Source organism: Actibacterium naphthalenivorans, from assembly GCF_014196965.1.
In the GTDB taxonomy this organism is placed as follows: Bacteria; Pseudomonadota; Alphaproteobacteria; order Rhodobacterales; family Rhodobacteraceae; genus Actibacterium_A; species Actibacterium_A naphthalenivorans.
This window is the reverse complement of the sequence record NZ_JACIEQ010000002.1, coordinates 168,053-223,208: the sequence shown is the minus strand read 5'-3', so window position 1 is coordinate 223,208 and position 55,156 is coordinate 168,053. Positions and strand designations below refer to the sequence as shown.

Below are 55,156 nucleotides of genomic sequence, written 5' to 3'. Positions count from 1 at the left end.
ACGCTGCCGCATCTGGAAAACCCTGACCGGAAACGAGTTGCATTTCCACCTGCTCGATCTCGCCAAGGAGTATGAGCGTCTGCGCCAGTGGCTGGCCGAGGAAAAGCCCGACGCGATCATCCATTTCGCCGAACAGCGCGCCGCGCCCTATTCGATGAAATCCGACCGGCACAAGGTCTACACCGTCAACAACAACGTCAACGCCACGCATAACCTGCTGACGGCAATGGTGGAAACCGGCATCGACGCGCATCTGGTGCATCTGGGCACGATGGGCGTTTACGGCTATTCCAGTGTCGGGGCGGCGATCCCCGAAGGCTATCTGGATGTAGAGATCGAGAACCTCGAGGGCGAGAAGAAGGGGCTGGAGATCCTCTATCCCACCAAGCCCGGCTCGGTCTATCACATGACCAAATCGCTCGATCAGATCCTGTTTCAGTTCTACGCCCAGAACGACGGCGTGCGCATCACCGATCTGCATCAGGGCATCGTCTGGGGCACCCATACCGATCAGACGCGGCGCCACGAACAGCTGATCAACCGGTTCGATTACGATGGCGATTACGGCACGGTGCTGAACCGCTTCCTGATCCAGGCCGCCATCGACTATCCGCTGACCGTGCATGGCACCGGCGGTCAGACCCGCGCCTTCATCCACCTGCAGGATTCGGTGCGCTGCATCGAGCTGGCGCTGTCGGACGCGCCCAAAGCGGGCGACCGGGTGAAGATCTTCAATCAGATGACCGAAACCCACCGGGTGCGCGATCTGGCCGAGATGATCGCGCGCATGACCGGCGCCAAGGTCGCCTATCTGCCCAACCCGCGCAAAGAGGCCGAGGCCAACGACCTGATCGTAAGGAACGAACAGTTCCTGGCGCTGGGGCTGGATCCGACCACCCTGCAGGAAGGGCTGCTGGACGAGGTCGTCGAGGTGGCGAAGAAATACGCCCACCGGATCGACCGCAGCCGCGTGCCCGCCGTCAGCGCCTGGACGAAAGACATCGCCAAGCGCGTGGAAACCGATCCCGAAGGCAAGCGGCTGAAATCCGTTTCATGACGGGTCTCCACCCGGACGGCCCGGCGCGCGGCGATTGCGCCTATGCCACCCTTGTGACCAACGCGGATTTCGCGTTGGGGGCAAAGGCGTTGCTGCGCTCTCTGGTGCTCAGCGGCACGACGGCCGATCTGGTGGTGCTGCACACCGGCGGGGTGGCGGCCGAAGATCTCGCCCCCCTTTCGGCGCTTGGCGCGCGGCTGGTGCGCACCGATCTGCTGCCCACCTCGGATGCCTTCAACGAGGCCCACGCCAAGGCAAAGCTGCACGCCGCCGCGCCTTTCACCAAGGGCACCAAACCGGGCTTTCACACTCCGCTGGACAATTTCGCCAAGCTGCGGCTGTGGCAGCTCGATTACGCGCGGGTGGTGTTTCTGGATGCCGATACGCTGGTGCTGCGGAATGTCGACAAGCTGTTCAGCTATCCCGAATTCTGCGCCGCGCCCAATGTCTATGAAAGCCTTGCCGATTTTCACCGGATGAATTCCGGCGTCTTCACCGCGCGCCCGTCGCAGGCCACGTTCGACGCGATGCTGGCGCGGCTCGATGCGCCCGGCGCCTTCTGGCGGCGCACCGATCAGACCTTCCTTCAGGCCTATTTCCCTGATTGGCACGGGCTGCCGGTGTTCTGCAACATGCTGCAATATGTCTGGTTCGCCATGCCCGATTTATGGAGCTGGCCCGACATCCGCATCCTGCATTTCCAATATGAAAAGCCCTGGCAAGATCATGAAAAGGCGGAAAAACTGCGCCCGCTGATCGACCTGTGGCGCGCCTATGCCGGCGATGGCCCGGTGCCGGCGCTGGATGATCTGCCGGAGCCCGCGCGATGAAGCTGGCCATAACCGGCGGCGCCGGGCTCGTCGGCCGGTTCCTGATGGAAGAGGCGCTGGCGGCAGGGGACGATGTGATCCTTCTCAGCCGTCTCGCCCCTGCCCCCGGCTTTTTCCCGGCCCCGGTTACACATCGCCCCTTCGCCCTTGGCGACCGGCCCGATCTGTCGGGCGTCGATGTCGTGATCCACTGTGCCTTTTCCCATATCCCCGGCCGTTACCGAGGCGGCGAAGGCGATGATCCCGACGGGTTCACCCGCGCCAATCTGGATGGCTCGATCGCGCTGTTCGAAGCCGCCAAAGCCTCCGGCGTGCCACGGCTGCTGTTCCTGTCCACCCGTGCGGTCTATGGCTCCTACCCTGACGGCACGGTGCTGACCGAGGATATGGCGCCCAGGCCCCTGACCCTCTACGGCGAGGTGAAATGGCTGGCCGAACAGGCGCTGGCCGGGCTGGCCGGGCCGGATTTCGCGCCGACCGTGCTGCGCGCCACGGGGGTCTACGGCCCCGCAGGGCCGGGGCAGCCGCATAAATGGGCCAATCTTTTCGCCGATTTCGCCGCCGGCCGCCCGATCGCGCCCCGCGCCGGAACAGAAGTGCATGGCGAGGATCTGGCCGCCGCCGTGCGGATCCTCCTGAGCGCCGCGCCGGGCACCTACAACCTGTCGGACATCCTGCTGGACCGGCACGATCTGCTGGCGCTGGTCGCCGCCCATACCGGCATCACCACGCCCCCGCCGCCGCGCGCCGACGCGCCGGTCAGCCAGATGCAGACCGACCGCATCCGCGCCCTGGGCTGGCGCCCCGGCGGCATGGACAAGCTGCGCGCGACGCTGCCCGCGTTGCTTTAGTGCGAGATCATCCAGGGCCGTTTCTTCGGAAAGCTTTTCGACCCGTCCGGGCGATAGAGCGTGCCGGGATTGATCTTCGCCCCCGCGCCGCCGCTGCAGCATGAACACCCCGGCCCATGGGCCGATTTCTTCGGGCTGTCGGCGCTGCGCTCATTGGTTTCATGGGCCTTTCGGGTGGCACTGCTGACCGCCGAGAGCTTCGGCGCGGTCATCAGCACCCGCGGCGCCGGGGCGGCGCAGGCCGGGCAATCGCAGGGCTCGGCATAGCGCGCCAGCGGGGCCATGGCGGTGAACGGGCCGCAATCGTCGCACCAGTATTCATAGATCGGCATCGGGTTTCCTTTCGGGCAAGGGGGGCAAGCGCGGCCCCCTGCGGGGCCGCAAGCCGGATCACAGATCGGGCGCCAGCGGCACGTCGATCGACCCGTCGAGGAATTTCACCGGCCCGTCGGCGTTCGGCATCATGTCCCATTCGAAAATGTCGGTGGGCAGCCACAGCGTGGCGCAGGCATTGGGAATATCGACCACGCCCGAGATATGCCCCTGCACCGGCGCGGTGCCGAGGATGGCATAGGCCTGCGCGCCGGAATAGCCGAATTTCTTGAGATACTCGATCGCGTTCAGGCAGGCCTGGCGATAGGCGATATGTACGTCCAGATAGTGCTGGGTGCCGGCCTCATCGACGCTGATCCCCTCGAAGATCAGGAAATCATCGTATTTCGGCGTGATCGGCGAGGGTTTGAAGATCGGGTTCTTCACCCCGTATTTCGCCATGCCATCCTTGATCAGCTCGACCTTCAGATGCAGCCATCCGGCCATTTCGATCGCGCCGCAGAAGGTGATCTCGCCATCGCCCTGGCTGAAGTGCAGATCGCCCATCGACAGCCCCGCGCCCTCGACATAGACCGGGAAATAGACCTTGGACCCGCGCGACAGATCCTTGATGTCGCAGTTGCCGCCATGTTCGCGCGGCGGCACGGTGCGGGCGCCCTCGGCGGCGGCCTTGTCGCGCGCCTCGCCCTTCAGCCGGCCCATATGCGCCGTCGGGCCGCCATCGGGCAGTGTCGCCAGCGCGGGGATACGGTCCGGGTCGGTGTCGAACAGCGCCTTTTCCCGGGTGTTCCACATATCCAGCATTTTCTGGTCCGGCAGACAGCCGATCAGGCCGGGGTGGATAAGGCCCGCGTATTTCACCCCCGGCACATGGCGCGATGTGGTGAACATGCCGTGGAAATCCCAGATGGATTTCTGCGCCTGCGGGAAATGCTCGGTCAGAAAGCCGCCGCCGTTCTGCTTGGAAAAGAAACCGTTGAAGCCCCACTGGCTTTCCTCTTTCGCGCCGATGTCCAGGATCTCGACCACCAGAAGATCGCCCGGCTCGGCCCCTGTCACACCGATCGGCCCCGACAGGTAATGCACCTGCTCCAGCTCCACGTCGCGCACATCGGCCGCATCGTCATTGTCGGCGATCTGGCCGCCGGTCCAGTCATAGGTTTCGATCTTGAACTCGTCGCCGGGATCGACCCAGACGCCAATCGGGATATCGGGATGCCAGCGGTTGTGGATATTCTCGTTGGTCAGGGGGCTTTCGCTGAGGTCCACCGAGATCAGTGTATCGGCCATGGTTCTGTCCTTTCGTTGGGTATTCAGGGCGGTCAGACGGAGAGGAATTTGGAAACGCGCGCCTCGTCGATGCCGGCGCGCGGGCTGTCATGAACGAAATTGCCGTTTTCGATCACCATCACCCGGTCGGCCACGTCCAGCGCGAAGCTCAGCACCTGTTCGGAAACGACGATCGACAGGCCCCGCTCATCGCGGATGCGGCGCAGGGTGCGGGCCATGTCACGGATGATGCTGGGCTGGATGCCTTCGGTCGGTTCGTCCAGCAGCAGGATCTTGGGGTCGGAGGCCAGCGCGCGGGCGATGGCAAGCTGCTGCTGCTGGCCGCCCGAAAGGTTGCCGCCGCGCCGGCCCTTCATTTCCAGCAGCACCGGGAACAGCTCATAGATGTTTTCGGGGACTTTCTTCTTGCCGGTGACGGTCAGCCCGGTCTCGACATTCTCCTGCACGGTCATGGCAGAAAAGATCATCCGCCCCTGCGGCACATAGGCCACGCCGCTGGCCACCCGCTGATGCGATTTCAGGCCGGTGATCTCCGTGCCATCCACGCTGACGACACCGGATCTGGCGGGCACGATGCCCATCAGGGTTTTCATCAGCGTCGTCTTGCCCATGCCGTTGCGGCCCATGATCGCCACGATCTCTCCGGGGGCCACGGTGAAATCCAGCCCGTGCAACACCTCGGATTCGCCGTAGGCCGCGCGGAGTTCCTGTACGTTCAGCATATTCGCCTCCTCAGTGGCCCAGATAAACTTCGATGACCTTGGGATCGTTCTGCACCCGCTCCATCGAGCCTTCGGAGAGGGTCTTGCCCTGATGCAGAACCGTGACGCGGGTGGCGATATCGGCGACAAAGCCCATGTCATGCTCGATCACGATCACCGAACGGTCGGCGATGATCCGGTTCAGCAGCGCCGCGGTCTTCTTGCGCTCGGCCACCGACATGCCGGCCACCGGCTCGTCCAGCATCAAAAGCTCGGGGTCCTGGATCAGCAGCATGCCGATCTCGAGCCATTGCTTCTGGCCATGGCTCAGATAGGCGGCCTTTTCCTCCAGCAGATCTTGCAGAAAGATCGTTTCGGCGATTTCCGCGATCCGGTCCTTCACCTGCTGGTCGCGGCGGAAGGTCAGCGCGCCGAACACGTTGTGCCCCTTGGGATAGGAAATCTCGAGGTTCTCGAAGACGCTCAGATCCTCATACACCGACGGGGTCTGGAACTTGCGGCCCACCCCGGCATGCACGATCTGGTCCTCGCGCATCTTCAAAAGCTCCTGGCCCTTGAAGTTCACCGAACCCGCCGTCGCCTTGGTGCGCCCGCAGATCAGATCGAGCACGGTGGTCTTGCCTGCCCCGTTGGGGCCGATGATCACGCGGCATTCGTTGGGCTCGACATAGAAGCTCAGGTCGTTGACCGCCTTGAACCCGTCGAAAGACACGGTCAGCCCCTCGACCATCAGCACGAAATTCGGATTGTTGATCGTCATGGCACGCTCCTACTCGGCGGGGGTTTTGTCGGGCGTGGCGGGCAGATCGACCCCGCCGCGCCTCAGCAGGCGGGCGATGCGCGGGGCGACATGCTCGGCGTAGACACCGGCCAGACCGTTGGGGAAGGCCATCACGACCGCGATGAACAGCGCGCCCAGGCCGAACAGCCACAATTCCGGAAAGCTTTCGGAAAAGGTGGTTTTCGCCCAGTTGACCAGAAGCGCGCCATAAACCGCCCCCAGGATCGACAGCCGCCCGCCCACGGCGCAATAGATCACCATCTCGATCGACGGCACGATGCCGACGAAGCTGGGCGACATGAACCCGACCTGAAGCGTGAACATCGCCCCACCGATGGCGGCGAAGGCGGCGCCGACGCAAAAGACGAAGATCTTGAAATCGGCCACGTCATAGCCCGAAAACCGCACCCTGTCCTCCTGATCGCGCATGGCGATCAGGATGCGACCAAGCTTGGATTTGCGGATGTATTGCGCCGCCAGCAGGCAGGCGAACAGCAGGATGCCGTTTACGAAATACAGGATCTCCTTGGCGCTGTCGGTGCGGATGTCCCAGCCCTTGAGCGTGCGCAGGTCGGTGATGCCGTTGACGCCGCCGGTATAGCCCTGCTGGCCGATGATCAGGATCGTCATGATCGCGGCGATGGCCTGGGTGATGATGGCGAAATACACGCCCCCCACCCGGCGCCGGAACATGGCGACCCCGATGATGAAGGCGAAGAACACCGGCACGACCACCACCGCGACGATGGAAAAGGTCAGGCTGTGGAACGGCTCCCACCACCAGGGCAGCGCCGAGAGCTGGTTCCAGTCCATGAAATCGGGGATGCCGGGGGTGGACTGGATGGCGGTGTTCTCGGGGCTCGACGCCTCCAGCTTCAGGAACATCGCCATGCAATAGCCGCCCAGGCCAAAGAACACCCCCTGCCCCAGGCTCAGAATGCCGCCCGCGCCCCAGCACAGCACCAGCCCCAGCGCCACGAACGCATAGGTCAGGTACTTGCCGAAGAGGTTCAGCCGGAACGTATCCAGTGCCAGCGGCAGCACGATGAAGATGATCGCGGCCAGAACGGCAAATCCGATCAGATCATTGCGGGAAAACAGGCGGTGCGAAGCGATGCTCATCTGCGGGGCCTCTTATTTGCGGAGTTTCAGGGCAAACAGACCCTGCGGGCGCAGCATCAGGATGCCGACGACCGTCAGAAGGGTCAGAACCTTAGCCATGGAGCCGGACAGGAAGAATTCCATGATCGACTGGGCCTGACTGATCGAGAACGCGCTGGCGATGGTGCCCAGCAGGCTGCCGGCGCCGCCGAACACCACCACCAGGAAGGTGTCGACGATGTAAAGCTGCCCCGCCGTCGGCCCGGTGGAACCGATCATCGTGAAGGCAGAGCCGGCCACGCCCGCCACGCCGCAGCCGATGCCGAAGGTCAGCCTGTCTGTCCATTCGGTGTTGATGCCCACCGCGCCCGCCATCACCCTGTTCTGGTTGATCGCGCGCACCTGCTTGCCCCAGCTCGAGCGATACATGAGGATGTAGATCGCGGCCGAAATGCCAACCGCCAGCACCATCACGAAGATGCCGTTGATCGGAACCTCGATCATGTCGGTCACCGGCAGCGATCCCATGATCCAGTCGGGAATCGTCACCCCCACCTCGCGCGCGCCGAAGACCGAGCGATAGACCTGCTGCAGGATCAGGCTCAGCCCCCATGTGGCCAGAAGCGTATCCAGCGGGCGTTTGTAGAGATGCCGGATCATCGCCCATTCCACCGCCATGCCCAGCAGGCCCGAAGCGATGAAGGCCAGCACCATCGCGACGAAGAAATAGATGCTGAACAGGGCGGGAAGGTAATCCGAGAAGACGTTGGAGGTGATATAGGTGACGTAGGCGCCCAGGATCATGAATTCGCCATGGGCCATGTTGATCACGCCCATCTGGCCGAAGATGATGGCCAGCCCCAGCGCCATCAGCACGAAGACCGAAAACAGGATCAGCCCCGCGAACCCCTGCATGGCGAAGATCGCGCCAAGCTCGCTCATCGAATAGTCGGAAAACATCGGCGGACCCCCGGGTTCATGCTGTGTGAGTGATGGAAGGGTGGCGGCCCGGGCGCTCCTGCCCGGGCCGCCGGACGCAGGGCTTACTGATAGCCCTCGGGGAACGGATCGGGCTCGACCAGATCGGCGGTCTCGTAGACCACTTCGTACTGGCCATCGACCTTGGCATGGCCGACCCGGGTCTTCGACCACAGGTGGTGGTTTTCGTGCACCTTGACATAGCCTTCCGGCGCGGTCGTCAGCTCGATACCCGGAGAGGCCTCGCGCACCTTGTCCACATCGAAGCTGCCGGCCGCCTCGACAGCGGCTTTCCACAGCCACGGGCCCAGGTAGGCGGCCTGGGTCACGTCGCCGATCACCATGTCTTCGCCCCACATCTCCTTGAACGCCTTGACGAATTCCATGTTGTTTTCGTTCGTCAGGCTCTGGAAATACTTCATGCAGGCATAGGCGCCTTCGATATTCTCGCCGCCGATGCCGCGGATCTCGTCTTCGGTGACGGAAATGGTCAGCAGCAGCGGCTTTTCCTTGGTCATGTCGATGCCCGCGGCCTTGAGCTGCTTGTAGAACGCCACGTTCGAGCCGCCGACGATGATCGCATAGATCACATCGGGCTTTTTCAGGCGGATCTTGTTGATGACCGAGTTGAACTGGGTGTGGCCCAGCGGGTAATAGTCCTCGCCCACCACCTTCAGGCCAAGCTTTTCGATATGCTTGCGGGCGATCTTGTTGGAGGTGCGCGGCCAGATGTAATCGGACCCCAGCAGATAGAAGGATTTCGCACCCTTCGTCTCGGCCACCCAGTCGATGCCGGCGATGATCTGCTGCGTGGCTTCTTGCCCGGTGTAGATCACGTTGGGCGATTGCTCGAGCCCTTCGTAGAAGGTCGGGTAATAGAGCATGCCGTTATACTGCTCGAACACCGGCAGAACCGCCTTGCGGCTGGCCGAGGTCCAGCAGCCCATCACCGATGCAACCTTGTCGCTGACCAGAAGCTTCTTGGCCTTTTCCGCGAAGGTCGGCCAATCGGATGCGCCATCTTCCTGAATGAACTCGATTTTCCGGCCCAGAATGCCGCCCATCTCGTTGATCTGCGCAATCGCGAGCTTTTCGGCCTGAACCGATCCGGTTTCGGAAATGGCCATCGTGCCGGTGATCGAATGCAGGATGCCGATGGTGACGGTATCGTCGGTCACGGCCAGGCCGGTGGTGTTGACTTCGGCGGTGGGATAATCGGCGGCGCGCAGGTGCTTGGGGGCAAACAGCGACGCGGTCAGTGCTGCCCCTCCTGCCAGTACCGCGCGGCGGCTCGGACCCGCCAGGGTTTTCGGGAATTTGGGTTCAGACATCTCGCCTCCTTGAAACCTTGTTTCATGCCGGGGGCCGGGTTGGCGCCCCCTCTCGCCAAGGTTTGCGGGAAATGCTGCGTTGCAGTATAAGTCAAATGACGTATAGGGCTGCGCATTTTTACGCTTAATAGTTTCGTTAATAAATTCGGGACGCAGTGCAATCGGGAAGGGGTCACCGGCCGGATCGTTGTTTCAGCAACGGGCGGGGTGGCGAGTGCCTGCCAGGGGAAACAGGGGCTTGCCTATGCCAATCGCATTCAGTGCGACGCTCGAGCGCCGCCGGTACAACCGGTGGGTGGCCAACGAGACGATGGAGGATTTCGCGCTGCGCTTCACCGCGCGGCGGGCACGGCGCTGGTCGGCGCTGCGGGTGGCCAACACCGCGATCGGGTCGATCTCGTTTCTGGCGCTGGAGGCGATCGGCGGCGCCATCACCCTGACCTACGGCTTTGACACCGCGATCCTGGCGATCATGCTGGTGGGGCTGCTCTTGTTCCTGACCGGCCTGCCGATCAGCTTTTACGCCGCGCGCTACGGCGTGGACATCGATCTGCTGACCCGCGGCGCCGGCTTTGGCTATATCGGTTCCACGATCACCTCGCTGATCTATGCCTCTTTCACCTTCATCTTCTTCGCGCTCGAGGCGGCGATCCTGTCGCTGGCGCTGGAGTTCTGTTTCGGCATCCCGCTGTTCATCGGCTATCTGCTCAGCGCACTGATCGTGATCCCGCTGGTGGTCAACGGTTTTTCCAAGATCTCGGCGTTCCAGGCCTGGACACAGCCGCTGTGGGTGGTGCTGCATATCCTGCCCTTCGCGATGCTGGGCATCGTCGGCTATGACTTCGACACCTGGACAGACTTCGCCGGCACCACCGGCCAGGGCAAGCAGGGCGCCACGCTCGTGATGCTGGGCGCGGCGGCGGGGGTGGTGTTTTCACTGATCGCCCAGATTGGCGAGCAGGTCGATTTCCTGCGCTTTCTTCCCGAACCCAAAACCCGCGCCGAGCGGCGCAAATGGTGGGCCGCGCTGATCGCGGCGGGGCCCGGCTGGTCGGTTCTGGGGGTGCTGAAGATGCTGGCCGGGTCGTATCTGGTAACGCTGGCCCTGCGCGAAAGCGTGCCCGCCTCCGAAGCCGGAGATCCGACGCGCATGTATTTCACCGCCTTCGATCAGGTGCTTTCCTCGCCGATGCTGGTGATGGCGCTGACCGGCACGTTCGTCATCCTGTCGCAGCTCAAGATCAACGTGACCAATGCCTATGCCGGGTCGATCGCCTGGTCGAACTTCTTTTCCCGCCTCACCCACAGCCACCCCGGCCGCGTCGTCTGGCTGGTGTTCAACGTCGCCATCGCGCTGATGCTGATGGAGCTGGGGGTGTTTCACGCCATCGAATCCACCCTGACGCTCTATTCCCATGTGGCGCTGGCCTGGATCGGCGCGCTGGTCTCCGATCTGGTGGTCAACAAGCCGCTCGGCCTCAGCCCGCGCGGCATAGAGTTTCGCCGCGCCCATCTCTACGATATCAACCCGGTCGGCATCGGCGCGATGGCCTGCGCCGGCATCCTGTCATTCCTGGCGCATTTCGGGCTGGCCGGGGAAACCGCACAATCGCTCTCGTCCTTCATCGCGCTGCTGACGGCCTTCGGTTTGGCCCCGCTGATCGCCTGGTACACCGACGGGCGCTACTACATCGCGCGCGCGCCGCAGGAACCGGCCGCCGCGTTGCAGGAATGCTGTGTCTGCGAATACCGGTTCGACCCGGAAGACATGACAAACTGCCCGTTCTACGCCGGCCCGATCTGCTCGCTGTGCTGCACGCTCGACAGTTCGTGCCGCGACGCCTGCAAGCCCAATGCGCGGATCGGCGCCATGGCCGTGGGCTTTATCCGCAACCGGTTTCCGACCCGCGTCGCCGATGTGCTGATGTCGCGGTTCTCGGTCTTCGTGATCAGCACCACGGTGATCGCGAGCGCCTTTGGCGGGCTGTTGCTGCTGATCCGCTCGCACGCGGGCAAGGCCGAGTTCGACGCGGTTCTGGCGGCCATCTTCTGCACCGTTCTGGTGGTGATCGGCGTGTCGGTCTGGATGTTCATCCTGGCCACCGAAAGCCAGCACAAGGCCCGCGACGAGACCGAGCTGCAGACCCAGCGCCTCCTGCGCGAGGTGCGCGCCCATGAACGCACCGATCAGGCGTTGCAGGAGGCCAAGGAAAAGGCCGAGGCCGCGAACCTGGCCAAGACCCGCTACATGACCGGGATCAGCCATGAGCTGCGCACGCCGCTCAACGCGATCTACGGCTTTGCGCAGATCCTCGAGAAAGACCCGGAAATCCCGCCCCATCGCCGCGAATCCGTCTCGACCATCCGGCGCAGCAGCGAACATCTGGCGGGGCTGATCGAGGGGCTGCTCGACATCTCGAAGATCGAGGCGGGACGGCTGGAACTCTACCGCGACCGTATCAATCTGCGGATGTTCCTGACCCAGGTCGCCAGCATCTTCAGCGAGGCCGCGAAGGAAAAGAACCTGGATTTCCGGATGGAAACCCGCGGCTCGCTGCCCGAATGGGTGGGGTTCGATGAAAAGCGGCTGCGCCAGATCATCATCAACCTTCTGTCCAACGCCCTGCGCTACACCGACAAGGGCGAGGTCTGCCTGAGCGTGCGCTACCGCAACGAGGTGGCGCTGATCGAAGTGTCGGACACCGGCATCGGCATCCCCCCGCACGAGCTTGACCGGATATGGAAGCCCTTCGAACGCGGCGGCCAGGTCACGGCGCAGGGCTCGGGCCTGGGCCTGACCATCACCAAGCTGCTGGTGGAAATCCTGGGCGGCGAGATCTCGGTCGAAAGCACGCCGTTCCAGGGCAGCACCTTCCGGGTGCGGCTTATGCTGCCGTCGATCCCGCACAGTTCGCGCTACCTGCGCGAGCGCGCCGATGAGCCGGCCAGCCTCAACGTGCGCGGCTATTCCGGCGCCCGCAAGACGATCATGGTGGTGGATGACGATCTGAACCACCTGAGCCTCGTCGAACACTGGCTGCAGCCGCTCGGGTTCCTGGTACTGGTCGCCTCCAACACCGAAATCGCGCTGGAGATGCTGGGCGACATCTCTCCCGACATCTTCATCCTGGATATCGACATGCCGGGGCGCGATGGCTGGGATCTGGCCACGCATCTGCGCAGCCATGACCACCGCGCGACCCCGATCATCATGATCTCGGGCCACGCGCTGGAAGGGCGCAAGCCGGGCCCGGAAACCGCGCTCTATGACGCGTTCATCGCCAAACCCTATAACCTCGACGATCTGTTCCTGCGCATCAGCACCCTGCTCAAGCTGGAGCTGATCAGCGAAGACGACGGCGACGAGCCCGCCGCCTCCCGCGCGCCGCTGCCACGCGCCGAAATCGGCAATCTGATCGAACTGTCCGAAATCGGCCACGCCAGCGCGATCCGCGTCCGGCTGGCAGAGCTCGAGGCCGCCGGCACCATCTCCGACGCGGCACTCGGGCGGCTGCGCGCCAAGCTCTCGGTCTTCGACATGGCGGGCCTGACCCAGACCCTCAGGGAGCTGCAACATGACGCGGCCTGACCCCCAAAGCCGCCACATCGCGCTGGTCGTCGATGACAATCCCGAATCGCTGGGCATGGTCGCCTCGGCGCTGGAAGAGAACGGGATGACCGTTCTGGTCGCGCGCGACGGCGCCTCGGCGATCGACCTGACCCGCCGTGTGCAGCCCGACGTGATCCTGATGGATGCGGTCATGCCGCGGATGGACGGGTTCGAAACCTGCCGCCGGCTGAAGGCCCCGCCAGACCCGACCCCGGCGCCGATCATCTTCATGACCGGCCTGACGGAGCACGAATACATCCTGCGCGGGCTCGAGTCGGGCGGCGTGGATTACATCAAGAAACCGGTGGTGGTCGAAGAACTGATCGCGCGGCTCACGATCCATGTCATGAACTCCAAGCTGATCCAGAGCGCCCGCAACGCGCTGGATACATCGGGCCGGTCGGTTCTGGCCGTCGACCGCGCGGGGCATCTGATCTGGGGCTCGCCCAACGCCATTGCGCTGGCCAGCGCCCAGGGTGACCTGATCGGCCCCGAAGGCACCGCCCATTCAACGCTGCGCGCCTGGCTGACGACCCTGCCCAACATGCCGATCTCGCAGATCACCCCGCTGCAGTTCCAGTCCCTCGTGCTGCATTTCGTCGGCGCCACGTCGTCGGGCGAGTTGCTGATCAAGCTGCAATCTGGCAGCGGCGAAAGCAACGAGGCCGCGCTGGCCCGCAGCTTCGAGCTGACGGATCGCGAGGCCGAGGTGCTGTTCTGGCTGACACGCGGCAAGACCAACCGCGACATCGGCCAGATCCTGTCGCTCAGCGCACGCACGGTGAACAAGCACCTCGAACAGGTGTTTCAGAAGATGGGTGTCGACAACCGCACCTCGGCGGCAGTGCTGGCCGACCGCGTCCTGAATTCCGAATAACCCCGACAATTTCCGCGAAACGGCGCGCCGGGCGATGGCAAATCCCGGCGCAACCCGATATGCGGGGCGCCAGCATTTCACATAAGGCCCCGAGCAGGATATGCCCCGCTACCAGACCGTCATCCTCGGCGCCGGCGCCGCCGGCCTGATGTGCGCCGCCCATGCCGCGGCCGGCGGCGGGCGCGTGCTGGTGATCGACCACGCAAGGGCGGCGGGCGAAAAGATCCGCATCTCGGGCGGCGGGCGCTGCAACTTCACCAACCTCCATACGGGGCCGGAAAACTTCCTTTCGCAAAACCCGCATTTCGCCAAATCGGCCCTGTCCCGCTATACCCAGTGGGATTTCATCGATCTTGTTGCCCGCCACGGCATCGCCTGGCACGAAAAGACGCTGGGCCAGCTGTTTTGCGACAACACGGCCAAAGATATCGTCCGGATGCTGCTGGAGGAAATGGCGAAAACCGGTGCCGAACTGCGCCTGCAAACGGCCGCCACCGAGATCGGCAAGGCCGAAACCGGCTTCGCCCTGCGCCTGTCCACCGGGCAACGGATCACCACGGACAACCTGGTGATCGCCACCGGCGGCAAGTCGATCCCCAAGATGGGCGCCACCGGCCTTGGCTATCAACTGGCCCGGCAGTTTGGTCATGCCGTCACCGAAACCCGCCCCGCCCTGGTGCCGCTGACCTTCGGCGACGACGTGATGGCCGGGTTCAAACCGCTGGCCGGGCTCGCCACCCCGGTCCGCGCCAGCTGCAACGGGGCCAGCTTCGACGAGGCGCTGCTCTTCACCCACCGCGGCCTCTCGGGCCCCGCCATCCTGCAGATCTCCAGCTACTGGCGCGAAGGCGACACCGTCACCCTTGATCTTCTGCCCGGCGTGGATGCCTTCGAAACCCTCCGCGCGCGCCGGGCCGGGGCCGGCAGGAAATCCATCGGCACCGTCCTGTCAGAGCTTCTGCCGAACCGGCTGGCAGCCGACACCGCCGCCCGGCTGGGCGTTCACGGCAACCTCGCCGACTGTTCGGACACCCGGCTGCACGAGATCGCCCGCGCCCTCTCCGCCTGGCCCCTCACCCCGGCCGGCTCCGAAGGCTACAGAACGGCCGAGGTGACGCTCGGCGGTGTCGATACCGCGGGGCTGAACTCGCGCACGATGGAAAGCACATCGGTGCCGGGCCTCTACTTCGTCGGCGAGGTGGTGGACGTGACCGGATGGCTGGGCGGCTATAATTTCCAGTGGGCCTGGTCTTCGGGCCACGCGGCCGGAACGGCGATCGCGGCGCGCTGGCCCTGATCTTCATCTTTCGGGAAATATCCCCGCCGGAGGCATTGAATCCTCTGGCGCACCATGGACTTTCTTGCCTCCGGCGGGGATATTTTCGGAAAGATGAATTGGGAGTCCCATGAAAATCGCCACCTATAACATCAACGGCATCAAGGCGCGCATAGAGGCGCTTCCCGATTGGCTGGACGAGGCGCAGCCGGACGTGGCCGTGCTGCAGGAAATCAAGTCTGTGGACGAGAATTTCCCGCGCGAGCTGTTCGAAGAGCGCGGCTATAATGTGGAGACTCACGGCCAGAAAAGCTTCAACGGCGTGGCGATCCTGTCAAAGCTGCCGCTGGAGGATGTCACCCGGGGGCTGCCGGGGGATGATGGCGACGAACAGGCGCGCTGGATCGAGGCCACGGTGGTGGGGCGGCACGCGCTGCGGATCTGCGGTCTTTATCTGCCCAACGGCAACCCGGCGCCGGGGCCGAAATTCGACTACAAGCTGGCCTGGATGGAGCGGCTGCGCGCGCGCGCCGCGGCGTTGCTGGAGGCCGAGGAGCCGGCGCTGATGGCGGGTGATTACAATGTGATTCCGCAAGATGAGGATGCCGCCCGGCCCGAGGCCTGGCGCGAGGATGCGCTGGCCCGGCCCGAGAGCCGCGCCGCCTTTCGGCGCATTGTGAACCTCGGTTTCACCGAAGCGTTCCGCGCCCGTACGCGCGGGCCCGGGCATTATTCCTTTTGGGATTATCAGGCCGGGGCCTGGAACAGGAATGACGGCATCCGCATCGATCATTTTCTCTTGACGCCGCAGGCTGCCGATCTGCTGCTTGACTGCCGGATCGACCGTGACGTGCGGGGCCGCGACAAGCCGTCGGATCACGTACCGGTCTGGGTGGAGTTGGACGCGTGAGCGAGGCGCTGATCCATGACCCCGACGGCGGCTTGCCCCGGCTGCTGGAGATCATGCGCCGGCTGCGCGATCCCGAGACCGGCTGCCCCTGGGATATCGAGCAGGATTTCCGCTCGATCGCGCCCTACACGATCGAGGAAGCCTATGAGGTGGCGGATGCGATCGAACGCGAAGCCTGGAGCGAGCTTGAGGGCGAACTGGGCGATCTGCTGTTGCAGACGGTCTACCACACCCGGATCGGCGAAGAGGCTGGGCTGTTTTCCTTCGACAGCGTGGCCAATGCGATTTCCGACAAGATGGTCGCCCGCCACCCGCATGTTTTCGGCGATGAAAACCGCGACAAGAGCGCCGCGCAGCAGACCGCCGACTGGGAGGTTCAGAAGGCCGCCGAACGGGCCAGGAAGGGCGAAGGCCGCACGCTCGACGGTGTCGCCCTCGGCCTGCCGGGGATGACGCGGGCGGTCAAGCTGCAGAAGCGGCTGGCGCGGGTCGGGTTCGACTGGGGCCGGACCGAGGATGTACTGGACAAGATCGTCGAGGAATCCCGCGAGCTGGTCGAGGCGCGCGACAGTCTTTCGGCTGATGCGATGGAGGATGAGTTCGGCGATCTGCTGTTCGTTCTGGCCAATCTGGCCCGGCATCTGGGCATCGACCCGGAGGTGGCCGTGCGCCGCACCAATGCCAAGGTGGAGCGTCGTTTCGCCGCCATCGAAGACCGGCTGGCCGCGATGGGCAAGCGCCCCGAAACCTCGGATCTGGCGGAGATGGATGCGCTTTGGGAGGCGGTGAAGGCGGCGGAAAAGGCGACTGAAGAAATCGGGTATTGACCTGAGTAAAAGAGTCAGGCTTTATGTTCCTGTTACTTCAAGCAGGAATACGTCCATGAGTCCCACCTTTCGATCCGCCCTTCTGGCCTCTGCCGCCGTTTGCGTTGCCGCCCCGGCGCTGGCCGATGTGAACATCTATTCCTACCGGCAGCCCGAGCTGATTCAGCCGCTGCTGGAGGCTTTCACCGAAGAGACCGGTATCCACACCAATGTCGTCTTCCTGAACAAGGGTCTTGTCGAGCGGCTGCAGGCCGAGGGCGACCGTTCGCCCGCCGACATCATCCTGACCACCGATATCTCGCGCCTCTCCGAAGCCGTGGCGGGCGGCGTGACCCAGCCGGTGGAAAGCGCGGTTCTGACGGGGCATATCCCGGCCGAGTTCCGCGATCCCGGCAATGAATGGTTCGGCGTCACCAGCCGCGCGCGCATCGTCTATGCCGCGAAGGACCGGGTCGATCCGTCGGAGGTGACAACCTATGAGGATCTGGCCGATCCGAAATGGAAGGGCCGCATCTGCACCCGTTCGGGTACCCATTCCTATACGCTGGCGCTTGTCGCCGCGATGATCGAGCATCATGGCGAAGAGGCCACCAAGACCTGGCTCGAAGGTGTGAAGGCCAATCTGGCGCGCAAGCCGCAGGGCAACGACCGCGCGCAGGTCAAGGCGATCTGGGCCGGCGAATGCGACATCAGCCTGGGCAACACCTATTACATGGGCGAAATGCTGTCGGATGACGAGCAGAAGGAATGGGCCAACGCGGTCAACGTTCTGTTCCCGGTGTTCGAGGGCGGCGGCACCCATGTCAACGTGTCGGGCGTGGCGATGACGAAAGCCGCCCCGAACCGGGAAGAGGCGCTGAAGCTGATGGAATTCCTCACCTCCGCCCGCGCCCAGGAAATCTATGCCGAGGTGAATTACGAATACCCGGTGGTGCCGGGCACCGAAGCCTCTGATCTGGTGCAAAGCTGGGGCAGCTTCACGCCGGACAACGTCAACCTGATGGATCTGGCCGGGCTGCGCGCCGCATCTCTGAAGCTGGTTGAAGAGGTCGATTTCGACGGCTGATTATCCCCCAATCCGGTCAAGGGCGCTGGACATATCCCGGCGCCCTTGCCAGTCTCCGCCCGAAGCAGGAGACGCCATGACCACCCCCCGCAAGATCATCATTGACACCGACCCCGGCCAGGACGACGCCGTTGCGATCCTGCTGGCGCTTGCCTCTCCGGAAGAGCTGGAGGTGCTGGGAATCACCGCCGTGGCGGGCAATGTGCCGCTGCCCCTCACCCAGAAAAACGCGCGTATTGTCTGTGAGTTGGCGGGCAAGGCTGATGTGAATGTCTATGCCGGCTGCGCCGCACCGCTGAAGCGGCGGCTGGTGACGGCCGAACATGTGCATGGCAAGACCGGGCTGGACGGGCCGGTGCTGAACGACCCCGCGATGCCCTTGCAGGACACGCATGCGGTGGAATTCCTCATCAACACGCTGCGCCGCGAACCGGCGGAGAGCGTGACGCTCTGCCCGCTCGGCCCCCTGACCAATATCGCCACCGCCCTGCAGGCCGCCCCCGACATCGCCCCGCGCATCCGCGAGATCGTGCTGATGGGGGGGGCCTATTTTCAGGTAGGCAACATCACCCCCACGGCCGAATTCAACATTTACGTCGACCCGGAAGCCGCTGATATCGTGTTTCGATCCGGCGTTCCGCTGGTGGTGATGCCGCTTGATGTGACGCATAAGGCGCTGGTGACCAAGCTGCGCAACGATGCCTTCCGCGCGCTGCCCGGCCCGGTCGGCCATGCGGTGGCCGAGATGACCGATTTCTTCGAACGGTTCGACAAGGAAAAATACGGGTCCGAAGGGGCGCCGCTGCATGATCCCTGCGTCACCGCCTATCTGATCCGGCCAGAGCTGTTCACCGGCCGCCACATCAATGTCGAGATCGAGACAAGGGGCGATTTCACCCAAGGGATGACGGTGGCCGACTGGTGGCGCGTCTCGGGCCGCGCGCCGAATGCCATGTTCATGGGGGATCTGGATGCCAACGGGTTTTTCGGCCTGCTGACCGAAAGGCTGGCCCGGCTATGAGCATCCTGTCGCTTGCCGACGCCGAGGATACCGCGCGCCTGCTGCCGCTCATCACCGCCTGTCACGCCGAGGCCGGCATCGACCGCGGCGAGGCGCAGCGGCGCGAGGCGCTGGAGCTTCTGTTCTCGGGCGAGGTGCAGGCCGCGGTCTGGCTGATCGGGCCGCGCCGGGCGCCGGTGGGCTATATCGCCATCGCCTTCGGCTTTTCCATCGCGCTGTGCGGGCGCGAGGCGTTCATCGATGAATTCTACGTCCGCCCCGCCGTGCGCGGGCGCGGCATGGGCGGGCAGGCCCTGCATCTGATCCTGCCGATGCTGCGGCAGATGGGCGTGCGCGCCGTGCACACCGGGCTGAACCGCGGCAATGCGGCGGCGGCGCGGATTTACGAACGCTCGGGCTTTCGGCTGCGCGATAAATGCCTGGTGATGACCCGCGAGATGTAGCCGGGCTGGCAATGCGCCCCCGCCGGCCCTAGATGTGCAGCAACAGGAGCCGCCGCGATGACCCTTACCCTGCCCTTCGACAATTCCTATGCCCGCCTGCCCGAGCGCATGTTCACCCCCATGGCGCCGACCCCGGTGCGCGCGCCCACGCTGATCGCGCTGAACGATGCGCTGGCCGCAGAGCTTGGGCTGGACGCTGACGCGCTGCGCGGCCCCGAGGGCGTGGCGATGCTGGCGGGCAACCGGGTGCCCGAGGGCGCGGCGCCGCTGGCGCAGGCCTATGCCGGGCATCAGTTCGGCGGCTGGTCGCCCCAGCTTGGCGACGGGCGCGCGATCCTGCTGGGCGAGATTGTCGATACGGCCGGTCACCGCCGCGACATTCAGCTCAAGGGCGCCGGGCGCACCCCCTATTCGCGCATGGGCGACGGGCGCGCCTGGCTGGGGCCCGTGCTGCGGGAATATATCGTGTCGGAGGCGATGCACGCACTTGGCATCCCCACCACCCGCGCGCTGGCCGCTGTCGCCACCGGCGAGGATGTGTTCCGCGAATCCCGCCTGCCCGGCGCGGTGCTGACCCGCGTGGCGGCCAGCCATATCCGGGTGGGCACCTTTCAATATTTCGCCGCGCGACGCGACACCGAGGCGCTGCAGGCGCTGACCGACCATGCCATCGCCCGCCATTATCCGCAGGCCGAGGGCGCCATGGGGCTGTTGCAGGCCGCCGTCGCCGCCCAGGCGCGGCTGGTGGCGCAATGGATGGGCGTCGGCTTTATCCACGGGGTGATGAACACCGACAACATGGCGATTTCCGGCGAAACCATCGATTATGGCCCCTGCGCCTTCATGGATCGCTATCACCCGCAGACCGTCTACAGTTCGATCGACCAGTACGGCCGCTATGCCTTCAACAAGCAGGCCGATATCGCGGTCTGGAATCTGGCGCAGCTCGGGTCGGCGCTGTTGCCGATGATGGGCGCGGATGAAAATGCCGCGATCGAAGAGGCCACCGCGGTGCTGCACGCCTTTCCCGACCTGTTCAAAGAGGAATGGCTGGCGGTTTTCCGGGCCAAGATCGGCCTTTCGACCGCCGAGCCCGAAGACCCCGAACTGATCCACCAGCTGCTGGACAGGATGTCGGCGACGGGGGCGGATTTCACCAACACCTTCCGCGCCTTGGCCGAAGGCACCGCGCGCGGCCAGTTTTCCGATCCGGCGGCGTTCGATGGCTGGGCCGAGGCGTGGCAGGCGCGGCTGGCCCGTGACGGGCAGGATGTGGCGGCACGCAAGGCACGGATGCGGGCGGCCAACCCGGCGATCATCCCGCGCAATCACCGCGTGGAAGAGGTGATCCAGGCCGGGGTGGCCGGGGATTTCGCACCCTTCAACAAGCTCATGAACGCGGTTCAGCAACCCTATGAGGAAAAATCTGAATTCTCGGATTACGCCGCGCCCCCGAAACCCTCCGAAGAGGTGCGCCAGACCTTCTGCGGCACCTAGCGCTGACGGGTGAAGAAGCGTTTGTTCAGGCGCACGAATTCGGCAATCACCCGCGCCAGCCCGCGCCTGTCGCGCCCCTTGAGATAGGCGGATCCCGCCAAGACCGCGATCGACGCGCCAATCATGTCGACGATCAGATCCCACATCGTATCGACCAGCCCGGATTTCTGCATGTTCAGCCCGAAGAGCTGATCCATGGCGAACTCGAACACCTCCCAGGATACGCCGATGGCCATGGCGAAGCAGAAGGTGATCAGCGCCAGCGCCCAATGCGGCGCGGCAAGCCTGTCGCCCTCGAACAGGGTCAGAACGAACAGAAAGCCGATCAGACCGAACCCCACCGCCGACCCGCCGTGGAGCGCGATATCCCACCACCAGTAACGCTCATAGAAATCAAATGCTTCGCCCAGAAAGATCGTGCCAAAGATGAACAGCACGATCCCCGCGAAGAAGCTGAGCGGCAACTGGATGCGGAACCGCGCGACCGCCAGCGCCGGCGCGATCGACAGCACGAAGGTCAGCGCCGCGACAAAGGCCAGCGACCAGCGCCCGCCGATCAACGCGGAAACGAAGGCCACGCAAAGCGTGATCCAGACCGCGTAGGTCAGATAAGCGTGGCCACGAAACGTCATTGCGCAAGGCTATCGCTACTGGCGCTGCTCTACAATCCCGGCTGTCGCCCCCCATATAAGGGCGATGAACAACGATACACTCCGCCTTGCCAGCTACAACATCCGCAAATGTGTCGGGCTTGACCTCAAGCGCGCGCCGGGGCGCGTGATGGATGTGATCAATGGCATCGGCGCCGATGTCATCGTGCTGCAGGAAGCCGACAAGCGGCTCGGCCCCCGCCCCGCCGCCCTGCCCGCGCAGATGATCGAGGCGCATAGCGATTTCACCCCTGTGGCGCTGGATGACAGCGGCGTCAGCCTTGGCTTTCACGGCAATGCGGTGCTGATGCGCGAGGGCACGCATGTCACCGCGATCGAGCGGCTCGATCTGCCGGGGCTGGAGCCGCGCGGCGCCGCGCTGGTGGATATAGCGCGGAACGGGCGGGCAATGCGCGTGGTGGCGGTGCATCTGGGGCTGCTGCGCCGGTCTCGCCAGCACCAGCTTGCGGCGATCCGCGCCGCCCTGTCGCACAAGACGCCGTTGCCGACGGTGATTCTGGGCGATTTCAACGAATGGTCGCGTGACCGGGGCATGGCCCCGCTGGCGGACGCCTTCACCGTACACGCGCCGGGATCGAGCTTTCACGCGTCGCGCCCGGTGGCGGCGCTGGACCGGATCGCGCTGAGCGACAGGCTGGCGCTGCGTGATGCGGGCGTTGCCGAAACCGCGCTGTCGCGCCGCGCGTCCGATCACCTGCCGATCTGGGCCGATCTCGAGATTTCCGGGGCACCGGCCGCAGGTTAGACCCGCGCCCTTGCCTTGCCATCTCGCGCGGGCGGACTGTCCGTGCTAGAGGGGGCGAAAGGCAACGAGGGACCGGCATATGGGTATTCTGCAGATCGCATCGCTTCTGATCGTGTTGGCGGCCGTCTTCGGCGTCATCAACTATTTCTTCCTGCGCCTGCCGCAGTCCATCGGCATCCTGATCGTCGCGCTTGCGGTGTCTTTCACCGCCATGGCGCTGGACGTGGCCTTTCCGACGCTGGAACTGGCCACGACCACGCGCGCGATGGTGCTGGAGATCGACTTTTCCGACGCTCTGCTGGAAGGCATGCTGGGGCTCTTGCTGTTCGCCGGGGCGCTGCATGTGAAAATGGAGGATCTGCGCGAACAGGCCTGGGTGGTGCTGTTGATGGCGACGATGGGGGTGGGCCTGTCCGTCGCCGTGGTCGGCGTGGGGTTCAGCTGGCTGACGGGCATGCCGATTCTGGTTGCGCTGGTATTCGGAACCATCATTTCGCCCACCGATCCGGTGGCGGTGCTGGGTGTGCTGCGCGAGGCGAATCTGCGCAAATCGCTGGAAACCAAGATCGCGGGGGAAAGCCTGTTCAACGACGGGGTGGCCTATGTGGTGTTCCTGGTGCTCGTGGGGCTGGCCTTTGGCGATGCGGGCGGGCACGGCGCCGGCGAAGCGGAGCAGAATGCGCTGGTCGGCGCGCTGTTGCTGTTCGTGCAGGAGGCGTTCGGCGGCGCGGCGCTTGGGGCCGCTCTGGGCTGGATGACCTTCCGCGTGATGCGCCGGATCGACGATTATACGCTGGAGGTGCTGATCACGCTGGCGCTGGCCTTCGGTGGCTACGAACTGGCGATCGCGCTGCATGTCTCGGCCCCGATCATGGCGGTGGTCGCGGGGCTGATGATCGGCGACGTGGGTATGAAATACGGCATGAGCGAGATCACCCGCGACTACGTGAACGCGTTCTGGAAAATGATCGACGAGATCCTGAACGCGGTTCTGTTCCTGCTGATCGGGATCGAGGTGTTTGCCGTGGCGTTTGACGCCAGCTTCCTGCGCGCCGCCGCCTTTGCCGTGGTTCTGGGGCTGGTGGCGCGGCTGGCGGCGGTGGCGATTCCGGTTCTGATGCTGCGCCCGTTCCGCGCCTTCGGCCGCGACGTGATCCCGATCATGACATGGGGCGGGCTGAAGGGCGGCATTTCCGTCGCGCTGGCGCTGTCGCTGCCGGCGGGGGAATGGAAGCCGCTGATCCTCACCTGCACCTATGTGGTCGTGGTGTTCTCGATCATCGTGCAGGGGCTGACCATCGCACCGCTGGCGCGCAGGCTGAGCCGCGAGCCGGAGCTGATGTAGGCGGCCATGGCGCACGTGCTCTCTCCCCTCGCCGCGTTCGACATCGCGGAGGATGGCCGTGCCAGCCCGGTGGCGGAGGATTGGCCGGCGGCCGCGCCGCGCGCCGGGGCCCGCTGGCGCTGGCTGCACCTGGATGTGACCAACCCCGCGATGGCCGGCTGGGCCGCCGAGCACTTGCCCGAAGTGGGCGCCGCCGCGCTTTCGCAACCCGAAACCCGGCCGCGCTGCGATGCGCTCGGGGCCGGGCTGATCCTGAACCTGCGGGGCGTCAACATGAACCCCGGCCAGGAAAGCGACGACATGGTGTCGCTGCGGATGTGGGTCGGCGAGGCGCTGATCGTCAGCGCCCGCGTGCGCAAGGTCTTTGCGGTGGATGCGCTGCGGCAGGCGGCGCTCGCCGGCCATGCCCCGCCGACGCCGGACGCCTTTCTGCTGCGGCTGACCGAAGGGCTGACCGACCGGATCGAGGCGGTCTCGCTGGCGCTGGAGGATGCGACGGACACGCTGGAAGAAGAGATTTTCGATCATGACAGGTTCGACGCCGATGCGCTCGCCCCGACGCGGCGCAAGGTGATCCGCCTGCGCCGCTATATCGGCCCGCAGCGCGAGGCGCTGAACCGGCTGGCGCAATCGCCGCTGCCGCTGATCGGCCCCGAGATGCGGCCGATGCTGGCCGAAACCGCGAACCGCGCGACCCGCGCCGTGGAAGAGCTGGACGCGGTTTCCGCCCGGCTGGCGGCGTTGCAGGAACATGTGAACGCAGAACTTTCCGCGCGCATGGGGCGCAACGGCTATGTGCTGTCGGTGGTCGCGGCGATCTTTCTGCCGCTGGGGTTTTTCACCGGCCTCTTCGGCGTTAATCTGGCCGGGATTCCCGGCACGGCCGCGCCCCATGCCTTTGCCGTCCTGACGGTGATGCTCTCGGCGCTCGGGCTGGGGCTGTTCGCGCTGTTCCGCTGGCGCAAATGGCTGTAGGCGCCGGCCTATTCTTTGGTGGAAAAGCGCCCCCGCTTGCCGTAAACCCGCGAAAAACCGAACATGAGCACCATGAAAGATACGATCATCAGCCGATGTGAGGCAAAGGGCCTGCGCATGACCGGCCAGCGCCGGGTCATCGCCCATGTCCTGCAGGAAAGCGACGACCATCCCGATGTCGAGGAGCTTTACGCCCGCGCCACGGCGGTGGACCCGAAGATTTCCATCGCCACGGTCTATCGCACCGTGAAACTGTTCGAAGAGGCGGGCATTCTGGACAAGCTGGAATTCGGCGACGGGCGCGCGCGCTATGAAGATGCCGAGCGTGAGCATCACGACCATCTGATCGACATGCAGTCCGGCGCGGTGATCGAGTTCATCGACGAAGAGATCGAGGCGCTGCAGGAAAAGATCGCCGAAAAGCTGGGGTACCGGCTGAAGGGGCACAAGCTGGAGCTTTACGGGGTTCCGCTGAAAAAGGAATAGGCCCGTTCCGGGCCGGTTTCTTGCCTCCGGCGGGGATATTTGAACGAAAAAGAAGAACGGCCGCGGGCCGCTTGCCCTTTGCGCGGCGCGGGCGTAAGGGGGCGCAAACAACTCCGACAGGCGGACCCATGGACAATTTTCGCGGCATTCTGCTGATGGTCGCCGCGATGGCGGGTTTCGCGGTCGAGGACATGTTCATCAAACGCGCCGCCGAAACCCTGCCCGTGGGACAGATCCTGCTGATTCTGGGATTTGGCGCCAGCACGATATTCTCTGTCATGGCGTTGCGCCGCGGACAGCGGCTGTTTTCACGCAGCCTGTTGTCGCGCCCGGTGATGCTGCGCAATGGCGGCGAGGTGGTGGGCACCTTCGGCCTTGTCACCGCGATCGCCCTGACGCCGATTTCCAGCGCCTCGGCCATCCTGCAGGCGACACCGCTGGTGGTGACGCTGGGGGCAGCGCTGTTTCTGGGCGAGCAGGTGGGCTGGCGGCGCTGGAGCGCGATCGCGGTCGGCCTGGCGGGCGTGCTGCTGGTGATCCGGCCGGGGCTGGAGGGGTTCCGGCCCGCGTCGCTCTTCGCCCTGTTCGGCGTGTTCGGTCTTGCCACCCGCGATCTGGCGACACGGGCGACGCCGCGCAGCGTTTCGTCGCTGCAGCTTTCGGCTTATGGGTTCGCGATGCTGGTACCTCTGGGGGCTGCGCTGCTGATCATCGCCGCGCCGCCGCAGCCGGTGAGCGCCGTCAACGGCGCCCGGCTTGCCGGGGCGATCGCCATGGGCGCGGTCTCCTATTACGCGCTGGTCGAGGCGATGCGGGTCGGCGATGTTTCGGTCATTACCCCGTTTCGCTATTCGCGCCTGCTGTTCGCGCTGATCATCGGCACGCTCGCCTTCGGCGAACGGCCCGATGCGATGACGCTGATCGGCTCTGCCGTCATCATCGGTTCGGGGCTTTATACTTTCGCGCGCGAGCGTGCTCTTTCCTCCCGGCGGAAGGGGCGCTAGAAGAACCGCAACATGCCATTTAAGCAAGACAGGACCCGTTCCATGAGCACCATCATCGACATTATCGGCCGCGAGATTCTGGACAGCCGGGGCAACCCCACTGTCGAGGTGGATGTCATCCTGGAAGACGGCACCATGGGCCGGGCCGCCGTGCCCTCCGGCGCCTCGACCGGCGCGCATGAGGCGGTGGAAAAGCGTGATGGCGACAAGGGCCGCTATCTGGGCAAGGGCGTGCTGGAGGCCGTGGCCGCCGTCAACGGCGAGATCGCCGAGGGCCTGGTGGGCATGGACGCGACCGAACAGATGGCCATTGACGCCGCGATGATCGAAATGGACGGCACCCACAACAAGGGCCGCCTCGGCGCGAATGCCATCCTGGGCGTGTCGCTGGCCGCCGCGAAGGCCGCCGCCGATTTCACCACCCAACCGCTCTACCGCTATGTCGGCGGCACCTCGGCCCGTGTACTGCCGGTGCCGATGATGAACATCATCAATGGCGGTGAACATGCCGACAATCCGATCGACATCCAGGAATTCATGATCATGCCGGTCAGCGCGGACAATATCCGCGACGCGGTGCGCATGGGCTCCGAAGTGTTCCACACGCTGAAGAAAGAGCTTTCGGCGGCCGGCCACAACACCGGCATCGGCGACGAGGGCGGCTTCGCCCCCAACCTTTCCTCCACGCGCGAGGCGCTGGATTTCATCCTGAAATCCATCGAACAGGCAGGCTACAAGCCCGGCGAAGACATCTACCTGGCGCTCGATTGCGCCTCGACCGAATATTACGAGGGCGGCAAATACGAGATGAAGGGCGAAGGCAAATCGCTTTCCGCCGCGGAAAACGTGGCCTATCTGTCGGACCTGTGCGCCGCCTACCCGATCATCTCAATCGAGGATGGCATGGCCGAGGATGACTGGGCCGGCTGGAAAGCCCTGACCGACGCGATCGGCGACAAGGTACAACTGGTCGGCGACGATCTGTTCGTGACCAACCCGGCGCGCCTGGCCGATGGCATCGCCCAGGGCGTGGCGAACTCGATGCTGGTGAAGGTCAACCAGATCGGTTCGCTCACCGAAACCCTGCAGGCGGTCGATATGGCCCACCGCGCGCGCTATACCAACGTGATGAGCCACCGTTCGGGCGAGACCGAGGATGCGACGATTGCCGATCTGGCCGTCGCCACCAACTGCGGTCAGATCAAGACCGGCTCACTGTCGCGCTCGGACCGTCTAGCGAAGTACAATCAGCTTATCCGGATCGAAGAGATGCTGGGCGAAACGGCGGAATATGCGGGCCGCTCCATCCTGAAGCTCTGACCCCGTTCATCTTTCTCGAAATATCCTCGGGAGGCCGGGGGCAGTCAGCCCCGGCCTCCCCCACCAGGCGCGCAGCAAGACGCCGGCGCCCGACAACCGTCTTGCGACCCCTCCACATCCCTCTAGACTGCGCGCATGAGCGCGCAATCCATCATCACCCATCTCGATCTTCGCCCCCACCCCGAAGGTGGCTGGTATCGCGAAACCTGGGCACAGCATTGCCCGCCCGGAACCCGGCCCGCTGGCACAGCGATCTACTATCTTCTGGAAGCGGGGCAGCACAGCCACTGGCACCGCGTCGATGCCACCGAAATCTGGCACCACTATGCCGGCGCGCCGCTGATCCTGTCGCTTTCCGAAACCGCAGCCGGACCGGCGCAGGACCGGATTCTGGGCCCTGACCTGCTGCACGGCCAACTGCCGCAGCTGATCGTTCCGCCGCAGTTCTGGCAGGCCGCCCGAACGACCGGCGAGTGGACGCTTGCAGGCTGCACCGTCAGCCCCGGGTTTCGCTTTGACGGGTTCGAAATGGCAGCACCCGAGTTCGATATTCCGCGTGCATAGCCCTTCTTTTTCGTGAAAGTATCCCCGCCGGAGGCATCGAACTCTTCCGGCGCGACATCAATTTTCTTGCCTCCGGCGGGGATATTTCCACGAAAAAGAAACGTCAGGGTTTCAGGCGGGCCGGCTGATCCGCCCGCCACCGACTGCGGCGCCCACGCCGGTGGTGCCCGGCGCGCTGGTCGGCAGGCCGCGCGCCACCCGGACGGCCAGATAGGCAAAGGCCTGCGCCTCGAGCATGTCGCCGTCGAGGCCCAGTTCTTCCACCTGCAGCGCCGGCACGCCGCAGCGTTCGATCAGCATCTCCATCATCAGCGGGTTCTTGCGCCCGCCCCCCGTGACCAGTAGCCGCTCCGGATATTCGGGGCAATGTTCCAGCCCGCGCGCGACGCAGGCCGCCGCGGCCGCCGTCAGCGTGGCTGCGGCATCGGCATCGTTCAGCCCCGCCACCATCTGCGACAGGACGGCGAAATCGTTCCGGTCCAGCGATTTTGGCGGGACGCGCAGGAAATAGGGGCGTTCCAGCAGCATTTGCAGCACGGCCTCGTCCGGCGTTCCGGATGCGGCGAGGGCCGCGTCCTGATCATAGGGCAATCCACGCCGCGCCTGCATCAGGTCATTCAGCGGCGCATTGGCCGGGCCGGTGTCGAAGGCCAGCAAGGCGCCAGGCGCCTCGGGGCGTGCTTGGGCGGGGTCTACCCATGTCAGGTTGCCAACGCCGCCCAGGTTGACGAAGGCCAGCGGCGCCGTCGCGCCGATCCATTTCGTGCAGGCGAAGTGGAAGAAGGGCGCCAGCGGCGCGCCCTCGCCCCCCAGCTCGACATCCGAGCTGCGGAAATCCCAGACCACGGGCAGGCCCAGCACCTCTGCCAGCACGCGCCCGTCGCCGGCCTGATGCGTGCCTTTCCCGTGCGGATCATGCGCCAGGGTCTGACCGTGGAAGCCCACGAGATCAACCTCGCCGAACCCCGACAGGACGGCGGCATGGGCGGTTTCGACCACCTCGGCCGCCTCTTCGACGCCTGCCTCGCCCGGCCAGCGGCCAAGCGCGGCGGCGATGGTGCCGCGTTCGGCGGCGGAATAGGCGCGATAGGCGGTTTCGCCGAAGCCGAGGATGACCTCGCCGTCGGTTTCGACAATCGCCGCATCCACACCGTCCAGCGATGTGCCAGACATCGCCCCCAGCGCCCGTACCGGCCCCGCTTTCAACATGGCCTTCCCCTTCAAACCCCACACCGATATATGAGTGGCCGAAACCAGCGGAATGGACAAGTGAGCCGATGACCTACCACCCCAAATCAGACTTCCTGCGCGTGATGATCGAACGCGGCTTTCTGGCCGATTGCACCGATTATCAGGGGCTGGACGATGCCCTGATTGCCGGTGTGGTGCCCGCCTATATCGGCTATGACGCGACGGCGAAATCGCTGCATGTGGGGCATCTGCTGAATGTGATGATGCTGCGCTGGCTGCAGAAAACCGGGCACAAGCCGATCACCCTGATGGGCGGCGGCACCACCAAGGTGGGTGACCCGAGCTTTCGCGCCGACGAGCGCCCGCTGCTGACGCCCGGCGAGATCGACGCCAATATCGCCAGCATGAAGCAGGTGTTCGCGAAATACCTGAACTATGGTGATGCGCCGACCGATGCGCTGATGCTGAACAATGCCGAATGGCTGGACGATCTGAACTACCTCGACTTCCTGCGTGACATAGGGCGGCATTTCAGCGTCAACCGGATGCTTTCGTTCGAATCCGTCAAGTCCCGGCTGGACCGCGAACAATCGCTTTCCTTCCTGGAATTCAACTACATGATCCTTCAGGCCTATGATTTCCTCGAGCTGAACCGCCGCTATGGCTGTCTTTTGCAGATGGGCGGGTCGGATCAGTGGGGCAATATCGTCAACGGCATCGACCTGACCCGCCGCGTGCTGGATCATGAGATCTACGGCCTGACATCGCCGCTGCTGACCACATCGGACGGGCGCAAGATGGGCAAGAGCCAGGGCGGCGCCGTCTGGCTGAACGAAGACATGCTCAGCTCTTATGAATTCTGGCAGTTCTGGCGCAACACCACGGATGCCGATGTCGGCCGCTTCCTGAAGCTTTACACCGAACTGCCGCTGGACGAGTGCGCGCGGCTGGGTGCGCTGGAGGGGGCCGAGATCAACGCCGCGAAGATCATCCTGGCCAATGAGGTCACGACGCTTTGCCACGGGGCCGATGCCGCGCTGGCGGCCGAGGCGACGGCCTGGGAGGTCTTTGCCAAGGGCGGCACGGGCGACGATCTGCCGACGCTGCATCTGACCGCGGCAGAGCTGGGCGACGGCATTTCCATCGTGCAGCTGATCACCCGTTCCGGGCTGGCCAAATCCGGCAAGGAGGCCAAACGGCTGATCGCCGAACATGGCGCGCGGATGAATGACGCGCCGCTGACCGACGTGGGGCTGATGATCGACGCCGCCGCGCTGGCCGAACCGATCAAGCTGAGCGCGGGAAAGAAGCGGCACGCGCTGGTGGTGCTGGAGGGATAGGAGCCCGGGCACGACCGGTGAAAAATGAAAAGGCCCCCGGTTTTCGGGGGCCTTTGCCGTTTCAGGCGATGGATCGTTCAGCGGCGGCGGCGGGCAAGGCCCAGACCGGCCAGCGCACCGCCCAGCAGCACCACGCCGGCGGGCAGCGGTACCGGCGCCGGGGCCAGCGCGGCAACAGCCGAATAGGCATAGCTGCCATCGCCGAAGATGAAGTTTTCCCAGCCGAACAGGCTCATCCGCGCCGCGCCCTTGCTGTTGCTCAGCGCAAGGTCGAGCACGCCCGCCTCGTCGAGGCCGACCGTGTCGATATCCGCGAACAGGAAATCATCGAGCGAGACCGTGTCGTTTCCCAGCCCGCCGTCCAGAACCGAACCGCCCGCGATCAGGCCGAAGGCGGTGCCGTCGAGCGCCAGCAGGTCGTCGTCGTCGCCCATGTCGATGCCGCCGATCAGCGTCGAGAGCGCGCGCAGCGCGACCACGTCATTGCCCGCGCCCAGATCGATCGCGGTGCCGGAGGTGCCTTCGATCACGCCGCCGGCGTAGTTGTCGACGGTCTGGCTCGACAGGTTGGCGGGATCGACCAGAATGCCGATCGTGCCCGAGATCCGGCCGTAGTTGTGGATGAAACCGCCGCCCAGCTCGCCGCTGTCAAAGTCGATGGCGGCGTCGAGGGTGGAGAGGATCGAGCCGGTCTTGAAGTTCCAGATCGTGCCGGAATCAATGTCGATCGAATCCTGCGGGTCGCTGAGATCCGTCCCGATGTTCTCGATCCGGCCATAGTTCTGGATCAGCGCGCCGTTGGCGATCTGGATGGCATCGTCCGCCGCCTCGATCACGCCGGTCTTGCGGTTGGTGATGGTCACGCCGTCGTCGCCGGTGACGCCCTCATCGGCGCCGGAGATGGTGCCCCGGTTGATCAGGGTCAGGTTGTCCGCGCCCTGCACGCCCTCGTCGGCGCCCTGGATGGTGCCCCGGTTGGTCACGGTGGCGTCGTCATCGGCGTTGACGCCATCCTTGGCGGTGCTGGTGATCGTGCCGCGGTTGACGAGGGTCAGGCCCTTGTCGGTCTGAACCGCATCGTCGCCGGTGCTCAGGACGGTGCCCTTGTTGACGAGCGTCAGGTTATCGTCGGTCTTGATCGCCTCGCCGCTGTTCTGAACCGTGGCGGCGGGGCGCACGGTCAGGGTGATGTCGTCCAGCGTGTCGAAATCGAACCCGTCGGCATCGATGCCGGTGCAGATGACGCTTGCGCCATCAGCAGGATTGTCAGGCGTGCAATCGGCAAAAGCCGGCGATGCCGCGAACGGCAGAACGCCGAGCGTGGAGAGAAGAAGAAGTTTTTTCATGGTTGCCCCCGCAAACAATAAGTCGCAGCCGGTTTAGCCCTGAAAATTAACAGTTTCTTGATGATGGGCGTTTCTGCGTCGCGAACAGTCCGTTTCCGGATGCCCGCATCCCCGGAAATCCGTGAAAGGCGGGCGCCGCCGGGCAGCGGCGGCCCCTGCCCCTGTTCCGAAGGGGCCGCCCGTACCGATCCCGGCGCGCGGGATCGGGCCGTGATTACTCGGTCACCCGGACGGTGGCCATCATGTCGGGCCGGCCGATGACGGCGCCATTGCCGCCGGCGCCCTTCTTGATCGCGTCCACCACATCCATGCCCGCCGTCACCTTGCCCACGACGGTATATTGCCCGTTCAGATGCGGCGCCGGGGCGAACATGATGAAGAACTGGCTGTTGGCCGAATTCGGATCGTTCGAGCGCGCCATGCCGACGACACCGCGTTCGAACGGCCTGTCGGAAAACTCCGCCGGCAGATCCGGCAGCGCCGAACCGCCCATGCCCGCCATGCGCATGTCGCCGCCCGTCCTGCCGAACTCCACATCGCCCGACTGGGCCATGAAGCCGGGGATGACCCGGTGAAAGACGACGCCGTCATAGGCGCCATCGGCGGCAAGCTGCGCGATGCGGGCGGCATGCAGGGGGGCCACATCCTCGAACAGGTCGATGGTGACGGTGCCGTTCGCCTCGCCCTCCACCTCGATCTCGATGCCGGTGGCCAGGGCGGGGCCGGCCAGAACGGCAAGCGCCAGCGCGAGCTTACGCATCCGCGGCCACCTTCACACTGATCATCCGGTCGGGGGACGCGGGCGGCTCGCCCCGGGCGATCTTGTCCACGTGTTCCATCCCCGAGATGACGCGGCCGTAAACGGTGTATTGCCCGTTCAGGAAGTTATTGTCGGAAAAGTTGATGAAAAACTGAGAATTGGCCGAATTCGGGTTCTGCGAACGTGCCGCGCCCAGCGTGCCCCGGTCATGCGGCAGTTTCGAGAACTCGGCCGGAAGATCGGGCAGGTCGGAGCCGCCGGTGCCGGCGCGGCGCAGGTTGAACTCCTTTTCCGCGTTGCCATTCGCCACGTCGCCGGTCTGGGCCATGAAGCCTTCGATCACGCGGTGGAAGACCACGTTGTCATAGGCGCCGGCGCGGGCCAGTTCTTTCATCCGCTCGGCATGTTTGGGGGCCACGTCGGGCAGCAGCTCGATGGTGACGGTGCCGTCCTTCAGCTCCATGAGAATGGTGTTTTCGGGATCCTTGATCTCGGCCATGTGCCGCTCCTCCTGTCTGGTTTGCGCGGACACTAATCCGGCGGGGCGATGAAGAAAAGCCGGAACCGCCCCAGAGTTGTTGACGCCCGGCGGCGGATCGGGGTGTATAGGCGGCATGTAGCCTTAGTGAGGGAGCCGAGCATGGCCTGGAAGACACTCGATGATCTGGATATGGCCGGGAAGGTTGTTCTCGTGCGCGTGGATATCAACGTGCCGGTCGAGGACGGCAAGGTGACCGACGCCACCCGGATCGAGCGGATCGTGCCCACGGTGAACGACATTCTGGCGAAGGGCGGCAAACCGGTGCTGATGGCGCATTTCGGCCGCCCCAAGGGCAAGGTCGTGCCGGGCATGAGCCTGAAGGTCACCCTGCCCGCGCTGGAAAAGGCGCTGGGGCGCGGGGTGATCTTCGCCGATGACTGTATCGGCCTGCCCGCCAAACAGGCGGTGGCGGCGATGAGCGCGGGCGATGTGCTGCTTCTGGAAAACACCCGCTTTCACGAGGGCGAGGAAAAGAACGACCCGATGATGGCGGCGTCACTGGCCGCGTTGGGCGACATCTATGTGAATGACGCGTTTTCGGCGGCGCACCGGGCCCATGCCTCGACCGAGGGCATCGCGCGGCTGCTGCCCTGTGCCGCCGGGCGGCTGATGGCGGCGGAGCTGAAGGCGCTGCAAGGCGCGCTTGGCAATCCGCAGCGGCCGGTGGTCGCGGTTGTCGGCGGCGCCAAGGTATCGACCAAGCTGGAACTGCTGGGCAATCTGGTGACCAAGGTCGATTACCTGGTGATCGGCGGCGGCATGGCCAACACGTTTCTGGCGGCGCAGGGCATTGATGTGGGAAAATCGCTGGCCGAACATGACATGACCGCCACCGCGACCGAAATCATGAAAAAGGCCGAAGCGGCCGGATGCTCGATCGTGCTGCCGAGCGATGTGGTGGTTGCCTGGGAATTCAAGGCCGGGGCCGAGAACCGAACCGTCGCGGCCGATGCCTGCCCCGCCGATGCGATGATCCTGGATGCCGGGCCCGAAACCGTGAAACGGATCGAAGAGGTGTTTGGCAAATGCCGCACGCTGATCTGGAACGGGCCGCTGGGGGCGTTCGAGATTCCGCCCTTCGACAGCGCGACCAACGCCGCTGCGAAGAAGGCGGCGGCGCTGACCACGGCCGGCGCGCTGGTGACGGTGGCCGGCGGCGGCGACACGGTGGCGGCGCTGAACACCTCCGGCGCGGCGGCGGCGTTCAGCTATATCTCGACCGCCGGCGGCGCCTTCCTGGAATGGATGGAGGGCAAGACCCTGCCCGGCGTTGCAGCGCTGAACGGCTAGAGGCCGCCAAACCCGCCGCTGTTAGCGCGAACCCTGTTGCCAGCCCGCCCCGGGCCTTCTAAGCCCAAGACGAATTGCCGTTTCGCAAAAGGAAAGTTGTTATGAAGGCGACGCGTACTGTCCAGAAGATCCTGTCGAATTACGAGGGCGAAACCCCCGGCGTGAAGGCCAACCTGTGCCGCATGCTGATGCAGGGCAAGCTGGGCGGCACCGGCAAGATGATCATCCTGCCGGTCGATCAGGGGTTCGAGCATGGCCCCGCGCGCAGCTTCGCGCCCAACCCCGAAGGCTATGACCCGCATTATCACTATCAGCTGGCGCTGGACGCCGGGCTGAACGCCTATGCCGCGCCGCTGGGCCCGCTGGAGGCCGGCGCCGACACGTTCGCCGGGCAGATCCCGACCATCCTCAAGGTCAACTCGGCCAATTCGCTGATGTCGGGCACCGCGGGAAAGAACCAGGCGGTGACCGCCTCTGTCGATGACGCGCTGCGCATCGGCGCCTCTGCCATCGGCTTTACCATCTACCCCGGCTCGGACATGGCCGTGGACATGATGGAAGAGATCACCGAGATGCGCAAAGAGGCGCAATCCAAGGGGATCGCCACGGTGATCTGGTCTTATCCGCGCGGCGAAGGCGTGACCAAGGACGGCGAGACCGCGATCGACGTGGCCGCCTATGCCGGCCACATGGCCGCGCTGCTGGGCGCCCATATCATCAAGATCAAGCTGTCGACCGATCATCTGATGCTGCCCGAGGCCAAGAAGGTCTATGACGAACAGGGCATCGACATCTCGACCCAGGCCGCGCGGGTGGCCCATTGCGTGCAGGCGGCCTTCAACGGCAAGCGCATCATCGTCTTCTCGGGCGGGGCCAAGAAGGGTGCCGACAGCGTATATGACGACGCGCGCGCCATCCGTGACGGCGGCGGCAACGGCTCGATCATCGGGCGCAACAGCTTTCAGCGCTCGCGCGAGGATGCGCTGGACATGCTGGGCAAGCTGGTGGACATCTACAAAGGCAAGGGCTGAGGCCCGGCCCGCAGGGAAGCGCCCGCGCCGATGCGCGGGCGCTGCCTCCGGCGGGGATATTTTTCGAAAGATGAAGGGGATGGGCGGCGCAGGCGGGACCTGCGGCGCGCGCGTTGTTTCGGGTGGTGATATTTCGGTGCATTCGGCGCCGAAAGGGATTCACAAGCGGAATCACATGTGCCATCATACCGCCATCCGCCCGCGAAGAGGCGGCCAAGAGGCAGTGTCATGAGTGGTTCCCGCAAACGTCCGGCATTGGGTGTTGTCGTCTATTTCGCGATCGCATTCTCGCTGGCGACCTATTTCACCTTTGCCGCCGTACAGGGCGACTATGGCCTGTTCCGCCGCATTCAGGTGGCCGCCGAGGCCGATGTGTTGAACCGGGAGCGCGCCGAACTGGAGCGCCAGCTTGCCGAGATGCAGAACAAGACCCGCCGTCTGTCGGATGATTATCTTGATCCCGATCTTCTGGACGAACAGGCGCGCAGCGTTCTGGGCCTGATCCGCGCCGACGAAATCGTCATTCGCTAGGCCTGCCGCAAGGGTGCGGCGCAATTGGTTCTCGAAATCCGCCCGGCAGTTTGATATAAATGGTTTAGCATTAAACTATCTTCAGATTTCGGGGGGAGCCCACCGCATGGCCACACGAAAAACCGTACGAAAACCAAACACTTCCAAGGAAGAGCTGCTTGGGTTTTACCGCGAGATGCTGCTAATCCGGCGATTCGAGGAGAAAGCCGGACAACTGTATGGCATGGGGCTGATCGGCGGGTTCTGCCATCTCTACATCGGGCAGGAAGCGGTTGTCGTCGGGCTGGAAGCCGCCGCCGAGGACGGCGACAAGCGCGTCACCTCTTATCGCGATCACGGCCATATGCTGGCCTGCGGCATGGATCCCAAGGGGGTGATGGCCGAACTGACCGGGCGCGAGGGCGGCTATTCCCGCGGCAAGGGCGGCTCGATGCACATGTTTTCCAAGGAAAAGCATTTCTATGGCGGCCACGGCATTGTCGGCGCGCAGGTGCCGATCGGCGCCGGGCTGGCCTTTGCCGACAAGTATCTGGGCAATGACCGGGTGACCTTTGCCTATTTCGGGGATGGCGCCGCGAACCAGGGACAGGTCTATGAGACCTACAACATGGCCGAGCTTTGGGATCTGCCGGTGATCTTCGTGATCGAAAACAACCAGTATGCTATGGGCACCTCGGTGCAGCGCTCGACCAAATCGCCCAGCCTGTGGGAACGTGGCGCGGCCTATGGCATCCCCGGCGAAGAGGTTGACGGGATGGATGTACAGGCGGTGAAGGCGGCCGGTGAAAAGGCCGTCGCGCATTGCCGCGCGGGCAAGGGCCCGTACATCCTGGAGGTCAAGACCTATCGCTATCGCGGCCACTCCATGTCGGATCCGGCGAAGTATCGCACGCGCGAAGAGGTGCAGAAGATGCGCGAGGAGCGTGACGCGATCGAGCATGTGCGCGAATTGCTGCTGACCGGAAAGCACGCCACCGAGGATGAGCTGAAGGCGATCGACAAGGACACCAAGGCGATCGTCAACGATGCTGCCGAGTTCGCCAAGGAAAGCCCCGAGCCGGCGCTCGATGAGCTTTACACCGACATCTACGCAGACGCCTGAGGGGGAGACCAAGAGATGGCAACCGAAATACTGATGCCCGCGCTATCCCCCACCATGGAGGAAGGCACGCTTGCGAAATGGCTGGTCAAGGAGGGCGACACCGTTGCCTCGGGCGATATCCTGGCCGAGATCGAGACCGACAAGGCGACGATGGAGTTCGAGGCTGTCGATGAAGGCATCGTCGGCAAGATCCTGATCGCCGAGGGCAGCGAGGGGGTGAAGGTGAACACCCCCATCGCCGTGCTGGTCGAGGAAGGCGAGGATGCCGGTGCCGCCGTCAGCGCCGCCCCTGCCTCCGCCGCGCCAGCCGAAGAGACGCCTGCCGCGGTTCCAGCCCAGCCGAAAGCGCCCGAAGTGGTGGCCGAACCCGACGTGCCCGAAGGCACCGAGATGCGCTCGACCACCGTGCGCGAAGCCCTGCGCGATGCGATGGCCGAAGAGATGCGCCGCGATCCCACCGTCTATCTGATGGGCGAGGAAGTGGCGGAATATCAGGGCGCCTACAAGATCAGCCAGGGCCTGCTGGATGAGTTCGGCGCCAAGCGGGTGATCGACACGCCGATCACCGAGCATGGCTTTGCCGGCATCGCCGTGGGGGCGTCCTTTGGCGGCCTGCGCCCGATCGTGGAGTTCATGACCTTCAACTTCGCCATGCAGGCGATCGACCAGATCATCAACTCGGCGGCCAAGACGCTTTACATGTCGGGCGGGCAGATGGGGGCGCCGATGGTGTTTCGCGGCCCCAACGGCGCCGCCGCCCGCGTGGGGGCCCAGCACAGCCAGGATTACGCCGCATGGTATGCGCAGATCCCGGGCCTGAAAGTGGTCATGCCCTATTCGGCCGCCGATGCCAAAGGTCTGCTGAAAAGCGCAATCCGCGACCCCAACCCGGTGATCTTCCTGGAAAACGAAATCCTCTATGGCCGCAGCTTCGACGTGCCGGTGCTAGAGGATTTCACCGTCCCCTTCGGCAAGGCGAAGATCTGGCGCGAGGGCACGGATGTGACCATCGTCAGTTTCGGCATCGGAATGACATATGCGCTGGAAGCCGCTGAAAAGCTTGCCGAAGACGGGATCAGCGCCGAGGTGATCGACCTGCGCACCCTGCGCCCGCTGGATTATGACACGGTGATCCGCTCGGTGATGAAAACCAACCGTTGCGTGACGGTCGAGGAAGGCTTCCCGGTGGGCTCGATCGGCAACCACCTGTCGGCCTATATCATGACCAACGCGTTCGACTACCTGGATGCGCCGGTCCTGAATTGCGCGGGCAAGGATGTGCCCATGCCCTATGCCGCGAACCTTGAAAAACTGGCGCTTGTGACGACGAAGGATGTCATCGACGCCGTCAAAGCCGTGACCTACCGCTAAGGAGCCGACGCGATGCCCACAGAAATCCTGATGCCCGCGCTCTCCCCCACGATGGAGGAAGGCACGCTTGCGAAATGGCTGGTCAAGGAGGGAGACGTGGTGTCTTCCGGCGATCTGCTGGCCGAGATCGAAACCGACAAGGCGACGATGGAGTTCGAGGCTGTCGATGAAGGCATCGTCGGCAAGCTGCTCATCGCCGAAGGCAGCGAGGGGGTGAAGGTGAACACCCCCATCGCCGTTTTGCTGGAGGATGGCGAAAGCGCCGATGACATCGGCAACGCCCCTGCCCCTGCACCCGCGGCCAGGAAAGAAGCGGCGGCAGCACCGGTGGCACCAGCCGCAGCGCCCGCCCCGGCAGCCCCGGTGGCAGGTGGCGGCGCACGCGTTTTCGCGTCCCCCCTTGCGCGGCGCATCGCCGCCGACAAGGGGCTGGATCTGGCCCAGCTCACCGGGTCCGGCCCGCATGGGCGGATCATCAAGGCAGATGTCGAAGGCGCGACCGCAGCCCCCGAAGCCGCCGCGCCGGCGGCAGCGGCGCCCGTTCCCGCCGCCACCACGGCGATGCCCGCAGGCCCGGCCACGGAGACCGTCCTGAAAATGTATCAGGGCCGGGAGTTCGAGGAGATCAAGCTCGACGGGATGCGCAAGACCATCGCCGCGCGCCTGACCGAGGCCAAGCAGACCATCCCGCATTTCTACCTGCGCCGCGACATCCGGCTCGACGCCCTGCTGAAATTCCGCGGCCAGTTGAACAGGCAGCTCGAAACGCGCGGCGTGAAACTTTCGGTCAACGATTTCATCATCAAGGCCTGCGCGCTGGCGTTGCAGCAGGTGCCCGACGCCAACGCCGTCTGGGCCGGCGACCGTGTGCTGAAGCTGAAACCGTCGGACGTGGCCGTCGCCGTGGCGATCGAGGGTGGGCTTTTCACACCCGTCCTGCAGGACGCCGACAAGAAATCGCTCTCGGCCCTCTCGGCCGAGATGAAAGACCTTGCCGCCCGCGCCCGCGACCGCAAGCTCGCGCCGCATGAATACCTGGGCGGCAGCTTTGCCGTCTCGAACCTGGGCATGTTCGGCATCGACAATTTCGACGCCGTCATCAACCCGCCCCATGGCGGCATCCTGGCCGTCGGCGCGGGCGTGAAAAAGCCCGTGGTCGGCGCTGATGGCGAACTGGCCGTGGCGACGGTGATGTCCGTGACCCTCTCTGTCGATCACCGGGTCATCGACGGCGCGCTCGGGGCCGAGCTTCTCAAGGCGATCGTGGAAAACCTGGAAAACCCGATCGCCATGCTGGCCTGATCAGCCCTCTTTCGCGCCCGTCGATGACCTGCCTCAAGGCAGGCGCCGGCGGGCGCGCTATTCTTGCGCCATAATCAACCCCGGAGGGACGTTATGGACTGGAAGAACGAGCTGGACGAAGCCAATACCTACATGGATGATTTCCGTGCCGTGCAACCCGACACCGCCGACGGGTTCACCAAGCTCCACGGGGCGGCCCTCGCCGCAGGCAAGCTGACGACGAAAGAAAAAGAGCTGATCGCGCTTTCCATCGGCATCGCCAAGCAATGCGTTGATTGCATCGGCTTTCACGTCAAGGCAGCCGTCGCCGCCGGCGCCACGCGCGAAGACATCGCCGAAACCGTCGGCGTCTGCGTCATGATGGGCGGCGGTCCGTCCTACATGTATGGCGTCAAGGCGCTGCAGGCTTACGATCAGCTCTGCGCCTGAACCGGCATCGGCGGGGCGCCGTCAGGCGTCCCCACCTCCCGGAAGCAGTTGATCCATCGTCACAGACGGCTGGGCGCACCCGGCCTTGCCCACGATCTTCGCCGGCACGCCGGCCACGGTCGTCGCCTCCGGCACGTCGTGCAGCACCACGGAACCGGCCGCGATGCGCGAACAGCTGCCAACCCTGATATTGCCCAGCACCTTTGCCCCGGCCCCGATCAGAACACCGTCGCCGATCTTGGGGTGGCGGTCTTCCTCTTCCTTGCCGGTCCCGCCCAGCGTTACTGAATGCAGCATCGATACGTTGTCGCCCACCACCGCTGTCTCGCCGATGACCACCGAATGGGCATGGTCGATCATGATCCCGCGCCCGATCCGCGCCGCAGGGTGAATATCCACGCCAAATGATTCAGACACGCGCATCTGGATGAAATAGGCCAGATCATGCCGGCCCTCCTTCCACAGCCAATGCCCCACGCGATAGGCCTGCACCGCCTGGAACCCCTTGAAATACAACAAGGGCTGCAAATAGCGATGGCAGGCCGCGTCACGCTCGAACACCGCCACCACATCGGCCCGCGCGGCATCCGCAAGCGACGGGTCAGAGGCATAGGCCTCATCCGCGATCTCGCGCAGCATCTGGTCCGACATCTCGCCCGACGACAGCTTCAGCGAAAGCCGGTAGGCCAGCGCCGCCTTCAGTGATTTGTGGTGCAGGATGCTGGAATGCACCAGCCCGCCCAGAAGCGGCTCATCCCTGATGGCGGCCTCCGCCTCCTGGCACAGACGGTTCCAGACCGGATCTACGGTGGTAATTCTCGCGCGCGTTTCGGCCATGGCCTTCCCTCTCGTTTCAGGCGAAGCCTACAACAGATAGGGGGGCGGGGACAATTTCAACATTCCCTTGCGCGGAATTGTGATCAGCGCCGGGCGCGGACGCGCAACGCCGCACGCCCCCGGTTCTCCGCCCGCCATGCGGCCAGCGTCTCAAACACCAGCGCCAGACAGCGGCAATACTCCGCGTCATCCAGAAACGGTTCCGCCCCCCGCACACGCGGCAGCGCCACCGCCATCAGTGAGCCATTGCCCCACGCCCGATGCGCCCGGCCGAACCGTTTGCGATAGGCATCCGCCGCGGCCGCCCTGGCCAGCATCCCGCGCAGGGCGGCGGCGCGGGCGCAATCAGGCAGCGGCAACAGCGCCCGCGCGGCCGCAACCACATCACCATGCAGCACCGGCCGCATCAGCTCGGCAGGGTCAGCTCGCAATAATGCACCGCCAGCCGCACGGTGCCCCCCGCGAAATCGCCACCCTCCGCCGTCAGTTCCAGCGGCTGCGGCGCATAGCCGGTCAGCGGCGCGCCCAGAACTCCCTGAGCGTAGGACCCCTGTCCCAACCCCAGGCCGCTGCCAAACCGGTTGTCCGCCCCGCCCGCGCCCAGCCGCCAGCTTGCGAGCGTGCCGGTGATGTCCGACACCACACGCGCCGTCACCCCGAACACCATGGCATGCGACGGGATCAGCTCCACCGTCGTATTGCTGACGCCCGCCGAAATCACGTGATCGAACTCCAGCACATGAAACCGCATCGCCGCTCCGCTGGCCGAGATCGCGGCGACGCCGCCAACCCAAGCCGCCCCGTCGAACACAAGCTCCGCACCACCGACGATGTCCCAGCCGCGCCACCCCGCCCGCGGCATCGCAAACACCCAGCCACCGCCGGCAAAAATCGCAACCTCGCCATCGTGCCCCGCCCATTCGTTCACCGCATTGGCGGCAACGGCGTGGCAATCCCCCTCGGCCGCCGTCACGGGCGGCACCGTCTGGTCAAGGCTCTGCAACCGAAGCTGCACCAGACCGTCCAGCCGCATCAGCGCCTCGTTCACCGTCACATGTTTCTGCGCCTGGGCCGCCTGAACCAGCGGCAGCTGCATCTGCGTCGTCTCATCCATTGATTATGATCCTCTTGAAAAGCCCTGCGCCGAAACGTTCGGAAACCTGCGCCACATCGATGAAATAGGGCGCGGCCACACCGTCGCCCGCCTGCTGCGCCGCGCCATAGCTCCAGTTCGGGGCGGCAACCGCCACTTCCCGCAAAACAGCCTCGCCGCTGTCGCGCACCCGGATCAGATATTGCTCCTGCGCCTCGCCCAGCGGCACATCGGGCGAAATCCAGCTGTCACCGTCGATCCTCGTGCGGCGTATCCACGACAGGTCCAGGTCTCCGGCACCGGTCCGCCTGGCCCGAAGGTGGCATGGCGCATAGGGCCGCAGCCCGACCCCGTCGAACGCCTCGACCGCGTGGCTGTAGGATGGATCGTCATGGGCCCGCCCCGCCGGCCCGATCCGGTAGTGCCGCGCCAGAGCGCGCGCGTTCTGGGCAAGGTCGATCTGCTGCGGCGCGCCGTTCAGCGCCACAAACAGGCTGCCCACGGGCCACACATCGGGCATCAGCCCGTCGCTGCCCGCCTGCCCGCGCAGCCGCATCCGCAACTCATAGGTATCGGGCCCGACAAGCAGGGCCTCGGCAAACTGGAACACCTCCCAGTTCCCCGATGATCCGTCGCCGATCGCCGCCGCATTCGCCCCGTTCAGAACCTCCGCCGGGGTCGCCGATGCCAAGCTGCCGCCATAAACCCGAACCCGAAGCGCCGGGCCTCTGTCCCATCGCGCAGGCTCGGCCGCGTAGAGCGCCGTCTCGGTCGCGCCGATCACCGACGGCTGGCTGACGCTGATATTCAGCACATAGCCGTCATCCTGCGCCGCCCCGTACACGGCCACGGAGCCCGGCCACGGCGTCGCCGTCACTGCGAGGTGCGGCGCATGCGCCACCTCGTCTCCGGTCAGCAGCGGCAGGTCCAGAAACTGCGGAAACACCGGCACCGGCGCCACGAATGGCGTCAGGCTCACCCGCTCTTCCGCCGCGTCGGATGGCGTGTACACATCCGGCTCCACCCGAACCGCCTCGATCACCCGCGCCTCTGCCATCTCCAGCCGGTCGATCCGGTACAGCGCCTCCCCGGCCCCGGTCTCGATCCCGATCACATCGCCCGCGCCCAGAGGCAACCGCGAGGGCGGCAGCGCAAACCGCGCCCTGTCGCGCGCTACGCGTGATTCCGCCAGCCACCGCTCGGTGATCACCCGCCCCTCGGCCTGGGTCAGGACCAGCGGCAAGCCCGAAACCGAAACGCCCATGCTGGCATCATCGGGGAAAATCGCCTCGGCCGAGCGGGTCTCATAGTCCGCATCCGCCTCCACGAAGGTCAGCCGCACACGCCCGGCAGTCTCGGCCTCGGGCGCGCGGATGGCCTCGAAATCGCCGCCGCGCCCATCGGACACGGCCAGCGTTTCCCGCGCGATGCCGGCCTGAACGCGCCCGGTCCGATTGCGGAAGGTCAGCGTGCCCTCGCGCTCCACCGCGTCAAAGCCATAGGCCAGCATCAGCGGCTGCAACTCCGCCCGCGCCCCGTTGATCTCGTCCAGCGAATACCCGCGCACCACGCCATAAAGCCCGGAGGTATCCACCGCCCCCACGCCCGAGCGCCCGCAAATCTCGCGCACCACCGCCGCCAGCGCCTGAGACGACGCCCGCCCGTTCAGCCAATGCCCCCGCGCATAATTCCCGCCATCGCTCCAAAGGGCTCTGTTGCCCGGAAACTGCGGAAACGGTCGCGCATCCCAGGCCCAGACATGGGCATACGACATGTCGATCATCGGCCCGCCGTAGATCTCCGAAACCGGGTTGCGCGCGGCATCGCCCCAATAGTCGCCGACCGCCCGCAGATACTGCTGCTGGATCATCTCGTCCCGAACCCCGGTGGAATAGTTCGGCAAGCCCGATTCCGAGGATTTCGGATCGACGAACCGGTTCGGCTGATTGGTACCCTTGTCGACCGCCGCGCAACCATATTCGGTGAACCACACCGGCTTGGATTGCGGCACCCAGGCCGTCGGCGTGGCCTGCCGCACCCCGCCGATCCTGTCGTGATGCGGGTTCAGCCACCAGTTGCGAATGTCCTTGAACCGGAACACCCAGTCTTCGCCATGTGCCCCGTCGGTGATCGGGCTGCGGTTCTGCACCGCCGCCGCCTGATCCGAGGCATAGTGCCAGCTATACCCCTCGCCCCCCTCGATATTCGACTGAAGATACTCCAGCGCATAGATCGAGCCCCAATGCGCATCGGCATGGTCCACGCCGTCACGCCAGTCGGAAAGCGGCATGTAATTGTCGATGCCAATGACATCGATCTCCGGCGCGGCCCAAAGCGGATCGAGGTGGAAATACACATCGCCCGATCCGTCCTGCGGATGATAACCGAAATATTCCGACCAGTCGGCGGCATAGGTGATCTTCACATTCGGCCCAAGGATCGCGCGCACATCGGCGGTCAGCGCCACAAGCGCCTCCACGGCGGGAAACGAGCCGTTCGCACCGCGGATCTGGGTCAGCCCGCGCATCTCTGAGCCGATGCAAAAGGCCGAAACACCCCCGGCCGCCGCGCAGAGATGCGCATAATGCAAAATGAATCTGCGATAAGACCATTCGGCCGGCCCGCCATAGGCCACGGTGGTGCCGGGCAGCGCCGTGAAATCGCCCGGTACCGCCGTTCCGAAAAACGCCGCGACCTCCGCTTCGGCCGCCGCGCTTTGATCGGGCGTTCCCGCCACGCCGGGCGCAAGCGATGTGGTGATCCGCCCACGCCAGGGCAGTACGGGCTGACCCTGCGCACCGGTCCAGGGGTCGGTCAGGCTGTTCCCGGTCAGCTGATCCATCAGGATGAAGGGGTAAAACACCACATCCTTGCCCGCTGCCTTCAGCGCCGCGATCGCCTCGTATACCGATTGGTCCGTCGGCGTGCCGCCGTAAACCGCGCGCCCGTCCTGTTGCGGCACCGCCTGCGCCTGTGCGCGCAGGGTCGAAGACACCTGCCACGGCATATTCGCACCCTCCGTCTGGGTCTGCTCCACCTTCGGGCGCAGAGTGCACGCACCGCAGCGCAGATCGTCGCCGAACCAGCTCACCACCAGCATCGTGGAGCCGCAGCCAGGCAGTTCTTCGGTCAACATCTCCAGCGAAGTGGAAAAATCGGCCTTGCCCGACGGGCTGTTCACATTGGCCGAACCGCCGGCCCCAAGCCCGCCGCCGTAATGCACCGGTGTGGTCGCCAGCGCATATTCGCCCGTACCGGGGATCAGCGCGACGCCGGAAACCAGCTGTGCCAGATTCTTCGCGGCCGGATCGTCACTGTCGACCGGGCGCACCACTTCGAACGAAAACTGTGGCACCCGGTTGCCATAGGGCTGCAGCGCGAGATCCTCGAACACCACATAGGCCAGCCCGCGATAGGCCGGCACCGCGCCGGCCCCCTCCACCGCTTCCATCTTCGGATCGGCAAGCTGGCTCTCGCTGCCGGTGTAAACGCGCATGTTCACATCGTCGCGGGCAATCTCCACCCCATCCGCCCAGATCCGACCCAGGCGCGAGATTTCGCCCTCACAGATCGCGATGGCCAGGCTGACCGAATAGGAAAACTCGGTCACCTCGGGCGCGCCCTTGCTGCCGCCGGACGTCGCCGTGCGCTCGCGGAACCGCGACGACCAGATCACCTGCCCCGACAGACGGTTGCGCCCGAAGCTGCGCTTGACGGGCGCGCCCTCGCTGGCGCCGGTGATGCGAAACCGGTCAACCTTGCCGGCCTCCACCACCGCCGAACCGCTGCCCAGAAGCTTCTGGTCGATGACATTGCCCAGCGTCGCGCCGACGGCCCGCCCGATCACGACCCCCGACAGGCCAAGGACCGAGCCACCGATTGCAGATCCGACGGCCGCACCGGCCGCCGACAGAATGATCGTCGCCATCAGGTTCTCCTGCCTGGAAATTCAAAACGCGCCACGATACGGCGGGTCCAGGGGCCCGACTGCGGGCTTTCGACAACCCCGTGCCCGCTGTATGCATGAACAAAGCTCGCATCCGCGCCAACGCCCGCCTGCAGTGCCACATGTTTGGCCACCGCACGCGCGCGCATTCGAAACAAGATCACATCACCCGGCGCCGCCTGTTCAAGCGGCTTGCCCGGCATGTGCCGCGCCAACGCACGCCACAGCCGTTCGTCGGCCCCGGCCTCGCCCCAGTCGGGCGTATAGGCGGGTATCAACTCGGGTTCGTGCCCGTACAGCGCCCGCCAGACACCGCGCAGCAGGCCCAGGCAATCCGCCCCGGCCCCGCGCACCGATGCCTGATGCCGATACGGCGTGCCGACCCAGCGCCGCGCCTCGGCGGCGGCCTCTCCACCGATCCCGCTCATCCCGACAGGCTCCCGCCATCGTTCAGCCGCCCGCGCACCGGATAACTCAGCACCCAGTCCTCTCCCGGAATATGCGGAAAGCCGCGGAAGTTTATGAAATTGCTGAATTTCACCTTGCAGGTCTCCGCCCGTCGATCGCACCCCGCCTCCAGCCGCAACGTGTCACCCGGCGCCACGGCGGCGCGCAGACCCTCCCACAGCTCGACGGTACGGGTGCCATTCTCATACCGGTCGTTCTTGATCACACCGATCAGCCCCGCCGCCGCGCCATCCAGCACCTTCAACCGTCCGGCCTCGAACCAGCGCGGCTCGAAGCCGTTGACCGCCGCGAACCGGAACACCCGCGCCTCGGCAACCTCCTCCACCGGCAGCTCAACCGAATAGCCCGGCTGGCCCAGATCGAAGCGGCACCGCGCATCGCCCAGAACGGCGGAACAGGGCCTTTGGTACATCTGCCCCTGCGGCTGGTTCAAAAGCTCGGTCAACCCGCGCAGCTCGGCCTGAAAGGCACCGCCCTTGCGGGTGATCTCTCCCAGCGCGCCGGAAAACAGCATCACGCGGTCGGCCGGCGCCGCCCAATTCACCAGCCACGCGCGGATCGACGCGCCATCAAACCGCCCGGCCAGAATATCGGCCTCGGTCACGGCGGCGGCGGTCAGCGCGCCCACCGCCTCGGAATTGTCGACCGACAGGCCCGTCGTCTGGCTCAGTGCCCGCGCGGTCATGCCGGTCTGGGCGTGGAAATCGACCCCGTCGAAACTCAGCCCGGCGTCATGATCGGTAAACCCCATCACCACCCCGTCGGCGCGCGTGATCGCCCAACAGCGGCACAGGGTCGTGGCGCCGCTGTCCAGATGCGCCTGCATGGCGTCCGACACCGGCATCAGACCCGCACCTCTACAATCGGAACGCGAGGCACATCGCCCGCGCGAAAACTGGCCACCGAAGTCTGGATGATATCGGTGTCAAACCGCACAGGCACATCGAATTCAAACCCCGCCGTGACCTCCGCCCCGATATCCGGCGCATCGGTCAGGGTCACAAGACCCGTCGCCGTGTCCACCTCGAAATGCACACTTTCCACCAGCGGGTCGCCGTCGACGCCGACGCGCACCGTGCCCCGCACCGGCTTGGTGATCGGGCGGGTATAGGTCGCCTGCCCCGAGGCATAGGTCTTGGTCAGCTGAAACACCCTGGTGGCGCCATCACCATGGGCAATCAACTGATCGTCAAACGCGGCCTCCGACAGCGGCAAGCAGGATTTGAAATCCGACCAGTCCTTCCAGCGAAAGCCGAAAAGCTGCCCCCGCCGCGCCTCGAAAAACGCGATCAACACCTCTACATCATCCAAAGAGCGCATGCCCACCCCCGCGTCATAGCGCCGGCGCGCATGCTCCCATGGTGTGTTGCGCTCTTCGAACCCGTTGGCCAGCGTCACGATTTCGGTGCGCCGCTCGGGCCCGCCGACCGAGCCGAAGCTCAGATTGGCGGGAAACCGTACCTCGTGGAAATTCATGTCCCCTCCTCAGCTGTTGCGCTGGCCGCGGCTCAGCGCGCGGCTCAACTCGGCCGCGATCTGGCTCTGGCTGCGCTGAAAGCCCTGCACATCCGGCGTGCTGATATTCATCGTGATGTTCACCGCCCGCCCGCCGCCATCGGCACGCACGCCCAGCCGGCCGTCGGCGCCGCGCGTCAGCGGCATGATCGCCTCCGGCCCCGCCTCGCCCATCAGGCCGGTGCCACCGCGCATCGGAAAGGTCGTGGGCCCCGATACCACGCCGCCATTGGCAAAGGGCATCACCCGGCCCTGCGTGAATCCCGCGCCCCTGGCAAACGGCACCGCAGCGGCCACCAGCCCCTCGATCCCGCCCGCGATCAGCCCGCCCACATGGTTCTGCACCGGGGTCACCGCCGCCGAATAGGCCGTGTTCAGGATCGACCGGCTGACCTGGTTCAACGCATCCGACAGCTTGTCCCCGTCAAACACCAGCCCGTCGAAGGCCGAGCGCAGCCCCCGCCCGATCGACCGCGAGAGCGAGCCCACCTCGCGGTTGGTCAGCGTCACGCTTTCGCGCATCCGCACCAGTTCTGCATCGAAGGCCGCCGCGACCTCTCGGGCATTGCCCAGGCTTTCGCCAAGGCCCGACACCTGATCGTCGAACCCCTCGAGCCCATCCAGTTCCGCCATCGCTCAGACCTCTCTTTCACTATCGGGAAAGGCGCGCGCCAGCTCGTCCAGCCGCGCGCGCCCCATCGGGGCGGTGCCGCTGCCATGCCCCAGCATCAGCAACAGCTCGGCAGGCGTCAGCGCCCAGAACTCCGAAGGCCGCAACCGCAGCCCCGTCAGCCCCGCGCGCATCAGCCCCGGCCAGTCAAACCGCGCCATCGCCGGCCCCCGGCACGGTAAAGGCGCGCGCCAGCAGCAGCGCCGCCACCCGCGCCGCCTCGACAGGGCCGCCACCGACCTCCGCCCCAGCCAGATCCTCCGCCGTTCCGGACCAGCCGCCGCCGCGCAACCCCGCCAGCAACAGCGCCAGCACATCGCGGGTGGCGAACCGCCCGCCCTCGAACCGCTCGATCAGTGCCACCAGCGTCTCGGCCTCCAGCGCCGCCTCCAGTTCGGCCAGGGCCCCCAGCGTCAGTTTCAGCACATGGCGGCGGCCACCCAGCACCAGCGCCACCTCGCCCGCATAAGGGTTCGCCATCAAATCGCCGTGAAGCTCAGCGCGCCGGCCGAGGCCAGCGAAAGCTCGAACGTCGCCTCGCCGTTGTGGCTGCCGGCATATTCGATCGCGGTGATCTGGAATGCCCCTTCGACAATCCCGAAATCGGGGACCACCACCTGAAAATCGGGGGTCGTGCCGTCAAAGAAAATCTGTCGCGCACGTTCATCCGTCGCATCGTCCCGGAACACGCCGGACCCCGAAATCGCCGCCGATTTCACCCCCGCGCCGCCCAGCAGCTCGCGCCAGCCGCCCTGGCTTTCCAGGCTGGTCACATCCACCTGCTCGGCGTTGAAACTGATCCGCGTGGCGCGCAGCCCCGCGATGGTAGTGAAACTGCCACCGCCGGTCAGATCGAGCTTGATCAGAAGATCCTTGCCATTTTGGGCCGTCATCATGGTCACTCCGAAAAAAGGTTATTGGTCATCCACGCGGGCGCGGAAGGTCAGGTCGATGCGGCGCATGTCGCCATCCCCGGCCCGCCGGGCCCGCGCCCGATCGAACGTCAGGCTCACCAGCACGCCGCGCGACAGCGTCAGCGGCGCGTCGATCAGCGCATCCGACAGCGCCGCGGCCACCGCCTTGGCGCCGGCGAACCCGGCGACGCTGCTCACCACGCTGATGGTGAAAATATGAAGCGCACCCTTGCCGGTCTTGTCCGACCGGTCGCGCACGTCCTCCTGGCCGAGGCTGACATAGGTCACGGGCAGCGCACCCGGCGGCACCGCGTCATAGATCGCCCCGCCCACCAGCGCGCCAAGGGCCGTGTCGGCCAATAGATGCTGATACACCGCCGCCTGCAAAGCGGCCGAAACGCCATAGCTCACGCGCCCACCTCCTCTTCGGCGAAACAGATCAGGTACTGCGCGGCGGCGTCCCGCTCGGCCACCGCAAGAATTCGAAACAGCCGTGCGCCTTCGCGAAACCGCTGCTCCGGCCGCGGGCGCGACGCTGCCCCCTCGGGCGCGCCGCGCACCGTGATGCGATACGGCACGCGCGACAGCGTGGCGAACTCTCCCGCCCGCTCGCGCCCCGACCCGGGCCGGACCTCGGCCCAGAGCGTGCCAAGCGCCACCCAGCTTTCGGCAAAGCCCCCCGAGCCGTCGCCCACGCGCTGCGGCTCTTCCAGAACCAGCCGCCGGTTCAGTTGCGGCAGCCCCTTCATGCGGCGCCCCCGCCCAGTATCCGCACCGTGCGCCAACGCTCCAGCAGGGCCAGCACGCCGAACGGCATCCCGCCCTCGCCAAACGCCGCCTCCGAGCGATGCTCGTAGTAATGCGCGGCCAACAGCATCACCGCCTGCGCCAGATCCTCGGGCACCAGATCCCATGTCGCGCCGAACCCGGCGTCGAACAGCACCTCGACGCGCCCGCCCAGCGGGATCACCGGCAGGCACGCACCATCGGCGGCGATACGCGGCCGGTGCGTGTCCTTCTCCAGCCGATAGCTCGCCGGGTCCGCCACGATCATCGCATCCTGCCGGTCGAAAATGCCGACCTGCGAAATCACCGCCACCGGCGCCACCGGCAGCGCCTGCCGGCCGGTATCGCGCCAAGCGGTCAGCGTCCAGGCAAAGGCCCGTGACAACAGCACCTTTCCGGTGCGCCCCTCCACCGCCGCCATCGCAGCCCGCAGCAACGCCTCCAGCAACACATCGGCCGACCCGTCGTCGGCAAACCCGGTGCCCAGCCGCAAATGGTCCCTGAACTGGCTCACCGGCAGTGCCGCGGCGGGCACTGTGGTCTGCTCGATCAACATCATGTGGAAACCTCCAAATCGTCCCCCGGACATCAGGAAAATGGCGCGCGCCGCCCGCATTGCTCGGACGGAGGGAGCAGCTGGACAACGCGAAAAAACCCCGGCGCGCGCCTGAACCACCCCCGCAACCGCAGGGGTGGCCCGTTCGCGGCGCCTTACGACACCGCGAATTTCAGAAGTTTGATCGCCGCAAAGTCGCTGACATCACCACCCACCCGCTTGGTGGCATAGAACAGCACATGCGGCTTGGCCGAGAACGGATCGCGCAGCACGCGCAGGTCGTTGCGCTCGGGAATGGTGTAGCCCGCCTGGAAATTGCCGAAGGCGATGGCAAAGGCGCCCGGCGCGATGTCCGGCATATCCTCGGCCACCAGCACCGGATAGCCCAGCAGTCGCGCCGGTTCCCCGGCGGCCAGACCGTCCGACCACAGGAAGCGGCCATCGGCATCCTTCATCTTGCGCACCACGCCCGTGGTCTTGGAATTCATGACAAAGCTCGCACCGGCGCGGTATTCCGCCCCCAGCGCATAGACCAGATCGAGAATCGCATCCGACGGCGAAACCGCATCGAAATCGCCATCCGTGCCGGTGGGAATGTAGCCAAGGTTGCCCCAGCTCCACAGCGTGTCATCCACGGTCGCATGGGTCAGGATGCCCTTCGGCTTGTCCACGCCGTCGCCGCTGACAAAGGCCGCCGCCTCGGCGCGGGCGAACTTGTCGGCGATGCGCCCGGCCAGCCAGACCTCGATGTCGAAGGCGCTGTCGTCCAGCAGGCGCTGGCTGACCTTGGGCATGGCCGAAAGCTCGTGCAGCGGGATCGACACACGGTCGATCTGCGGCGTGCTCGTCTCGGACTGCGTCGCGGTCTCCGTGGCCCAGCCCGACCCGATGTCGGTGTGGTCCACCAGCACGTCAAACGACGTGGCCTCCACCTGCACCACCTGCGCGATGGAGCGGATCGAGGCGGTGGAATTCAGCACGCCCTTGATCGCCGCAGCGGTCTCGGGGTCCACCAGAAAGCCGCCGTCGCCGGCAACGGCGGTGGACATCGCCTTGCCCTCCACCTCCAGCCCGCGCAGCGCGTCATCATCGCCCGACCGCAGATAGGCGGCAAAGGCCTTCTTGTGCGGCGCGCCGGTCTCGGCGCTGGTGGCAAGGGCGGGGCGCCCGGTGATAAGGGATTTCCGATCCAGCATGGTCAGTCGCTCTTCCTGTTGTTGAAGCTTGAATTTCACATCGGCCTGAAAGTCCCTGAAATCACTCAGGAAGCCGGTCAGTGCAGATTTCACCTCGGCCACGGGCGCCGCAGCCCCCCCCGACTTGGTCTCGGTCTTGGTCATGTCTCAATCCTGTCTGAGATTGGTCTCGGACCGGGCTCGATCGCCGGTCAGCACATGGCGGGCGCCGTTGAAGGCCTCCGCCATTTCGCGCAGCAGCGTCTCGGCGGGATCATCCGCCTTGGCGCCCACCCGCGCATCGGGAAGCATCGGAAAAGTCACAAGCGACACTTCCCAAAGCTCCACCTCCGCCAGCAGGCGCCGCCCGCCCGCATCCTTTTCGGCCCGCTTGGTGCGGTATCCGATCGACAACCCGTCAATCGCCCCCGCCTCGATCAGCGCCGCCGCCTCGCGGCCCTTGGCCACATCGCTCAGCAAACGCCCCCTGACATAGAGACCCTGCGCATCCTCGCGCAGCTCGTCCCAGATGCCGATCGGCTGCGCCGGGTCGTGCTGCCACAGCATCTTCACCCGCCGCCCCGCCGCCTCCAGCGCCTTGAGTGAGCGGGCATAGGCCCCGGCCTGCACCACGTCGCCGCCCTGATCAACCTTCCCGAACAGGCTGGCATAGCCCTCGATCCGCGTGCCGTCCGTTACCGTCAGCACGCTGTCCGCCCGGCAGAACTTGTGTTCCAGCCCCATCCCGTTTTCCGTCATCGGCAATTCCCCTTTCACGGCGCCACCGTCAAAAGCGATGTCACGCCCTGCGCCAAAATCACGGCGACCACGCCGTATACCGCCAGCCACAGCCGCTTCTCGACCCGCTCCTGGCTGGCCTCGATACGGCCCAGCCGGTATTCCAGCGCTGCCCAGCGTTCCTCGGCCACGCGTTCGTTCGCGTCGATCCGGGCATTGGCGACCTCGAACGGAGCGTAAAGAAACTTCGAGCCGCTCCGCTCCGCCGCCGCGCTCATTCCTCCTCCGCCAGCTTCGGCAACCCGAGCAGCGCGCGCTTTTCCGCATCGGTCAGGAACGTCGCCTCGCTGACCCGGCGCCACTGCCCGTCCCGCTCGGCGGCCAGCGCCGGCACCTGATCCAGGTCGGGCCGCAGCTCCACCGCCTCGCCGGCGAACCGCGCCAGGAAATCCGAAACCGCCGCCGCCACCCGCGTGGCCAGAGGCACCACCGTCAGCCGGTAAAATGCGCGGTTGGCCTCCTGATAATTCGCGTAGGTCGCGTCGCCCGGTATCCCCAGAAGCATCGGCGGCACCCCGAAGGCCACCGCGATCTCGCGCGCCGCGGCTTCCTTGGTTTTCTGGAACTCCATGTCCGAAGGGCTGAATCCCATGGGCTTCCAGTCCAGCCCGCCCTCCAGCAGCATCGGGCGCCCGGCATTCGCCGCGCCCTGATGATAGGAAAGCATTTCATCCTGAAGCCGCGCATATTGCTCTTCGGTCAGGCTCGCCTGCCCGTCGGCCCCGCGATAGATGATCGCGCCGGAGGGCCGCGCCGCATTGTCCAGCAGCGCCTTGGACCAGCGGCTGGCGGCGTTATGCACATCGAGCGCCGTCGCCGCCGCCTGCATCGGCGACAGGCCGTAATGATCATCCTGCGGATGGAAGCTCTTGATGTGGCACAGCGGCGGAAGCGCGCCCGTCATGTCGAACCGATGCTTGCGCCCGCCCACCGCATAGTCATAGGCGACGGGCCAGCCATCCGCGCCGGGGATCAGGCTCATCCGGTCCGAACGCAGCACATGCAGCTCCAGCGGCACGCCACTGTCGCCGCCTACCGCCTCCAGATAGCCGTTACCCGACAGCAGCAACTGCCCGAACAGCGCCTCGAACAGCTCCGCCCGGCCCTGCGCCGCATTCGGGCGCCGCACCAGATCGAGCACCGGATGCACGTCATAGCGCCGCTCGCGGTCCTGCAGCACCAGCGGCAGCGCCGCCGCCGCCTCGGCGATCAGCTTGACCGAGCGGAACCCCACCGGATTGCCCGCAAACCCCGCCTTGGTCAGCGACACCGTATCGCGCGGGCTCCACGCCACCCGGCCCGCCCCGTGCCAGGCCACCACCTTGCCGCTGGCGCTCGCCTTTTTCTCAGGCGCCGCAGGTTCTGCGCGCCGAAACATGTTGAATACCATGTGAAGCTCCTCAGTCGTCCGGTTCGCCGCCATCGGGCAGCACGAAACTCCCGCCGCTCATCGGGGCGCGCTGCGCCACGGGCGGTTCGGCAGAAAACTTTCTTGCCTCCGGCGGGGATATTTGGGGAAAGATGAAGCGGCAGGCTAAAGCCCGCGCACCCGTGGTCTGCGCCAGCGTGCCGCCGGTTCGATCATCAGCTCATGCAGCGCCCAGACAAGGGCATCCACCCGGTCCGGGCTCCCCTTGCCCTGATAGCCCTGGGCGGTCATCCGGCACATCTGATCCTCGAGCGCGCCAAGCCCGCGCAGATGCGCCACCCGTCCCTGCTCGTAAAGCGCGGCGACGGGTTCCGCCCGCGCGACCTTGCCCTTCGCGGCCCGGACCGCCCGAAACGGCACCAGCGGGTCGATCTGGCGGATCACGCTTTCGACCATATCGCCCCCCTGATTGACCTCTGCCACCAGCCGCTCCGCGCCGTGGCGCTCCATCGCGGCAATCGCCGCCTCGGCCCAGGTGGTGGGCGATGCGGCGGCGACGCTGGCATCTTCCAGGACCACCGCGCGCCAGTCCTGCGGGGTGCCCTGCACCCGCGCGCCCACCACCAGAATGCCGCATTCGTCCGAGGCGTTCGTGCCCGTCACCGGCGGATCGATCGCCACCACGATCCGGTCCAGCGGCGGCGCCTTGTCCAGCCGCGTCGCCTCCAGCCCGGCCGAGTTCCAGAGTGCGCCCTCCGCATCCTCCAGCAACACCCCGTCCAGTTCCTGCCGGCCCAGCCGCGACCCGGCATAGCGGCTGCGCACCTCATCCAGGAAAGACGCGGCCAGGTAGGCGCGGTTCGCCTCGGTCGGCGCATGGGTCC

General features: G+C 65.5%; 58 protein-coding genes (2 of these 58 cut by a window edge). 27 read left to right on the top strand and 31 right to left on the bottom strand.

Annotated elements, in window-relative coordinates; translation table 11 throughout:
- The 3 genes in view from GGR17_RS09465 to GGR17_RS09455 are tightly spaced (each overlapping or abutting the next) and all read left to right on the top strand, a layout consistent with a single transcriptional unit that may run on beyond the window.
- Positions 1–1,057 carry the 3' portion of an NAD-dependent epimerase/dehydratase family protein gene (locus tag GGR17_RS09465; RefSeq protein WP_054538782.1) on the top strand. Its footprint begins 164 nt before the window's first position, so 1,057 of the gene's 1,221 nt are visible here — the last part of the coding sequence; its start codon lies off the left edge, out of view; its stop codon occupies positions 1,055–1,057.
- Positions 1,054–1,887: a glycosyltransferase gene (locus GGR17_RS09460; protein WP_054538781.1), complete on the top strand. Its 834-nt coding sequence runs from the start codon at positions 1,054–1,056 to the stop codon at positions 1,885–1,887. Before GGR17_RS09465 ends, GGR17_RS09460 begins: the two co-directional genes overlap by 4 nt.
- Complete coding sequence (locus GGR17_RS09455; protein WP_054538780.1) at positions 1,884–2,738, top strand: NAD-dependent epimerase/dehydratase family protein; 855 nt, start codon at positions 1,884–1,886, stop codon at positions 2,736–2,738. Before GGR17_RS09460 ends, GGR17_RS09455 begins: the two co-directional genes overlap by 4 nt.
- On the opposite strand, the gene GGR17_RS09450 is transcribed toward GGR17_RS09455, so the two are convergent.
- The 7 genes from GGR17_RS09450 to urtA all read right to left on the bottom strand — a co-directional run bounded on the left by GGR17_RS09450 (position 2,735) and on the right by urtA (position 9,274).
- Complete coding sequence (locus GGR17_RS09450) at positions 2,735–3,070, bottom strand: FmdB family zinc ribbon protein (RefSeq protein WP_054538779.1); 336 nt, start codon at positions 3,068–3,070, stop codon at positions 2,735–2,737. The genes GGR17_RS09455 and GGR17_RS09450 overlap by 4 nt on opposite strands.
- 58 nt (positions 3,071–3,128) lie before the next feature.
- Positions 3,129–4,361 (bottom strand): formamidase, encoded by a 1,233-nt coding sequence (fmdA, locus tag GGR17_RS09445; protein ID WP_054538778.1) that lies wholly within the window; start codon positions 4,359–4,361, stop codon positions 3,129–3,131.
- A gap of 32 nt (positions 4,362–4,393) precedes the next feature.
- Positions 4,394–5,083 (bottom strand): urea ABC transporter ATP-binding subunit UrtE, encoded by a 690-nt coding sequence (gene urtE, locus GGR17_RS09440; protein ID WP_037205402.1) that lies wholly within the window; start codon positions 5,081–5,083, stop codon positions 4,394–4,396.
- A gap of 10 nt (positions 5,084–5,093) precedes the next feature.
- Complete coding sequence (urtD, locus tag GGR17_RS09435) at positions 5,094–5,843, bottom strand: urea ABC transporter ATP-binding protein UrtD (RefSeq protein ID WP_054538777.1); 750 nt, start codon at positions 5,841–5,843, stop codon at positions 5,094–5,096.
- A gap of 9 nt (positions 5,844–5,852) precedes the next feature.
- Complete coding sequence (gene urtC / locus GGR17_RS09430) at positions 5,853–6,986, bottom strand: urea ABC transporter permease subunit UrtC (RefSeq protein WP_037205400.1); 1,134 nt, start codon at positions 6,984–6,986, stop codon at positions 5,853–5,855.
- A 12-nt stretch (positions 6,987–6,998) separates the two neighbouring features.
- Positions 6,999–7,925 carry an urea ABC transporter permease subunit UrtB gene (urtB, locus tag GGR17_RS09425; RefSeq protein ID WP_054538776.1) on the bottom strand — a complete coding sequence of 309 codons (927 nt, stop codon included), beginning with the start codon at positions 7,923–7,925 and terminating at the stop codon, positions 6,999–7,001.
- A gap of 83 nt (positions 7,926–8,008) precedes the next feature.
- A complete protein-coding gene (gene urtA / locus GGR17_RS09420; RefSeq protein ID WP_054538775.1) occupies positions 8,009–9,274 on the bottom strand; it encodes an urea ABC transporter substrate-binding protein in 1,266 nt (421 codons plus the stop codon).
- Between the two features lie 244 nt (positions 9,275–9,518).
- Between urtA and GGR17_RS09415 the strand changes: the two genes are divergently transcribed.
- The 9 genes from GGR17_RS09415 (at position 9,519) to GGR17_RS09375 (ending at position 20,801) form a co-directional block, all read left to right on the top strand.
- The gene (locus tag GGR17_RS09415) at positions 9,519–12,863 is read left to right on the top strand and encodes an ATP-binding protein (RefSeq protein WP_054538774.1); all 3,345 of its coding nucleotides are present in this window, start codon (positions 9,519–9,521) and stop codon (positions 12,861–12,863) included.
- Positions 12,850–13,761 carry a response regulator transcription factor gene (locus GGR17_RS09410; RefSeq protein ID WP_054538773.1) on the top strand — a complete coding sequence of 304 codons (912 nt, stop codon included), beginning with the start codon at positions 12,850–12,852 and terminating at the stop codon, positions 13,759–13,761. Before GGR17_RS09415 ends, GGR17_RS09410 begins: the two co-directional genes overlap by 14 nt.
- A 100-nt stretch (positions 13,762–13,861) precedes the next feature.
- Positions 13,862–15,058, top strand: a complete 1,197-nt coding sequence (locus GGR17_RS09405) for a BaiN/RdsA family NAD(P)/FAD-dependent oxidoreductase (protein ID WP_054538772.1) — start codon at positions 13,862–13,864, stop codon at positions 15,056–15,058.
- A gap of 109 nt (positions 15,059–15,167) precedes the next feature.
- On the top strand, positions 15,168–15,947 hold the full coding sequence (gene xth / locus GGR17_RS09400) for an exodeoxyribonuclease III (protein ID WP_054538771.1): 780 nt from the start codon (positions 15,168–15,170) through the stop codon (positions 15,945–15,947).
- Positions 15,944–16,774, top strand: a complete 831-nt coding sequence (gene mazG / locus GGR17_RS09395; RefSeq protein ID WP_054538770.1) for a nucleoside triphosphate pyrophosphohydrolase — start codon at positions 15,944–15,946, stop codon at positions 16,772–16,774. Before xth ends, mazG begins: the two co-directional genes overlap by 4 nt.
- A gap of 55 nt (positions 16,775–16,829) precedes the next feature.
- Positions 16,830–17,840: a Fe(3+) ABC transporter substrate-binding protein gene (locus GGR17_RS09390; RefSeq protein WP_054538769.1), complete on the top strand. Its 1,011-nt coding sequence runs from the start codon at positions 16,830–16,832 to the stop codon at positions 17,838–17,840.
- A 76-nt stretch (positions 17,841–17,916) separates the two neighbouring features.
- Positions 17,917–18,861 (top strand): nucleoside hydrolase, encoded by a 945-nt coding sequence (locus tag GGR17_RS09385; RefSeq protein ID WP_054538768.1) that lies wholly within the window; start codon positions 17,917–17,919, stop codon positions 18,859–18,861.
- Positions 18,858–19,304 (top strand): GNAT family N-acetyltransferase, encoded by a 447-nt coding sequence (locus GGR17_RS09380; RefSeq protein ID WP_054538767.1) that lies wholly within the window; start codon positions 18,858–18,860, stop codon positions 19,302–19,304. Before GGR17_RS09385 ends, GGR17_RS09380 begins: the two co-directional genes overlap by 4 nt.
- Before the next feature lie 57 nt (positions 19,305–19,361).
- The gene (locus tag GGR17_RS09375) at positions 19,362–20,801 is read left to right on the top strand and encodes a protein adenylyltransferase SelO (protein ID WP_054538766.1); all 1,440 of its coding nucleotides are present in this window, start codon (positions 19,362–19,364) and stop codon (positions 20,799–20,801) included.
- On the opposite strand, the gene GGR17_RS09370 is transcribed toward GGR17_RS09375, so the two are convergent.
- On the bottom strand, positions 20,798–21,433 hold the full coding sequence (locus tag GGR17_RS09370; RefSeq protein WP_054538765.1) for a hypothetical protein: 636 nt from the start codon (positions 21,431–21,433) through the stop codon (positions 20,798–20,800). The genes GGR17_RS09375 and GGR17_RS09370 overlap by 4 nt on opposite strands.
- Positions 21,434–21,497: 64 nt before the next feature.
- Here GGR17_RS09370 and GGR17_RS09365 point away from each other — a divergent pair, with 64 nt between their 5' ends.
- The 7 genes from GGR17_RS09365 (at position 21,498) to GGR17_RS09335 (ending at position 27,911) form a co-directional block, all read left to right on the top strand.
- A complete protein-coding gene (locus tag GGR17_RS09365; protein WP_054538764.1) occupies positions 21,498–22,217 on the top strand; it encodes an endonuclease/exonuclease/phosphatase family protein in 720 nt (239 codons plus the stop codon).
- Positions 22,218–22,296: 79 nt separating this feature from the next.
- Entirely contained in the window at positions 22,297–23,562 is a 1,266-nt protein-coding gene (locus GGR17_RS09360; RefSeq protein WP_054538763.1) for a cation:proton antiporter, read from the top strand.
- Positions 23,563–23,568: 6 nt separating this feature from the next.
- The gene (locus GGR17_RS09355) at positions 23,569–24,537 is read left to right on the top strand and encodes a zinc transporter ZntB (RefSeq protein WP_054538762.1); all 969 of its coding nucleotides are present in this window, start codon (positions 23,569–23,571) and stop codon (positions 24,535–24,537) included.
- A 72-nt stretch (positions 24,538–24,609) separates the two neighbouring features.
- The gene (locus tag GGR17_RS09350) at positions 24,610–25,023 is read left to right on the top strand and encodes a Fur family transcriptional regulator (RefSeq protein ID WP_037205487.1); all 414 of its coding nucleotides are present in this window, start codon (positions 24,610–24,612) and stop codon (positions 25,021–25,023) included.
- A gap of 128 nt (positions 25,024–25,151) precedes the next feature.
- Entirely contained in the window at positions 25,152–26,027 is an 876-nt protein-coding gene (locus tag GGR17_RS09345; protein WP_054538761.1) for a DMT family transporter, read from the top strand.
- Between the two features lie 42 nt (positions 26,028–26,069).
- The gene (gene eno, locus GGR17_RS09340; RefSeq protein WP_054538760.1) at positions 26,070–27,347 is read left to right on the top strand and encodes a phosphopyruvate hydratase; all 1,278 of its coding nucleotides are present in this window, start codon (positions 26,070–26,072) and stop codon (positions 27,345–27,347) included.
- Positions 27,348–27,482: 135 nt separating this feature from the next.
- The gene (locus GGR17_RS09335; RefSeq protein ID WP_054538759.1) at positions 27,483–27,911 is read left to right on the top strand and encodes a cupin domain-containing protein; all 429 of its coding nucleotides are present in this window, start codon (positions 27,483–27,485) and stop codon (positions 27,909–27,911) included.
- A gap of 111 nt (positions 27,912–28,022) precedes the next feature.
- Here the strand turns inward: GGR17_RS09335 and GGR17_RS09330 are convergent, their stop codons facing one another.
- Positions 28,023–29,120, bottom strand: coding sequence for an anhydro-N-acetylmuramic acid kinase (locus tag GGR17_RS09330; RefSeq protein WP_054538758.1), 1,098 nt, complete (start codon positions 29,118–29,120; stop codon positions 28,023–28,025).
- A 68-nt stretch (positions 29,121–29,188) separates the two neighbouring features.
- Here GGR17_RS09330 and tyrS point away from each other — a divergent pair, with 68 nt between their 5' ends.
- Positions 29,189–30,442: a tyrosine--tRNA ligase gene (gene tyrS / locus GGR17_RS09325; RefSeq protein ID WP_054538757.1), complete on the top strand. Its 1,254-nt coding sequence runs from the start codon at positions 29,189–29,191 to the stop codon at positions 30,440–30,442.
- A gap of 77 nt (positions 30,443–30,519) precedes the next feature.
- On the opposite strand, the gene GGR17_RS09320 is transcribed toward tyrS, so the two are convergent.
- The 3 genes from GGR17_RS09320 to GGR17_RS09310 form a co-directional block, all read right to left on the bottom strand.
- Positions 30,520–31,788, bottom strand: coding sequence for a VPLPA-CTERM sorting domain-containing protein (locus GGR17_RS09320; RefSeq protein WP_054538756.1), 1,269 nt, complete (start codon positions 31,786–31,788; stop codon positions 30,520–30,522).
- A 214-nt stretch (positions 31,789–32,002) separates the two neighbouring features.
- Positions 32,003–32,548: a peptidylprolyl isomerase gene (locus GGR17_RS09315; RefSeq protein WP_054538755.1), complete on the bottom strand. Its 546-nt coding sequence runs from the start codon at positions 32,546–32,548 to the stop codon at positions 32,003–32,005.
- Positions 32,541–33,047 (bottom strand): peptidylprolyl isomerase, encoded by a 507-nt coding sequence (locus tag GGR17_RS09310; RefSeq protein WP_054538754.1) that lies wholly within the window; start codon positions 33,045–33,047, stop codon positions 32,541–32,543. The genes GGR17_RS09315 and GGR17_RS09310 overlap by 8 nt, the downstream gene beginning before the upstream one ends.
- Positions 33,048–33,188: 141 nt before the next feature.
- Between GGR17_RS09310 and GGR17_RS09305 the strand changes: the two genes are divergently transcribed.
- The 7 genes from GGR17_RS09305 (at position 33,189) to GGR17_RS09275 (ending at position 40,145) form a co-directional block, all read left to right on the top strand.
- Positions 33,189–34,379, top strand: coding sequence for a phosphoglycerate kinase (locus tag GGR17_RS09305; RefSeq protein ID WP_054538753.1), 1,191 nt, complete (start codon positions 33,189–33,191; stop codon positions 34,377–34,379).
- A gap of 101 nt (positions 34,380–34,480) precedes the next feature.
- Positions 34,481–35,410: a class I fructose-bisphosphate aldolase gene (locus GGR17_RS09300; RefSeq protein ID WP_054538752.1), complete on the top strand. Its 930-nt coding sequence runs from the start codon at positions 34,481–34,483 to the stop codon at positions 35,408–35,410.
- A gap of 228 nt (positions 35,411–35,638) precedes the next feature.
- Positions 35,639–35,941: an FtsB family cell division protein gene (locus GGR17_RS09295; protein WP_037205347.1), complete on the top strand. Its 303-nt coding sequence runs from the start codon at positions 35,639–35,641 to the stop codon at positions 35,939–35,941.
- A gap of 106 nt (positions 35,942–36,047) precedes the next feature.
- Positions 36,048–37,043, top strand: a complete 996-nt coding sequence (gene pdhA / locus GGR17_RS09290; protein WP_054538751.1) for a pyruvate dehydrogenase (acetyl-transferring) E1 component subunit alpha — start codon at positions 36,048–36,050, stop codon at positions 37,041–37,043.
- Positions 37,044–37,058: 15 nt separating this feature from the next.
- A complete protein-coding gene (locus GGR17_RS09285; protein WP_054538750.1) occupies positions 37,059–38,414 on the top strand; it encodes a pyruvate dehydrogenase complex E1 component subunit beta in 1,356 nt (451 codons plus the stop codon).
- A gap of 12 nt (positions 38,415–38,426) precedes the next feature.
- Entirely contained in the window at positions 38,427–39,716 is a 1,290-nt protein-coding gene (locus GGR17_RS09280) for a pyruvate dehydrogenase complex dihydrolipoamide acetyltransferase (RefSeq protein WP_054538749.1), read from the top strand.
- Positions 39,717–39,809: 93 nt separating this feature from the next.
- Positions 39,810–40,145, top strand: coding sequence for a carboxymuconolactone decarboxylase family protein (locus GGR17_RS09275; RefSeq protein ID WP_054538748.1), 336 nt, complete (start codon positions 39,810–39,812; stop codon positions 40,143–40,145).
- Positions 40,146–40,166: 21 nt separating this feature from the next.
- On the opposite strand, the gene cysE is transcribed toward GGR17_RS09275, so the two are convergent.
- The 19 genes from cysE to GGR17_RS09180 form a co-directional block, all read right to left on the bottom strand.
- Positions 40,167–40,982, bottom strand: a complete 816-nt coding sequence (gene cysE, locus GGR17_RS09270) for a serine O-acetyltransferase (RefSeq protein WP_054538747.1) — start codon at positions 40,980–40,982, stop codon at positions 40,167–40,169.
- Between the two features lie 83 nt (positions 40,983–41,065).
- A complete protein-coding gene (locus GGR17_RS09265; RefSeq protein WP_235974470.1) occupies positions 41,066–41,413 on the bottom strand; it encodes a DUF7742 family protein in 348 nt (115 codons plus the stop codon).
- Entirely contained in the window at positions 41,389–42,096 is a 708-nt protein-coding gene (locus tag GGR17_RS09260) for a DUF2793 domain-containing protein (protein ID WP_054538745.1), read from the bottom strand. Before GGR17_RS09260 ends, GGR17_RS09265 begins: the two co-directional genes overlap by 25 nt.
- Entirely contained in the window at positions 42,089–46,003 is a 3,915-nt protein-coding gene (locus GGR17_RS09255) for a baseplate multidomain protein megatron (protein ID WP_054538744.1), read from the bottom strand. Before GGR17_RS09255 ends, GGR17_RS09260 begins: the two co-directional genes overlap by 8 nt.
- Positions 46,003–46,449 (bottom strand): NlpC/P60 family protein, encoded by a 447-nt coding sequence (locus tag GGR17_RS09250; RefSeq protein WP_054538743.1) that lies wholly within the window; start codon positions 46,447–46,449, stop codon positions 46,003–46,005. The genes GGR17_RS09255 and GGR17_RS09250 overlap by 1 nt, the downstream gene beginning before the upstream one ends.
- Positions 46,446–47,333 (bottom strand): DUF2163 domain-containing protein, encoded by an 888-nt coding sequence (locus GGR17_RS09245; RefSeq protein WP_054538742.1) that lies wholly within the window; start codon positions 47,331–47,333, stop codon positions 46,446–46,448. Before GGR17_RS09245 ends, GGR17_RS09250 begins: the two co-directional genes overlap by 4 nt.
- The gene (locus GGR17_RS09240) at positions 47,333–47,965 is read right to left on the bottom strand and encodes a DUF2460 domain-containing protein (protein ID WP_054538741.1); all 633 of its coding nucleotides are present in this window, start codon (positions 47,963–47,965) and stop codon (positions 47,333–47,335) included. The genes GGR17_RS09245 and GGR17_RS09240 overlap by 1 nt, the downstream gene beginning before the upstream one ends.
- Positions 47,966–47,974: 9 nt before the next feature.
- Positions 47,975–48,637, bottom strand: coding sequence for a phage tail tape measure protein (locus GGR17_RS09235; RefSeq protein WP_037205320.1), 663 nt, complete (start codon positions 48,635–48,637; stop codon positions 47,975–47,977).
- A gap of 3 nt (positions 48,638–48,640) precedes the next feature.
- Entirely contained in the window at positions 48,641–48,835 is a 195-nt protein-coding gene (locus GGR17_RS09230) for a rcc01693 family protein (protein ID WP_037205317.1), read from the bottom strand.
- Positions 48,822–49,154, bottom strand: coding sequence for a GTA-gp10 family protein (locus GGR17_RS09225; RefSeq protein ID WP_037205315.1), 333 nt, complete (start codon positions 49,152–49,154; stop codon positions 48,822–48,824). Before GGR17_RS09225 ends, GGR17_RS09230 begins: the two co-directional genes overlap by 14 nt.
- Complete coding sequence (locus GGR17_RS09220; RefSeq protein ID WP_037205485.1) at positions 49,154–49,567, bottom strand: phage major tail protein, TP901-1 family; 414 nt, start codon at positions 49,565–49,567, stop codon at positions 49,154–49,156. The genes GGR17_RS09225 and GGR17_RS09220 overlap by 1 nt, the downstream gene beginning before the upstream one ends.
- A gap of 21 nt (positions 49,568–49,588) precedes the next feature.
- Positions 49,589–49,999: a DUF3168 domain-containing protein gene (locus tag GGR17_RS09215; protein ID WP_037205312.1), complete on the bottom strand. Its 411-nt coding sequence runs from the start codon at positions 49,997–49,999 to the stop codon at positions 49,589–49,591.
- Complete coding sequence (locus GGR17_RS09210) at positions 49,996–50,337, bottom strand: head-tail adaptor protein (RefSeq protein ID WP_037205310.1); 342 nt, start codon at positions 50,335–50,337, stop codon at positions 49,996–49,998. The genes GGR17_RS09215 and GGR17_RS09210 overlap by 4 nt, the downstream gene beginning before the upstream one ends.
- Positions 50,334–50,933: a head-tail connector protein gene (locus GGR17_RS09205; RefSeq protein WP_054538740.1), complete on the bottom strand. Its 600-nt coding sequence runs from the start codon at positions 50,931–50,933 to the stop codon at positions 50,334–50,336. Before GGR17_RS09205 ends, GGR17_RS09210 begins: the two co-directional genes overlap by 4 nt.
- 152 nt (positions 50,934–51,085) lie before the next feature.
- A complete protein-coding gene (locus GGR17_RS09200) occupies positions 51,086–52,270 on the bottom strand; it encodes a phage major capsid protein (RefSeq protein WP_054538739.1) in 1,185 nt (394 codons plus the stop codon).
- A gap of 3 nt (positions 52,271–52,273) precedes the next feature.
- Positions 52,274–52,849 (bottom strand): HK97 family phage prohead protease, encoded by a 576-nt coding sequence (locus tag GGR17_RS09195; RefSeq protein WP_054540375.1) that lies wholly within the window; start codon positions 52,847–52,849, stop codon positions 52,274–52,276.
- Positions 52,850–52,878: 29 nt separating this feature from the next.
- Entirely contained in the window at positions 52,879–53,121 is a 243-nt protein-coding gene (locus GGR17_RS09190) for a GTA head formation protein, RCAP_rcc01685 family (protein WP_037205302.1), read from the bottom strand.
- Positions 53,118–54,293: a phage portal protein gene (locus tag GGR17_RS09185; RefSeq protein WP_054538738.1), complete on the bottom strand. Its 1,176-nt coding sequence runs from the start codon at positions 54,291–54,293 to the stop codon at positions 53,118–53,120. The genes GGR17_RS09190 and GGR17_RS09185 overlap by 4 nt, the downstream gene beginning before the upstream one ends.
- Positions 54,294–54,437: 144 nt before the next feature.
- On the bottom strand, positions 54,438–55,156 hold the 3' portion of the coding sequence (locus GGR17_RS09180) for a DNA-packaging protein (protein WP_054538737.1). The gene runs 625 nt beyond the window's last position; the window shows 719 of its 1,344 coding nt (coding positions 626–1,344); its start codon lies beyond the right edge, outside the window — the gene reads right to left on this strand; its stop codon occupies positions 54,438–54,440.

What these genes read in the sequence shown, in the direction of transcription:
- GGR17_RS09380 (WP_054538767.1), top strand. Translation starts at nt 18,858, where the DNA reads ATGAGCATCCTGTCGCTTGCCGACGCCGAGGATACCGCGCGCCTGCTG.
- GGR17_RS09360 (WP_054538763.1), top strand. Translation starts at nt 22,297, where the DNA reads ATGGGTATTCTGCAGATCGCATCGCTTCTGATCGTGTTGGCGGCCGTC.
- GGR17_RS09460 (WP_054538781.1), top strand. Translation starts at nt 1,054, where the DNA reads ATGACGGGTCTCCACCCGGACGGCCCGGCGCGCGGCGATTGCGCCTAT.
- GGR17_RS09405 (WP_054538772.1), top strand. Translation starts at nt 13,862, where the DNA reads ATGCCCCGCTACCAGACCGTCATCCTCGGCGCCGGCGCCGCCGGCCTG.
- GGR17_RS09375 (WP_054538766.1), top strand. Translation starts at nt 19,362, where the DNA reads ATGACCCTTACCCTGCCCTTCGACAATTCCTATGCCCGCCTGCCCGAG.
- GGR17_RS09210 (WP_037205310.1), bottom strand. Translation starts at nt 50,337, where the DNA reads ATGAAGGGGCTGCCGCAACTGAACCGGCGGCTGGTTCTGGAAGAGCCG.
- GGR17_RS09370 (WP_054538765.1), bottom strand. Translation starts at nt 21,433, where the DNA reads ATGACGTTTCGTGGCCACGCTTATCTGACCTACGCGGTCTGGATCACG.
- GGR17_RS09240 (WP_054538741.1), bottom strand. Translation starts at nt 47,965, where the DNA reads ATGAATTTCCACGAGGTACGGTTTCCCGCCAATCTGAGCTTCGGCTCG.
- pdhA (WP_054538751.1), top strand. Translation starts at nt 36,048, where the DNA reads ATGGCCACACGAAAAACCGTACGAAAACCAAACACTTCCAAGGAAGAG.
- GGR17_RS09220 (WP_037205485.1), bottom strand. Translation starts at nt 49,567, where the DNA reads ATGACGGCCCAAAATGGCAAGGATCTTCTGATCAAGCTCGATCTGACC.
- GGR17_RS09255 (WP_054538744.1), bottom strand. Translation starts at nt 46,003, where the DNA reads ATGGCGACGATCATTCTGTCGGCGGCCGGTGCGGCCGTCGGATCTGCA.
- tyrS (WP_054538757.1), top strand. Translation starts at nt 29,189, where the DNA reads ATGACCTACCACCCCAAATCAGACTTCCTGCGCGTGATGATCGAACGC.
- GGR17_RS09390 (WP_054538769.1), top strand. Translation starts at nt 16,830, where the DNA reads ATGAGTCCCACCTTTCGATCCGCCCTTCTGGCCTCTGCCGCCGTTTGC.
- eno (WP_054538760.1), top strand. Translation starts at nt 26,070, where the DNA reads ATGAGCACCATCATCGACATTATCGGCCGCGAGATTCTGGACAGCCGG.
- cysE (WP_054538747.1), bottom strand. Translation starts at nt 40,982, where the DNA reads ATGGCCGAAACGCGCGCGAGAATTACCACCGTAGATCCGGTCTGGAAC.
- GGR17_RS09365 (WP_054538764.1), top strand. Translation starts at nt 21,498, where the DNA reads ATGAACAACGATACACTCCGCCTTGCCAGCTACAACATCCGCAAATGT.
- GGR17_RS09415 (WP_054538774.1), top strand. Translation starts at nt 9,519, where the DNA reads ATGCCAATCGCATTCAGTGCGACGCTCGAGCGCCGCCGGTACAACCGG.
- GGR17_RS09185 (WP_054538738.1), bottom strand. Translation starts at nt 54,293, where the DNA reads ATGGTATTCAACATGTTTCGGCGCGCAGAACCTGCGGCGCCTGAGAAA.
- GGR17_RS09330 (WP_054538758.1), bottom strand. Translation starts at nt 29,120, where the DNA reads ATGTTGAAAGCGGGGCCGGTACGGGCGCTGGGGGCGATGTCTGGCACA.
- GGR17_RS09205 (WP_054538740.1), bottom strand. Translation starts at nt 50,933, where the DNA reads ATGATGTTGATCGAGCAGACCACAGTGCCCGCCGCGGCACTGCCGGTG.
- xth (WP_054538771.1), top strand. Translation starts at nt 15,168, where the DNA reads ATGAAAATCGCCACCTATAACATCAACGGCATCAAGGCGCGCATAGAG.
- GGR17_RS09315 (WP_054538755.1), bottom strand. Translation starts at nt 32,548, where the DNA reads ATGCGTAAGCTCGCGCTGGCGCTTGCCGTTCTGGCCGGCCCCGCCCTG.
- urtE (WP_037205402.1), bottom strand. Translation starts at nt 5,083, where the DNA reads ATGCTGAACGTACAGGAACTCCGCGCGGCCTACGGCGAATCCGAGGTG.
- GGR17_RS09320 (WP_054538756.1), bottom strand. Translation starts at nt 31,788, where the DNA reads ATGAAAAAACTTCTTCTTCTCTCCACGCTCGGCGTTCTGCCGTTCGCG.
- GGR17_RS09200 (WP_054538739.1), bottom strand. Translation starts at nt 52,270, where the DNA reads ATGACCAAGACCGAGACCAAGTCGGGGGGGGCTGCGGCGCCCGTGGCC.
- GGR17_RS09350 (WP_037205487.1), top strand. Translation starts at nt 24,610, where the DNA reads ATGAAAGATACGATCATCAGCCGATGTGAGGCAAAGGGCCTGCGCATG.
- GGR17_RS09295 (WP_037205347.1), top strand. Translation starts at nt 35,639, where the DNA reads ATGAGTGGTTCCCGCAAACGTCCGGCATTGGGTGTTGTCGTCTATTTC.
- GGR17_RS09245 (WP_054538742.1), bottom strand. Translation starts at nt 47,333, where the DNA reads ATGCCGGTGTCGGACGCCATGCAGGCGCATCTGGACAGCGGCGCCACG.
- urtA (WP_054538775.1), bottom strand. Translation starts at nt 9,274, where the DNA reads ATGTCTGAACCCAAATTCCCGAAAACCCTGGCGGGTCCGAGCCGCCGC.
- GGR17_RS09230 (WP_037205317.1), bottom strand. Translation starts at nt 48,835, where the DNA reads ATGGCGCGGTTTGACTGGCCGGGGCTGATGCGCGCGGGGCTGACGGGG.
- GGR17_RS09235 (WP_037205320.1), bottom strand. Translation starts at nt 48,637, where the DNA reads ATGGCGGAACTGGATGGGCTCGAGGGGTTCGACGATCAGGTGTCGGGC.
- GGR17_RS09275 (WP_054538748.1), top strand. Translation starts at nt 39,810, where the DNA reads ATGGACTGGAAGAACGAGCTGGACGAAGCCAATACCTACATGGATGAT.
- GGR17_RS09280 (WP_054538749.1), top strand. Translation starts at nt 38,427, where the DNA reads ATGCCCACAGAAATCCTGATGCCCGCGCTCTCCCCCACGATGGAGGAA.
- GGR17_RS09190 (WP_037205302.1), bottom strand. Translation starts at nt 53,121, where the DNA reads ATGAGCGCGGCGGCGGAGCGGAGCGGCTCGAAGTTTCTTTACGCTCCG.
- GGR17_RS09305 (WP_054538753.1), top strand. Translation starts at nt 33,189, where the DNA reads ATGGCCTGGAAGACACTCGATGATCTGGATATGGCCGGGAAGGTTGTT.
- GGR17_RS09260 (WP_054538745.1), bottom strand. Translation starts at nt 42,096, where the DNA reads ATGGATGAGACGACGCAGATGCAGCTGCCGCTGGTTCAGGCGGCCCAG.
- urtD (WP_054538777.1), bottom strand. Translation starts at nt 5,843, where the DNA reads ATGACGATCAACAATCCGAATTTCGTGCTGATGGTCGAGGGGCTGACC.
- GGR17_RS09285 (WP_054538750.1), top strand. Translation starts at nt 37,059, where the DNA reads ATGGCAACCGAAATACTGATGCCCGCGCTATCCCCCACCATGGAGGAA.
- fmdA (WP_054538778.1), bottom strand. Translation starts at nt 4,361, where the DNA reads ATGGCCGATACACTGATCTCGGTGGACCTCAGCGAAAGCCCCCTGACC.
- urtC (WP_037205400.1), bottom strand. Translation starts at nt 6,986, where the DNA reads ATGAGCATCGCTTCGCACCGCCTGTTTTCCCGCAATGATCTGATCGGA.
- GGR17_RS09195 (WP_054540375.1), bottom strand. Translation starts at nt 52,849, where the DNA reads ATGGGGCTGGAACACAAGTTCTGCCGGGCGGACAGCGTGCTGACGGTA.
- GGR17_RS09250 (WP_054538743.1), bottom strand. Translation starts at nt 46,449, where the DNA reads ATGAGCGGGATCGGTGGAGAGGCCGCCGCCGAGGCGCGGCGCTGGGTC.
- GGR17_RS09300 (WP_054538752.1), top strand. Translation starts at nt 34,481, where the DNA reads ATGAAGGCGACGCGTACTGTCCAGAAGATCCTGTCGAATTACGAGGGC.
- GGR17_RS09335 (WP_054538759.1), top strand. Translation starts at nt 27,483, where the DNA reads ATGAGCGCGCAATCCATCATCACCCATCTCGATCTTCGCCCCCACCCC.
- GGR17_RS09385 (WP_054538768.1), top strand. Translation starts at nt 17,917, where the DNA reads ATGACCACCCCCCGCAAGATCATCATTGACACCGACCCCGGCCAGGAC.
- GGR17_RS09225 (WP_037205315.1), bottom strand. Translation starts at nt 49,154, where the DNA reads ATGGCGAACCCTTATGCGGGCGAGGTGGCGCTGGTGCTGGGTGGCCGC.
- GGR17_RS09410 (WP_054538773.1), top strand. Translation starts at nt 12,850, where the DNA reads ATGACGCGGCCTGACCCCCAAAGCCGCCACATCGCGCTGGTCGTCGAT.
- GGR17_RS09345 (WP_054538761.1), top strand. Translation starts at nt 25,152, where the DNA reads ATGGACAATTTTCGCGGCATTCTGCTGATGGTCGCCGCGATGGCGGGT.
- GGR17_RS09355 (WP_054538762.1), top strand. Translation starts at nt 23,569, where the DNA reads ATGGCGCACGTGCTCTCTCCCCTCGCCGCGTTCGACATCGCGGAGGAT.
- GGR17_RS09450 (WP_054538779.1), bottom strand. Translation starts at nt 3,070, where the DNA reads ATGCCGATCTATGAATACTGGTGCGACGATTGCGGCCCGTTCACCGCC.
- urtB (WP_054538776.1), bottom strand. Translation starts at nt 7,925, where the DNA reads ATGTTTTCCGACTATTCGATGAGCGAGCTTGGCGCGATCTTCGCCATG.
- GGR17_RS09455 (WP_054538780.1), top strand. Translation starts at nt 1,884, where the DNA reads ATGAAGCTGGCCATAACCGGCGGCGCCGGGCTCGTCGGCCGGTTCCTG.
- GGR17_RS09310 (WP_054538754.1), bottom strand. Translation starts at nt 33,047, where the DNA reads ATGGCCGAGATCAAGGATCCCGAAAACACCATTCTCATGGAGCTGAAG.